The 57,671-nt window shown below is 53.4% G+C and carries 50 protein-coding genes and 2 pseudogenes; 21 read left to right on the top strand and 31 right to left on the bottom strand.

Annotated elements, in window-relative coordinates:
• Window positions 1–225: 225 nt before the first annotated feature.
• Window positions 226–486 carry a hypothetical protein gene (locus APA10_RS01400; protein ID WP_003624276.1) on the top strand — a complete coding sequence of 87 codons (261 nt, stop codon included), beginning with the start codon at window positions 226–228 and terminating at the stop codon, window positions 484–486.
• A gap of 105 nt (window positions 487–591) precedes the next feature.
• Window positions 592–849 carry a hypothetical protein gene (locus APA10_RS01395; RefSeq protein WP_228142444.1) on the top strand — a complete coding sequence of 86 codons (258 nt, stop codon included), beginning with the start codon at window positions 592–594 and terminating at the stop codon, window positions 847–849.
• Window positions 850–916: 67 nt separating this feature from the next.
• Here the strand turns inward: APA10_RS01395 and APA10_RS01390 are convergent, their stop codons facing one another.
• Entirely contained in the window at window positions 917–1,759 is an 843-nt protein-coding gene (locus APA10_RS01390) for an SDR family NAD(P)-dependent oxidoreductase (protein WP_174714321.1), read from the bottom strand.
• 31 nt (window positions 1,760–1,790) lie between these two features.
• Between APA10_RS01390 and APA10_RS01385 the strand changes: the two genes are divergently transcribed.
• On the top strand, window positions 1,791–2,939 hold the full coding sequence (locus tag APA10_RS01385) for a hypothetical protein (protein ID WP_003629939.1): 1,149 nt from the start codon (window positions 1,791–1,793) through the stop codon (window positions 2,937–2,939).
• A gap of 24 nt (window positions 2,940–2,963) precedes the next feature.
• Here the strand turns inward: APA10_RS01385 and thiL are convergent, their stop codons facing one another.
• The 3 genes from thiL to nrdR all read right to left on the bottom strand — a co-directional run bounded on the left by thiL (window position 2,964) and on the right by nrdR (window position 4,988).
• Window positions 2,964–3,953, bottom strand: coding sequence for a thiamine-phosphate kinase (gene thiL, locus APA10_RS01380; protein ID WP_003629938.1), 990 nt, complete (start codon window positions 3,951–3,953; stop codon window positions 2,964–2,966).
• Window positions 3,922–4,446: a transcription antitermination factor NusB gene (gene nusB / locus APA10_RS01375; RefSeq protein ID WP_003624286.1), complete on the bottom strand. Its 525-nt coding sequence runs from the start codon at window positions 4,444–4,446 to the stop codon at window positions 3,922–3,924. The genes thiL and nusB overlap by 32 nt, the downstream gene beginning before the upstream one ends.
• Before the next feature lie 65 nt (window positions 4,447–4,511).
• The gene (nrdR, locus tag APA10_RS01370; protein ID WP_003624288.1) at window positions 4,512–4,988 is read right to left on the bottom strand and encodes a transcriptional regulator NrdR; all 477 of its coding nucleotides are present in this window, start codon (window positions 4,986–4,988) and stop codon (window positions 4,512–4,514) included.
• 138 nt (window positions 4,989–5,126) lie between these two features.
• Here nrdR and APA10_RS01365 point away from each other — a divergent pair, with 138 nt between their 5' ends.
• Window positions 5,127–5,645, top strand: a complete 519-nt coding sequence (locus APA10_RS01365; protein WP_003624292.1) for a copper chaperone PCu(A)C — start codon at window positions 5,127–5,129, stop codon at window positions 5,643–5,645.
• Between the two features lie 63 nt (window positions 5,646–5,708).
• On the opposite strand, the gene glpK is transcribed toward APA10_RS01365, so the two are convergent.
• The 12 genes and pseudogenes from glpK to APA10_RS01305 all read right to left on the bottom strand — a co-directional run bounded on the left by glpK (window position 5,709) and on the right by APA10_RS01305 (window position 19,608).
• Window positions 5,709–7,208 carry a glycerol kinase GlpK gene (gene glpK, locus APA10_RS01360; protein ID WP_003624294.1) on the bottom strand — a complete coding sequence of 500 codons (1,500 nt, stop codon included), beginning with the start codon at window positions 7,206–7,208 and terminating at the stop codon, window positions 5,709–5,711.
• 27 nt (window positions 7,209–7,235) lie between these two features.
• Complete coding sequence (locus APA10_RS01355) at window positions 7,236–8,066, bottom strand: MIP/aquaporin family protein (protein WP_080587105.1); 831 nt, start codon at window positions 8,064–8,066, stop codon at window positions 7,236–7,238.
• A gap of 45 nt (window positions 8,067–8,111) precedes the next feature.
• The gene (glpD, locus tag APA10_RS01350) at window positions 8,112–9,632 is read right to left on the bottom strand and encodes a glycerol-3-phosphate dehydrogenase (RefSeq protein WP_003624299.1); all 1,521 of its coding nucleotides are present in this window, start codon (window positions 9,630–9,632) and stop codon (window positions 8,112–8,114) included.
• Window positions 9,633–9,772: 140 nt separating this feature from the next.
• Window positions 9,773–10,543 (bottom strand): DeoR/GlpR family DNA-binding transcription regulator, encoded by a 771-nt coding sequence (locus APA10_RS01345; RefSeq protein ID WP_003624300.1) that lies wholly within the window; start codon window positions 10,541–10,543, stop codon window positions 9,773–9,775.
• Window positions 10,540–12,420, bottom strand: coding sequence for a DNA helicase RecQ (gene recQ, locus APA10_RS01340; RefSeq protein ID WP_003629931.1), 1,881 nt, complete (start codon window positions 12,418–12,420; stop codon window positions 10,540–10,542). Before recQ ends, APA10_RS01345 begins: the two co-directional genes overlap by 4 nt.
• A 4-nt stretch (window positions 12,421–12,424) precedes the next feature.
• Window positions 12,425–12,802 (bottom strand): OmpA family protein, encoded by a 378-nt coding sequence (locus APA10_RS01335; protein WP_003624304.1) that lies wholly within the window; start codon window positions 12,800–12,802, stop codon window positions 12,425–12,427.
• A gap of 78 nt (window positions 12,803–12,880) precedes the next feature.
• A complete protein-coding gene (cydC, locus tag APA10_RS01330) occupies window positions 12,881–14,575 on the bottom strand; it encodes a thiol reductant ABC exporter subunit CydC (RefSeq protein ID WP_003629930.1) in 1,695 nt (564 codons plus the stop codon).
• A 2-nt stretch (window positions 14,576–14,577) separates the two neighbouring features.
• Entirely contained in the window at window positions 14,578–16,299 is a 1,722-nt protein-coding gene (cydD, locus tag APA10_RS01325) for a thiol reductant ABC exporter subunit CydD (protein ID WP_035365885.1), read from the bottom strand.
• A 92-nt stretch (window positions 16,300–16,391) separates the two neighbouring features.
• A pseudogene (locus APA10_RS15530) lies at window positions 16,392–18,073 on the bottom strand (sensor histidine kinase).
• Between the two features lie 101 nt (window positions 18,074–18,174).
• Window positions 18,175–18,387 carry a NepR family anti-sigma factor gene (locus APA10_RS15295; protein WP_003624310.1) on the bottom strand — a complete coding sequence of 71 codons (213 nt, stop codon included), beginning with the start codon at window positions 18,385–18,387 and terminating at the stop codon, window positions 18,175–18,177.
• Between the two features lie 74 nt (window positions 18,388–18,461).
• Window positions 18,462–19,055 carry a sigma-70 family RNA polymerase sigma factor gene (locus tag APA10_RS01310; RefSeq protein ID WP_035367297.1) on the bottom strand — a complete coding sequence of 198 codons (594 nt, stop codon included), beginning with the start codon at window positions 19,053–19,055 and terminating at the stop codon, window positions 18,462–18,464.
• Between the two features lie 106 nt (window positions 19,056–19,161).
• Window positions 19,162–19,608 (bottom strand): sigma-70 family RNA polymerase sigma factor, encoded by a 447-nt coding sequence (locus APA10_RS01305; RefSeq protein WP_231111143.1) that lies wholly within the window; start codon window positions 19,606–19,608, stop codon window positions 19,162–19,164.
• Window positions 19,609–19,795: 187 nt separating this feature from the next.
• Between APA10_RS01305 and APA10_RS01300 the strand changes: the two genes are divergently transcribed.
• The 3 genes from APA10_RS01300 (at window position 19,796) to treF (ending at window position 24,547) form a co-directional block, all read left to right on the top strand.
• A complete protein-coding gene (locus tag APA10_RS01300) occupies window positions 19,796–20,572 on the top strand; it encodes a response regulator (protein ID WP_035367296.1) in 777 nt (258 codons plus the stop codon).
• A 49-nt stretch (window positions 20,573–20,621) separates the two neighbouring features.
• The gene (locus APA10_RS01295) at window positions 20,622–22,430 is read left to right on the top strand and encodes an ABC-F family ATP-binding cassette domain-containing protein (protein ID WP_003629922.1); all 1,809 of its coding nucleotides are present in this window, start codon (window positions 20,622–20,624) and stop codon (window positions 22,428–22,430) included.
• A 65-nt stretch (window positions 22,431–22,495) separates the two neighbouring features.
• Window positions 22,496–24,547 (top strand): alpha,alpha-trehalase TreF, encoded by a 2,052-nt coding sequence (gene treF, locus APA10_RS01290; RefSeq protein WP_035365882.1) that lies wholly within the window; start codon window positions 22,496–22,498, stop codon window positions 24,545–24,547.
• Between the two features lie 15 nt (window positions 24,548–24,562).
• On the opposite strand, the gene APA10_RS01285 is transcribed toward treF, so the two are convergent.
• Window positions 24,563–25,678, bottom strand: a complete 1,116-nt coding sequence (locus APA10_RS01285; RefSeq protein WP_035367295.1) for an S-(hydroxymethyl)glutathione dehydrogenase/class III alcohol dehydrogenase — start codon at window positions 25,676–25,678, stop codon at window positions 24,563–24,565.
• A gap of 214 nt (window positions 25,679–25,892) precedes the next feature.
• Here APA10_RS01285 and APA10_RS01280 point away from each other — a divergent pair, with 214 nt between their 5' ends.
• Window positions 25,893–26,234, top strand: a complete 342-nt coding sequence (locus APA10_RS01280; protein ID WP_012812923.1) for a zinc ribbon domain-containing protein YjdM — start codon at window positions 25,893–25,895, stop codon at window positions 26,232–26,234.
• 60 nt (window positions 26,235–26,294) lie between these two features.
• Here APA10_RS01280 and APA10_RS01275 read toward each other — a convergent pair whose 3' ends face one another.
• Entirely contained in the window at window positions 26,295–27,599 is a 1,305-nt protein-coding gene (locus APA10_RS01275) for an aromatic amino acid transport family protein (protein WP_035367294.1), read from the bottom strand.
• Between the two features lie 225 nt (window positions 27,600–27,824).
• Here APA10_RS01275 and APA10_RS01270 point away from each other — a divergent pair, with 225 nt between their 5' ends.
• Together APA10_RS01270 and APA10_RS01265 are read left to right on the top strand one after the other, a co-directional pair.
• Window positions 27,825–28,748, top strand: a complete 924-nt coding sequence (locus tag APA10_RS01270) for a ketopantoate reductase family protein (protein WP_003630913.1) — start codon at window positions 27,825–27,827, stop codon at window positions 28,746–28,748.
• Between the two features lie 7 nt (window positions 28,749–28,755).
• On the top strand, window positions 28,756–29,631 hold the full coding sequence (locus tag APA10_RS01265) for a PhzF family phenazine biosynthesis protein (RefSeq protein WP_003630915.1): 876 nt from the start codon (window positions 28,756–28,758) through the stop codon (window positions 29,629–29,631).
• Between the two features lie 29 nt (window positions 29,632–29,660).
• Here the strand turns inward: APA10_RS01265 and APA10_RS01260 are convergent, their stop codons facing one another.
• Both APA10_RS01260 and APA10_RS01255 read right to left on the bottom strand, forming a co-directional pair.
• Window positions 29,661–31,031 (bottom strand): amidohydrolase family protein, encoded by a 1,371-nt coding sequence (locus APA10_RS01260; RefSeq protein ID WP_003630916.1) that lies wholly within the window; start codon window positions 31,029–31,031, stop codon window positions 29,661–29,663.
• A complete protein-coding gene (locus APA10_RS01255; protein WP_003630918.1) occupies window positions 31,028–32,041 on the bottom strand; it encodes an ABC transporter substrate-binding protein in 1,014 nt (337 codons plus the stop codon). The genes APA10_RS01260 and APA10_RS01255 overlap by 4 nt, the downstream gene beginning before the upstream one ends.
• Window positions 32,042–32,189: 148 nt before the next feature.
• Here APA10_RS01255 and APA10_RS01250 point away from each other — a divergent pair, with 148 nt between their 5' ends.
• The 4 genes from APA10_RS01250 to APA10_RS01235 all read left to right on the top strand — a co-directional run bounded on the left by APA10_RS01250 (window position 32,190) and on the right by APA10_RS01235 (window position 35,562).
• Window positions 32,190–32,720 carry a DUF2165 family protein gene (locus APA10_RS01250; RefSeq protein WP_003624328.1) on the top strand — a complete coding sequence of 177 codons (531 nt, stop codon included), beginning with the start codon at window positions 32,190–32,192 and terminating at the stop codon, window positions 32,718–32,720.
• 36 nt (window positions 32,721–32,756) lie between these two features.
• Window positions 32,757–33,548 carry an ABC transporter ATP-binding protein gene (locus APA10_RS01245; protein ID WP_003630919.1) on the top strand — a complete coding sequence of 264 codons (792 nt, stop codon included), beginning with the start codon at window positions 32,757–32,759 and terminating at the stop codon, window positions 33,546–33,548.
• A gap of 3 nt (window positions 33,549–33,551) precedes the next feature.
• Window positions 33,552–34,319: an ABC transporter permease gene (locus APA10_RS01240; RefSeq protein WP_003630920.1), complete on the top strand. Its 768-nt coding sequence runs from the start codon at window positions 33,552–33,554 to the stop codon at window positions 34,317–34,319.
• 130 nt (window positions 34,320–34,449) lie between these two features.
• Window positions 34,450–35,562, top strand: coding sequence for an isopenicillin N synthase family dioxygenase (locus APA10_RS01235; protein ID WP_003624331.1), 1,113 nt, complete (start codon window positions 34,450–34,452; stop codon window positions 35,560–35,562).
• Between the two features lie 20 nt (window positions 35,563–35,582).
• Here APA10_RS01235 and APA10_RS01230 read toward each other — a convergent pair.
• Together APA10_RS01230 and APA10_RS01225 are read right to left on the bottom strand one after the other, a co-directional pair.
• Window positions 35,583–36,956: pseudogene (locus tag APA10_RS01230) on the bottom strand (8-oxoguanine deaminase).
• 62 nt (window positions 36,957–37,018) lie between these two features.
• Entirely contained in the window at window positions 37,019–39,358 is a 2,340-nt protein-coding gene (locus tag APA10_RS01225) for a TonB-dependent receptor (RefSeq protein ID WP_004449889.1), read from the bottom strand.
• A gap of 329 nt (window positions 39,359–39,687) precedes the next feature.
• Here APA10_RS01225 and APA10_RS01220 point away from each other — a divergent pair, with 329 nt between their 5' ends.
• Genes APA10_RS01220 through APA10_RS01200 form a run of 5 tightly spaced genes read left to right on the top strand, consistent with a single transcriptional unit; the run spans window position 39,688 to window position 44,232 of the window.
• Entirely contained in the window at window positions 39,688–41,013 is a 1,326-nt protein-coding gene (locus tag APA10_RS01220; RefSeq protein WP_004449887.1) for an allantoate amidohydrolase, read from the top strand.
• Window positions 41,014–41,015: 2 nt separating this feature from the next.
• Entirely contained in the window at window positions 41,016–42,257 is a 1,242-nt protein-coding gene (locus APA10_RS01215) for a pyridoxal-phosphate-dependent aminotransferase family protein (protein WP_004449886.1), read from the top strand.
• Between the two features lie 17 nt (window positions 42,258–42,274).
• Window positions 42,275–42,679 (top strand): oxalurate catabolism protein HpxZ, encoded by a 405-nt coding sequence (gene hpxZ, locus APA10_RS01210; RefSeq protein ID WP_004449884.1) that lies wholly within the window; start codon window positions 42,275–42,277, stop codon window positions 42,677–42,679.
• A gap of 12 nt (window positions 42,680–42,691) precedes the next feature.
• Window positions 42,692–42,880, top strand: a complete 189-nt coding sequence (locus APA10_RS01205; protein ID WP_004449881.1) for a DUF4089 domain-containing protein — start codon at window positions 42,692–42,694, stop codon at window positions 42,878–42,880.
• On the top strand, window positions 42,877–44,232 hold the full coding sequence (locus tag APA10_RS01200) for an AtzE family amidohydrolase (protein ID WP_004449880.1): 1,356 nt from the start codon (window positions 42,877–42,879) through the stop codon (window positions 44,230–44,232). The genes APA10_RS01205 and APA10_RS01200 overlap by 4 nt, the downstream gene beginning before the upstream one ends.
• A gap of 4 nt (window positions 44,233–44,236) precedes the next feature.
• On the opposite strand, the gene xdhC is transcribed toward APA10_RS01200, so the two are convergent.
• The 8 genes from xdhC to APA10_RS01160 are packed head-to-tail and all read right to left on the bottom strand — an operon-like array spanning window position 44,237 to window position 53,560.
• Window positions 44,237–45,052: a xanthine dehydrogenase accessory protein XdhC gene (xdhC, locus tag APA10_RS01195; RefSeq protein WP_035366187.1), complete on the bottom strand. Its 816-nt coding sequence runs from the start codon at window positions 45,050–45,052 to the stop codon at window positions 44,237–44,239.
• 13 nt (window positions 45,053–45,065) lie between these two features.
• Window positions 45,066–47,411, bottom strand: coding sequence for a xanthine dehydrogenase molybdopterin binding subunit (gene xdhB / locus APA10_RS01190; RefSeq protein ID WP_004449877.1), 2,346 nt, complete (start codon window positions 47,409–47,411; stop codon window positions 45,066–45,068).
• Complete coding sequence (gene xdhA / locus APA10_RS01185; RefSeq protein ID WP_035366185.1) at window positions 47,404–48,885, bottom strand: xanthine dehydrogenase small subunit; 1,482 nt, start codon at window positions 48,883–48,885, stop codon at window positions 47,404–47,406. Before xdhA ends, xdhB begins: the two co-directional genes overlap by 8 nt.
• 36 nt (window positions 48,886–48,921) lie before the next feature.
• Window positions 48,922–50,382 (bottom strand): nucleobase:cation symporter-2 family protein, encoded by a 1,461-nt coding sequence (locus tag APA10_RS01180; protein ID WP_004449874.1) that lies wholly within the window; start codon window positions 50,380–50,382, stop codon window positions 48,922–48,924.
• Window positions 50,383–50,385: 3 nt separating this feature from the next.
• Window positions 50,386–50,718, bottom strand: coding sequence for a hydroxyisourate hydrolase (gene uraH, locus APA10_RS01175; RefSeq protein WP_003624352.1), 333 nt, complete (start codon window positions 50,716–50,718; stop codon window positions 50,386–50,388).
• Window positions 50,715–51,224 (bottom strand): 2-oxo-4-hydroxy-4-carboxy-5-ureidoimidazoline decarboxylase, encoded by a 510-nt coding sequence (gene uraD, locus APA10_RS01170; protein WP_004449871.1) that lies wholly within the window; start codon window positions 51,222–51,224, stop codon window positions 50,715–50,717. Before uraD ends, uraH begins: the two co-directional genes overlap by 4 nt.
• Complete coding sequence (puuE, locus tag APA10_RS01165) at window positions 51,221–52,114, bottom strand: allantoinase PuuE (RefSeq protein WP_004449870.1); 894 nt, start codon at window positions 52,112–52,114, stop codon at window positions 51,221–51,223. The genes uraD and puuE overlap by 4 nt, the downstream gene beginning before the upstream one ends.
• Before the next feature lie 27 nt (window positions 52,115–52,141).
• Window positions 52,142–53,560: an NAD(P)-binding domain-containing protein gene (locus APA10_RS01160; protein WP_004449869.1), complete on the bottom strand. Its 1,419-nt coding sequence runs from the start codon at window positions 53,558–53,560 to the stop codon at window positions 52,142–52,144.
• Window positions 53,561–53,716: 156 nt separating this feature from the next.
• Between APA10_RS01160 and APA10_RS01155 the strand changes: the two genes are divergently transcribed.
• Window positions 53,717–54,619: a LysR family transcriptional regulator gene (locus APA10_RS01155; RefSeq protein WP_003624361.1), complete on the top strand. Its 903-nt coding sequence runs from the start codon at window positions 53,717–53,719 to the stop codon at window positions 54,617–54,619.
• Between the two features lie 4 nt (window positions 54,620–54,623).
• Complete coding sequence (guaD, locus tag APA10_RS01150; RefSeq protein WP_035366183.1) at window positions 54,624–55,946, top strand: guanine deaminase; 1,323 nt, start codon at window positions 54,624–54,626, stop codon at window positions 55,944–55,946.
• Here the strand turns inward: guaD and APA10_RS01145 are convergent.
• The gene (locus APA10_RS01145; protein WP_035366180.1) at window positions 55,943–57,535 is read right to left on the bottom strand and encodes a gamma-glutamyltransferase family protein; all 1,593 of its coding nucleotides are present in this window, start codon (window positions 57,533–57,535) and stop codon (window positions 55,943–55,945) included. The genes guaD and APA10_RS01145 overlap by 4 nt on opposite strands.
• Window positions 57,536–57,671: the final 136 nt, after the last annotated feature.

Raw genomic sequence — 57,671 nt, 5'->3', positions numbered from 1 at the left:
TCAGATCAAAGTCTCTACTCATCCATAATGGATGTACAGCCTTCCTACGGCGGTATTGGTACCAGAACTGGCCATAAGCTGACATGGTTAGAGTCATGATCTTTGTTCGGAAATCCTTGGGTAGTCTGCATATTTTGGGTGGTCTGGGGTGCAGGCAGAAGCGTTGCCTCTTGCGGCTGCTGCGTTCACATTCCCGCTGTCATAATTTTGCAAAGGAATACTCTCGTGAGTAATGACACAACAGCACAGAATGGTGTTCTGCGTTCCGTTAAGGTGCAGAAAGACGGAAGCACCAAGGCAAAGCTGTGCTTTACAAAGCAGGACCAGAATATTGAATTTTCTGTAACGGTCACCCTGCCCCCAACGCCAGGTGCAAGTGCCGATGCTGCCTTTGTTGATACAGCCAATCTGCTGGGCCTGACCAAGGTTGCCATTCAGAAGGTGGCAAAAGATCAGAACATCACGCTTCCAAATTTTGCGGAATAAAAGATACTGCGGGCAGCGAATCTGTAAAAGGTGCTGCTGCCCACATATCTAGGGCTCCGGTTTGCCGTGCCGGGTATAAACATTTCGCAAGAAAGGGCTTGGCTTGTGCAGAAAAAATTTGCCGATGTTTTTCTGGAAAAAGTAGAGCAGATAAACGCTGGCCGGACCATTTATGCCAGCGCGGGTGCGTTTTTATGTGTCTGTTTTATGCTAGGGTTGGCCAACCTGATTTGCCATTTCGGCCTGCATATTGATCTGGCTTATCTGGTGCGAGATCTTATTTTCATCATGGCATTTTATTTTTTCCTGCCTCCCCTCATCCTATGGGTTGGAAAAGGCAGGCTTCCGGGTGGAGATAATTAGGCTTTTTCTGCCCCATCAAGCTTGTGCGTCACTTTATTTAAAGCAGCACAAGCTCTCAGGAAAAAACTTATTGTCGCTCTTTCTGGCCGACAATCAGGCTGCGTAAAATGCGTTCACGCAGGCATTGAGGCAGCAGCCGCTCAAGAACCCGAAGCACCCGAAACGGCCACGGGAAAATATAAACTTTTCTTTTTTTTGTAATGGCCCGGATAATGCGGCGCGCAGCACTTTTGGCTGAAACCAAAAATGGACGCGGCCCTTCCAGTCTGCGGCTCATGGGGGTGTCTATAAAGCCCGGCACAATCAGCGTGAGGCCCACACCTTTATCTTCCCACGCCAGACCTGCCGCGCGCGCGAAGAAATCCAACCCACATTTAGAGCTGCTATAGGCCGGAGAGCACGGTAGTTCGTAAAACCCTGCAACGGAGCCGATAAGGGCAATATGGCCGCCTCCATTGGGGATCATATTCTGGGCAGCGGCTGTGGCCAAGGCTACGGGCGTGGCATAGTTCACCTGCGCAAGCTGTAATACCTTTTGCGGGTCTTCTGTCATGCTGTCCAATGGCTGTATGTCAGATAGCCCAGCCCCCAGAATCACCAGATCAGGCTTATGGTCAGCATAATCGGCCTCAAACGCTGCCAGAGCGGCCTCACCATCACACAGATCAATCTGGCGGGTAAAAACAGCAGAACCGCGTGCACAACACGTGGTGGCAATTTCTGTCAGGCGTTCGGGGTTTCTGCCCCATAATATCAGGGTCCGGCCCGGCCGTGCATAACGTTTGGCCAGTTCCATTCCAATTCCGCCGGTGGCCCCAGTAAGCAGAACAGAGCGTGCGGTGTGTTTTCCGTTCGCAACAACTTTCACACTTTTCCCTTTCCCAATGCTGCGTAATAAGGCATCACCCACTGGCTTTTGGCTTTCACACAACGGAGTGGCAATGTCTTCCCCCACTCAGATTACGGTTACACCTGTTTCGGGTTCACGCCAGCTTTCTCTCTTTATAAAACTTCCACGCCTTCTTTACGATGGCTTGCCGAGTTATGTGCCTCCTTTAGATATGGAGCAGCGGGATATTTTTTCACCCACGCATGCACCATTTTTTGAGCACGGCTTTGCTTGTTATTTTCTGGCGTGGCGGAATGGAAAGCCCATTGGGCGTATATCTGCCCAGATAGATGCCTTGGCTCTTAAGCAGCCAGGCCCACGTACGGGTTTTTTTGGCGCGCTGGATACGCTGGAGCCGGAGTGTGTGGCCCCATTGCTTGAGGCCGCCACACAATGGCTGAAGCTGCGCAAAGTTAAGCGCATACGTGGCCCGTGGACACTGAATAGCAATGGTGAATCCGGGATTATGGTGGAAGGGCAGGATGAGCCCCCCATGATAGGCATACCGTGGCACCCCAAAATTCTTGGCCCCGCAGTTGAGGCCGCCGGGTTTAAGCGTGCTGTGGACCTATTGTCCTACCGGATGGAAACCAGTCCTTCTGCCGAACGCGCAAACCAGATACCGGCCAATATCCGGCAGCGTCTGGGGGCTATTACCATGCGCGGGCTGCGTAAGGACAAGGTGAATGAAGACGCCGAAATCCTGCGTGAGATCTATAATGATGCATGGTCTGATACATGGGGGAATATTCCCCTTACGCAGGATGAGGTGAAAAGCCTGCTCAAGGCGCTTAAGCCTATCTTGCGGCCAGAACAGTACGTGCTGGCTGAAGTGGCCGGAGAACCCGCAGCCATTGCGCTGGTTATTCCCAACATGTTTGATATCAGTGGTGATCTGGGTGGTGCACCCTCTCCGCTTGGCTGGCTCAAGCTGGCCTCACGCGTGGTCAGTCATGATTTCCGGTCTGCACGTGTGGTGCTGCTGGGTGTGCGCAGGAAATATCTTGGCACCGCCCTGCGCGCCATGCTGCCAGCCCTGATTATTGATGAGCTGATGAAGCGCGGCCACGTGCTGCCTTATCGCAGCATTGAGCTTGGTTGGGTGCTGGAAACGCATGAAGGCCTGCGCAAGCTGATTGAGCGCATTTCTCCCACGCCGTACAAACGGCACCGGATGTACGAAAAACTTTTAACGGACTAAACCGCTCTCTGGCGGGTGGAGCGCCTAAAGGTGGCTCCACCCGTGGGAACGGAATTGCAGGTTTTTGCCTGCACTATCCAGAACCGTTACGCCTGTAGATGCCTGCGTAAATCCCCCTATACGGGTGACTTTTACAGGGCCACAGACAGTATCTAACGTGCCTTTGCTGAGCAGCGCGGCTTCGTGCTGAGCGGGAACGGCAAATAAGATCTCATAATCATCGCCGCCGGTTAGGCAGGTTTCCAGCCATTTGGGGCCGGTTTGGCGGGCTGCGTCTGATAGAGGCACAGCATCTGCATGGATGGTCACATGCAACGCATTTTCCCGTGCAAGATGCCCAGCATCCTGTAGTAAGCCGTCTGAAATATCCATGGCAGCAGAGGCAAGGCCGTATAAGGGCAAGCCAATGCGGGGGTGCGGCAGACGGTAACGCTGCGCCAGATATCCGGATGGATCAGCTATTTCACCCTGAAGAGCGCGTAAGCCCAGCGCGCCATCACCAATGGTGCCCGTAACCCATAATCCATCACCAGCCTGTGCGCCTTGTCGGCGGATGGCCTGCCCCGGCAATACAGAGCCAAGAATGGTCAGGGACAACACCAGCGGGCCACGGGTGGAGGTTGTATCGCCCCCCAGCAACTGAAGCCCGAATTGCTCCTGATCCGCTTTCAGCCCCTTGCAGAACTGCGCCACCCATTGTTCGGTAATATGGGGCGGCCGCGCAAACGTTAGTAGCCAACCTTCCGGGCGGCTGCCCATGGCTGCCAGATCAGACAGATTGCAGCGGAGCAGCTTGCGGCCAATGGTTTCTGGTGGATCATCTGGCAGAAAATGAACATTTTCCACCATGCCATCCGCTGCAATCACCAACTCCCGCCCTTCTGGCGGTGTGAAAACAGCGGCATCATCCCTCAATTCAAGGGCAGCGGCGCCAGCCAGAGCAGAAAAATGTTGCCGGATAAACGCAAATTCCTGCGGCAGATCAGTCTGGCTGCTGGGTTTGTTCTGTATCATGGTTCCGTTCAGCCGCCAGACGTTTGAAGAGCGTATCCAGAACGCCGTTCACAAGGCGCGGTTCGTCACCAGAGAAGAATGCATGGGCTACGTCCATGTATTCATTGATCAGCACGGGAGCAGGCGCATCGCCTTCTGTGGCTTCTGCTGCGGCAGCCAGAAGCAATGCGCGCAATACGGGGTCCAGCCGCGCAATGGGCCATGTTTCCGGAAGTGTTTTTTCAACTTCCTGCGTAACCTGCGTGCGCATGGAGGTGACCAGCCGCACGATATGGCTGAAAAGCTGTGTATCGGCTTCTGGAATGCAGCCATCTTCATAGCTTGCGCCATCCAATGTTGTACCAAACCGATGGACCAGAAACTGCTCAATAACGTTTTCTGGGCGGTCTCCATTCTGGTCAATCTGGAACAGGGCCTGCACAGCGGCAACGCGTGCAGCCGTGCGGGGCCGTTGTGCCCCTTTCAAACGGGGTTCATCCTGTAGTTCTGTCATCCATCCCTCCTGCCCGGCCAGTCTGTTGCAAAGCCGGGTTTCATGGCGTTTTTCTGTTCTAAGGTCTAGTCTTTTCCGGGGGCTGGGGCGCCACCTGTTTCCATAAGGTTCAGGATTTCCGAAAAATCCTTGGCTTCTGTAAAATCGCGGTACACGCTTGCAAACCGCACATATCCAACGCCATCCACTTCCTTAAGGGCATCCATTGCCAATTCACCTATGCGGGTGGATGTCACCTCGGTTTCCCCATTTCCCTCAAGCTGGCGCACAATGCCGGTTACAATCTGCTCGATCTGTTCTTCGGAAACAGGGCGTTTGCGCAGGGCAATGCGGATGGAGCGTGCAATTTTTTCCCGGTCAAAGGGCGCGCGCCGGCCATCATTTTTCACCACAACCAGTTCGCGCAGTTGCACGCGTTCTACCGTGGTAAAACGCTGCCCGCAGGACAGGCATGCACGCCGCCGCCGAATGGCCAGTCCTTCCTCATTGGGGCGACTGTCCTTGACCTGACTATCTGGGTTCCCGCAAAAAGGGCAACGCATGGTGGTATCAACCTTCCCTCAGGCGCATTTCTGGCTGGCGTTTTCTGTTGTTAAAAGAGCGCGTATGTAAAGGCACCACTTATTTCTTTTGGGCCGTTTCGTCCATACCATGTGGCGGTCCATCTGGATGGAGAAACTATGAAACGCAGCCATTTTGCTGTTCTGTTCTGTGCAGCTCTTTCTTGCTCAGCCTACGCCGCACCGCAGGCTTGGGCCGATAATCAGCCTCCTCTGCCCGTTCTGCCCGAGCAGGCGGATGCTCAAAAAGATATTACCATATTTGATACATCCCTGCATCTGGCATCGGAAGGAGAGCCGGCAACGGTTTATTTTGCCCTGTCCAATTCCAGTGAAACAGCGCATCTGCTCACGGGCGTAACGTCTCCCGTTTGCCAGAAGCTGGTGGGCCATCATGCCGATCAGGAAAGCACAGGCGGCACCCGAGTGCTGTTTACCCACCTTGCCCTACCCGGCAATTCTACACTGGTGTTTCCACCGGGTGGGTATCACCTGCTTTGCTTTGGCCTTTCCAATAACGTGCATGCCAATCAGAACGTGCCGTTTACATTCACATTTATGGGTGGGTCTTCAAAAACTGTTTCTATCCCTGTGCAGGATGCAGGCACAGATGCAGAAAGTGACCATAAGCCAGACTGATCACGTCTGATTTAGTAAAGCGCCATTCTGGCAGGAAAGTGCTTCCTGCCAGAAATTGTGGTTTCAGCCGCCCGTATAGGTGCTGAGGGTGCGCTTAACAGCCTGATGCCATCCGGCAATCATGGTGCGGCGCTGTTCATTTTCCATTTTCGGTTCAAACAGAGAGCCCCGAGCCCATTCGGAAGCTACAGTCTGCTCACTATCCCACACACCTGTTGCAATGCCTGCCAGAAAGCCTGCGCCCAGAGCAGTGGTTTCCACGTTGCGCGGGCGTTCCACCTTGGCCTGCAGCATGTCTGCAAGAAACTGGCAGTACCAGTCATTGGCAGACATGCCGCCATCTACGCGAATGCTATCTGTGGTGCCACCGCCATCCTGCATCATGGCGGTTACCAGATCGAGCGTCTGATATGCCACGGATTCCAGAGCAGCGCGGGCAATATGCGCAGCACTTGAATCCAGCGTAAGGCCGCAGATAAGCCCACGTGCATCCGGGTCCCAATGTGGGGCGCCAAGGCCTACAAAGCCAGGTACCATGTAAACACCGTGGCTGTCTGGTACGCGCGTAGCCATATCATCGGTTTGAGAGGCATGGGTAATCAGATGCAGCCCATCGCGCAGCCATTTGATGGCCGCACCGGCCACAAAAATGGAGCCTTCCAGCGCATAGGTGGTTTTGCCATTGATACGATAGGCAATAGTGGTGAGCATGCGGTTGCGTGATGTTACGGGTTTATCCCCTGTATTCAGCAGCAAAAAGCAGCCTGTGCCGTAGGTGGCCTTGGCCATGCCGGGCGTAAAACATGCCTGCCCCACCACAGCGGCCTGCTGGTCCCCCGCTATACCTGCAATAGGGATAGGCCGACCAAACAGTTCCGGCACGGTTTCACCATAAATGCAGCTACTATCCTTCACTTCTGGCAGAAGTGCTGCAGGTACGCGGAAAAGACGCAGAAGGTCTTCATCCCACTGTTGGCGGTGGATATCAAACAGCATGGTGCGGGATGCGTTGGTTACATCCGTTGCGTGCACCTTGCCGCCTGTCAGTCGCCACAGAATGAAGGAATCAATGGTGCCAAAAGCAAGTTCACCCTTTTCAGCACGTTCGCGGGCCTGAGGAACGTTATCCAGCAGCCATGCAAGCTTGGTGGCAGAAAAATATGGGTCAATCAAAAGGCCGGTGCGTTCGCGCACCAGTGTTTCTGCGCCTTCATCCCGCAGTTTCTGACACACATTGGCCGTGCGCCGATCCTGCCAGACAATAGCGCGATGGATAGGCTTGCCGGTAGCGCGTTCCCACACCACAATGGTTTCGCGCTGGTTGGTAATGCCAATGCCTGCAACCCGGTCTGCTGCGCCAGATTTTTCCAGCGCTGCGCGCGCGGTGCTTACAACATCTTTCCAGATATCTTCCGGGCAGTGTTCTACCCAGCCGGCCTTGGGGTAATGCTGTGCAAACTCCTCTCTGGCGGCAGCGAGTTCCTGCGCATCACGATCAAAGACAATGCTGCGTGTTGATGTCGTTCCCTGATCAATAGCCAGGACACAGTCTTGCTTACTCATTAAGGAGTATCCTTCTGCGTGTTGCGGTCAGTCTGCCGCCGTCGTGGTCACCCGTGCCCGTGCGGGCATAAATGGGCGGAGAAGTGTCTGGTAAAGTGTGGCACCCACTAAACCGCCCACCATGGGGCCAGCAATAGGCATCCACCAATAATTGCCGGGGGAAGGAAACGCGGCACGTCCCCATCCTGCAACAAAACAGAAAATGCGCGGCCCAAGATCACGCGCAGGGTTAAGGGCCCAGCCTTCCAAAAAGCCGGAAGATGCGCCCAGAATAGCCACCAGCAGGCCAATAATCAGCGCGCCAGAATTGGCTTGTGGGGCCACGGTATTGTATTCACAGGTAATGGCAAAAATACCCAGCACCAAAATGGCGGTCAGGATAACCTCATTCATCATGGCATGAAGTGGGGTTACAAAATCACCGGGATGGGTAAAGAAAACGCCAGAAGCTGCGCTATCATTCACCCAGTCCAGATGATGGGCGAGCGCGTAATGCTGGATAACAGAGCCATACAGGGCGTACACAAGCGAGGCACCTAAAAAGCCGCCGCCAATTTGTGCTACCCAGTAAGGCACAACTTTTTTCCAGGAAAATCCACGGTAGCATGCCAAGGCCAGCGTAACGGCCGGGTTGGCATGCGTGCCAGATACAGAGCCAGTTACATAGATGGCCAGCGTAACGGCCAGCCCCCATGTAATGGCAACACCCCAGTAAGCCTGCTTGTAGGGGCTGGGATCATACAGCGAGAACATTGCTGCCACTGAATCCCCAATAGTCACAATAATCATAACAGCCAGACATTCGGCTATCATTTCCCCAAGCAGGGCTTTTCCTGTTTTTTCCATGACCTTCCTCATTATTATTTTTGTTGTTGGAAAGGACGTATCTATGGTTCTCAGATATCAGGCAAGTTTCTTCCCGACATATGCTTCAACATTGGCTTTTTCTGCATCATTCAGATGCAGACCCAGCTTGCTGCGGCGCCACAGAACATCTTCTGCCGTGCGTGCCCATTCACGAGAAATCAGATAATCCACTTCACGCGATGTCAGGTCACCGCCCAGCACTTCACCCATATCCTGCATGCTATTGGCTTCACCAATAATTTCGTAGGTCCGGCTGCCATAATTGCGCATCAGGCGCCATGCAAGACCTTCCGGTAGCCACGGTGCTGTGCGGCGCAGGCGTGCCAGAGCCTGATCAAACCCACCGTCACCCAAATCACCACCGGGCAGAACTTCCTGTGCAGTCCAGCTCTGGCCACCTACTGCGGGCAGAACAGGTGCCAGTTTTTCCAGCGCGTGTTCGGCAAGCTTACGGTAAGTGGTGATCTTGCCACCAAAGATGGAAAGCAGCGGCGCACCATCCTGCGTATCCAGATCCAGCACGTAATCACGCGTTACGGCAGAAGCATTGGCAGAGGCATCATCATACAGCGGACGCAGGCCAGCGTAGCTCCACACCACATCGCTTTCTTTGACCTGCACGTTCAGATAGCGGTTTACGCTTTCACACAGGTAGCTCACTTCATCGGGCGCAATTTCCACTTTGCCCGGTTCCTGCTTCCACGGAATATCGGTGGTGCCGATCAGTGTGAACTTCTGTTCATACGGAATGGCGAACACAATACGCTTATCCGGGTTCTGGAAGATGTAAGCCTGCGGGCCTTCATATACGCGCGGCACAATAATGTGGCTACCCTTAACCAAACGAACGGATTTGGAGTTCGGGATCTTCAGCGTATCGGCCAGCAGGCGTGCAACCCATGGGCCAGCAGCGTTTACCAGCGCCTTGGCGCGTACGGTTGTGGTTTTGCCAGTTGCGCGGTCTTCCAGCGTGGCTTCCCATACGCCGTTGGCGCGGCTGGCGGCAATCAGGCGTGTGCGTGTGCGCACATCTGCACCGCGTTCGGCGGCATCCATGGCGTTCAGCACCACAAGGCGGCTGTCTTGCACCCAACCATCGGAATACACAAAGCCTTTGGTGTATTCGGGCTTCAGCGCCGCACCGGATGAATGCGTACGGAAATCAATGCCGCGAGACTTCGGCAGTGTCATGTTGGAAGCAAGGTGATCGTAAAGGAACAGACCAGCCTTGAGCATCCATGCCGGACGGACCAGCTTGGAGTGTGGCAGCACGAACCGGAGCGGCCACATGATATGCGGGGCCATCTTCAACAGGCGTTCGCGTTCCATCAGGGCTTCGCGCACCAGGCGGAATTCGTAATATTCCAGATAACGCAGCCCGCCGTGGATCAGCTTTGTGCTGGAAGATGATGTGTAGCTGGCAAGGTCATCCTGCTCCACCAGCAGAACAGAGGCGCCACGGCCAACAGCATCTCGTGCGATGCCTGCGCCGTTTACCCCTCCTCCAACAATGAGCAGATCATAAATGCGGGCGGGAGATGCAGTAGGTGTGGTCATGGTTTCTTCCGGTTTCGGTCAGAACGCAAACTTCTGTCTTTTATTCGTATTCGAAAAGAAAACGCAAGAAGAATGGCGTCAATATGGCCAGATGGCGGTTTTTAACGGCCTTTCCTGCTTTCCTTTACGAAAAAGAACGATCATGGCTGGGCAATATGCAGCTTTACATCGTGCTCTTTCAGCAGGGCGCGAATGTTCGCTGGTGGTGGTTGATCGGTATAAAACGCGTTAACCTGCGTAATATGCCCTACCCGTGCCATGGGTCTGCGGCGGAATTTGGTATGGTCTGCCAACAAAAAAACAGTGCGCGCATTACGTAGGATAGCTTGTGCCGCGTTAATTTCATCGGCATCAAAATCCAGTAATGTGCCGTCTTCATCTATGCCGCTAATGCCGATTACGCCAAAATCTGCCCGGTATTGCTCAATCATGGCGGCGGCTGTGGGGCCGACTATGCCGCCATCACGCAGGCGCACATGCCCACCCGTAATAATCAGGCTGCATTCCGGCGCAGGAGCCAAAAGCGTGGCCACATGGATATTGTTGGTAATAACCCGCAGCGCCTTGTGGGTGCGGAGAGACTGGGCAAAGGCCTCTGTCGTTGTGCCAATGTTGATGAAAAGCGAAGCACCGTTGGGAATAGCCTGTGCGGCATTGCGCCCAATGGCTTCCTTTTCGCGCAGGTTCAGAATTTGCCGATCGGAATAGGAAATGTTTTCTGAGGGTGAAAGAGAGCTGGCTCCACCATGATGGCGGGCAAGAAGCCCCTGTGCAGCCATGGTGTTGACGTCTCGCCGCACGGTTTGCACCGTAACATTGAGCTCACGCGCCAGATCTTCACTGGTGGCGTAGCCATGTTGCTGCACCAGCTTGAGAATACGAAACCGACGTTGTTGCACTGCCTGTGTCATGCCTGCGCTGTTTCAAGAACCTCCAGCACGGCTTCTCCGTACCGTTCCAGCTTGGAGCGCCCTACCCCTTTGATATCGCCCAGTTCATCCAGGTCTGAGGGTTTTTCCATGGCGATATCGCGCAGCACGGAATCATGGAAGATAACGTAAGGCGGAATCTCCTGCTCCTGCGCTTCTTCCCGGCGCCATTGGCGCAGCGCATCAAACAGGGCTTTGCTGTCTTCTGTAAGGGCAATGCCTGCGCTTTGGCTGCTGCGGTCTGATAACCGGCTGTTTGTTTCCACTACAGGGTCTGCCCGTAAGTGAACTTCTTCCTCACCACGTAAAATGGGCCGGGCTACATTCTGGTTTAAAATCAGGCCACCGTACTGGCCTTCTGTGCGCAAGGCGCCACGGGCTATAAGCTGGCGCACCACGCCGCGCCAGAATTGCTCGCTTTTATCCTTGCCAATGCCCCATACGGTCAGTTTGTCATGGCCATTACGGGTAATGGCTTCTGTGGTTTTTCCGCGCAGTACACCGATAACATGCAGTGCGCCAAAACATTGCCCTGTGCGATACACGGCAGAAAGCAGCTTACGGGCTGCTTCGGTGCCATTGAATGTCAGCACAGGGTGCAGGCAGTTATCACAATGGCCACAGGGTTCGGCCAGTTCCTCACCAAAACAATGCAGTAAGGCGCGGGTGCGGCAGCCAGTGGTTTCGGTCAGCGCTATCATGGCTTCCAACCGGCTGCGCATAATCCGCTTTTCGCTTTCTGGTGCGGCAGATTGATCTAGCCAGTAGCGGGCGCGGGCCATGTCCTCCCCGCCGTAAAGCAGGAGTGTGTCAGACGGCAGGCCATCGCGCCCGGCCCGGCCAATTTGCTGGTAATAGGCTTCGGGCGAGGCTGGCATATCCAAATGCACAACGGCGCGTACGTCTGGCCTGTCTATGCCCATGCCAAAGGCAATTGTGGCCACAATAACAAGGGGCTCACCAGAACGAAAACGCAGCAATGCAGCACGTTTTTCTATAGGGGAAAGCCCTGCATGGTAAGCCAAAGCAGGCCACCCACGTTCACGCAGAGAAGCGGCCATGCGCTCCGTACGGGCACGGCTGCCGCAATATACAATACTGGCGGCATCCTTATGCCGCTCCAGCGCTGTAATAAGCTGGCGCGTTTCAGACGCTTTGGGCTGTACAGAAATGTTGAGATTAGGCCGATGAAAGCTGGAAACCAGCACTTCGGCATGCGGCATATCCAGTGCCGCCAGAATATCTTCCCGCGTGCGTTCATCTGCTGTGGCAGTAAGGGCAATGCGTGGCACATGCGGAAAATGGCGTGGCAATGCCGTAAGCGCGCGGTATTCTGGCCGGAACTCATGCCCCCATGCCGAAATACAATGGGCTTCATCAATAGCAATAACCGAAAGCGGTATGCGCACCAGCCGATCCAGCGTGCCGGATGAAAGCAGGCGTTCGGGAGAGATATACAGCAGATCTATGCGCCCATTTGCTAGATCTGAGCGGATTTTGGCCGCTTCATCCCCTTCTAGTTCAGAATGGAGGGCCGCGGCATTGATGCCAAGTTGGCGCAGGCCCGCAACCTGATCATCCATAAGGGCAATAAGGGGGGAAATAACCAGCCCCATGCCTTCGCGGCACAGGGCGGGTATTTGGTAGCATACACTTTTGCCGCCGCCGGTTGGCATAAGCACCAGTGTATCTCTGCCTTCCATAACGCATTCAACAGCTTGCGCCTGAAGACTGCGGAAACCGGGAAAGCCAAAAACCGCCTGCAGGACTTCCTGAGGCGGCTTTCCAGCAAACCGATCCCGTTCCAGCCTGCTATGTGAAAACTGAGAGGGCGTGGATATGGAGCCGGTTTCTATCATTCTATCAGGGGTTGGCCAGTTCGATCTCCACGCGGCGGGAGCCAACCTGCATGCCTTCGCTGCTGGAAGGTGCGCGTGGGGTCTGGACGATATGATCACCCGCCACGCCATCTTCACTCAGCTGCTGGGCTACGGCTTTGGCGCGCTGGATGGCCAGAAGCGCATCGGCAGAAAGGTCCTGCCCTGCATGTGCGTAACCTTCCACTTTGACAATGCGGGAAGGATGTCTTTTGGATTTTTCTGCTACCTGCAACAGAACATTGCGAGCATTGTCATCCAGCTCTGTTGAGCCAGCGGAGAAGAAAACCACGTATTTGCGTGGTGCATTGCCAGCACAGGCAGCCAAAAGGCAGAGACCAGCAACAGGAAGCAAGCGGCGCATATAAAATGTCCTAATCAAGATATGTAATTATTTCCTAACTGGTGCCCTGCCGGGGCCGTTACGTCAACATAGATTTGCTTACGCAACGGCGGCTTTGGCAACACCGGCAGAAAGCCGCCAGATGCGGTCCAGCTTTTCCACACCAGTCAGGCGGTGTGCAATAAGGATAACTGTGCGCCCTTCTGTAACGGTGTTGAGCGTGCGTAGGAAGTCTTGCTCGGTCTGGGCATCCAACCCGGTGGCAGGTTCATCCAAAATCATGATAGGCGCTTGCGTGAGCAATGTGCGGGCCAGTGCAATACGCCGCCCCTGCCCGCCAGATAGCCGCACGCCACCTTCACCCAGCCACGTATCCAGCCCTTCGGGCAGGGTACGCACAACATCTGCAATGGCGGCTTCTTCCAACGCCTGCCACAGGTCTTCTTCCGTGGCGTCCGGGCGGCCCAATAGAAGGTTGGCGCGGATGGTATCATCAAACAGATGAGTGGCTTGGGAAAGCCACGCAATACGCTGGCGCAAAGAGTCCGCCTTGATGCGGGAAATATCTTCTCCGCCCAGTGTAATGGTGCCTGCTTCTGGCGTGGCGGCTTTGAGCAGCAGAGCCGCAAGGCTGGATTTGCCCACGCCAGATGGCCCCAGAATAGCCACACGGGCACCTGCGGGAATGTCCAGAGTAAGGCCATCAAACACCCATGGGCGATTTGCAGCCCAGCGGAATTTTACGCCTTCTACATGAATATGCGTGTCTAGCGGTGCATCTGTCTGTTCAGACGCAGGAACGGTGATGGCGGATGGTTGTTCAGCCACTTCCACCACGCGGCGTGCTGCGGCCCCCATTGCGCCAGCCTGTAGCCCGGCACGGGTAAGTGCTGCGGCACTTTCAAAAGCGGCAACGGTCAGGAACAGAATGCCCACACCTTCAAGCGCAGGAATGTGTTCTGCAAACAGCCCGCCAATGCTTAGCAGCACGGCAAATACGGCAATCTGCCCGGCCAGAAAGGCCATGGCGTTTGCAAGAGCCGCCCGGCGTGCCAGACGAAGCTGATCTTGCAGGAGAGCAGCATCTGCTGCCTGCACACGTGCCAGCATACGGCCTTCTGCACCAAAAGCGCGGATTTCACGCAGGCCACCTACCAGATCCAGCACAGTAATGCGCAGATGCGCCAGATGATGCACGATCTGGCTGGCTGATGCGCGGCTGGAGCGTGCAATCATCCACGGCACCACAAAGGCAGAGCAGGCAAACAGCAGGCCTACTACAAGGCCCAATATCACACTGGCATGGCCCGCAATAATAACGAGTGCAGGGAATGTGACACAGGCGCAGATAAGCGGCATCACAATGCGCAGGTACAGGCCATCCAGCGTGCCAATGTCTGATACAAGACGGGAAAGCATATCCCCAGCCCGACGGAAGCCCAGCCCGGCAGCAGCACCCTGCGCGAGGGAGCGGAAAAACCACACACGCAAATCAGCCAGCGCGCGGAACATGGCATCATGCGCAAACAGGCGTTCTGCATACCGCAGGATCACGCGGCCTGCACCAATCCAGCGCAAGGCGGCTGTGGCAATAACAATTTCACCCATAACGCAACCGGCCAGACGCAGCCCGGATGTTTGCATGAGCGCCAGCCCAAAAGCCAAGGCCAGCAGAGCCAGAACAATGCCGCCCGCAAGGCGCACACCCTGTTTGCGCCAGAGCGCAAAAACGGTGCGGATGGCTTGCCAGTCTGTCAGTTCCCCTGTGGGGCGTGGGTTAGGCAGAGAGGTCATGCTCAGGCGGCTCCCTGTCGGCTGATAACGCGGCCACCGGCCAGATCTATGCGGCGGCCTTTAAACATGTGCACGGCGGCAGAATGGGTTGCCAGAATAACGGTGCGCCCTACGGCCAAGCGTTGCAGGCTTTCAAACACGCTTTTTTCTGTTGCCGGGTCCAGATGCGCTGTGGGTTCATCCAACAGCAGCACCGGGGCATTTTTCAGGTAAGCGCGCGCAATGGCAATACGCTGTGCCTGCCCGCCGGAAAGGCCAAATCCACCTTCCCCAATCCGGGTTTCCAACCCTTCGGGCAGGCTGGGCAAAAACTGGTCAACCGCAGCAGATTTTAGCGCAGCCTGAAGTTCGGTATCACTGGCATCGGGCTTTGCAAACAGAATGTTCTCGCGCAGCGTGCCAGCAAACAGAACGGGCTTTTGCCCAATCCATGAAACCATGCGGGCCAGTGCGTCTGGCACAATGCTATCCAGCGGTGCGCCGTTAAACAGCACGCGTCCTGTATCGGGCTGAATGAAGCCCAGCAGCAATTCCATGATAGTGGATTTGCCAGAGCCAGATGCCCCTGCCAGAATCAGGGTTTCACCTGCGGGCACGGTAAAACTGACATGGTCTAGCGCCAGACCACGTGCTGGATCCCACGAAAAGCTGACATCATCAAAGGATACCATCACACCATTGGCGTTGACGGTGCGCGCCCCCTCCGGCGCAGGGCGTTCCTGAGCTTCAGGCAGTTCCAGAACAGCCGTTGCGGCCCCTTGGGCGTGTGCCCTGTCCTGATAAGCAAGAGCCAAGCCACGCAGAGGCGCAAAAAATTCGGGCACAGCCAGCAGAACAAACAGCCCCGCTGTAACGGCATGCACCAATGCCGGTGCACTCCCCTCCGCCTGTAAGGCCAGAGCCTGCCTGCCATCCATAATGGCAATGGCAATAAGAGCAACAACCATGGCGCAGTCGATGGAAGCGGAAGACAGGAACGCAACCCGCAGCACTTTCATGGTGCGCTGGCGCAGTTCTTCTGCAGCATCGCCCAGCTTGCGTGTTTCATCTTCCGCACGGCCTGCCAGCACAATGGTGGCAATGCCTTTAACGCGATCAAGAAAACGGGCCTGCAGGCGTGTCATGGCCAGAAACTGATTGCGGGAGGCTACAGCCGCCCCAATGCCGAACAGCGCTTGCCCGAAAGGCACGGCTATACCGCATAGGCCCAGAACCAATGCAGCATGAGGCTGCACAAAGGCTATGGGAATAAGAATGGCAACAGGTGCGGCAATCCACAGAATAGAGGCCGGGATCCAGCGGCCAAAAAAGCCGTCCAGCGCTTCCACCCTATCCACTATGGTGGAAGCCAGCACGCCACTATGCACGCGGCGCAACAGTGCTGGCCCACCTGTAAGAACGGAGGCCAGAACCTCACCACGCAACCGGCGGCGTGCGGCAATGCCTGCACGTGCGGCACCTGTATCGGCCTGAACCATAACCAAAGCGCGTAGAATGGCCAGAACAGGAAAAGCCAGAAAAGGCCATACAGGCATAGGGCCTGCGGCTTCTGCCATTTTCCAGTTTACCAGGGCATGCCCCAGCACAACGGCCACACACCAGACTTGCCCTATACCGACAAGACTGGAGAGCAGCCCGGCTCCAACCACTGATCGCGCTGCCTGACGCCCCAGACGCGATTGTGTCCGTGTCCAGTTGCGGATTGCTGCTTTCTCGTTGCTCATAACACAAGGCGTTTATACCGACAGGCGCAAGACGCAAACAGTTTAGAAAGCCATCCCCTGCTGCAATCTGGGCATAGCGTACATTTTTTGCCTTATTTTCTGGGTTCTGGCGGGGTTTCTGGCAGGCGCATTACCAACGTATATTGCACGCCGCCTTCCCCTTTATACGTAAGCGTTGCTTTAAGCTGGCGCGCAAATGCGTGAATGAGTTTAAGGCCAATGCCTTGATGTACAGGCGGATCTTCCCACGCACACCCCACCCCGTTATCTCCAACCTGAAGGGTAAGCTGCCCGTGGCTACGATGCAGGCGCACAAAAATGGTGCCTTTCTGCCCATCAGGGAAAGCATATTTAATGGAGTTGGTGATAATTTCTGTAACAATAAGGGCGAGAGGCACAGCCTGATCGGGGTCCATCCAAAAACTGTCTGAAACCACATCCAACGTCATACGCCCGAATTCAGATTCTCCGGCGATGTGAAGCGTTTGCTCACAAAGCTCTTGCAGAAAGACAGCCATGTTCAGGCTGTTCAGGGCATCTTCTGCGTAAAGTGTCCGATGCAGTGTTGCTAGTGCGCGAATTCTATCACGCGCGAGGGCAAATTCTGCCCGCACCTCCGGGTGTTCAATCTGGTTAGCCTGCAAGTTGAGCAAGGAGGCTACAATCTGGAGATTGTTCTTAACGCGGTGGTGCACTTCCTTCATCAACAGTTGCTGATGTGCCATTGCTTTTTTAAGCCGCGCTTCATGGCGGGAAAGGCGGCGTGTTGCACGCGTAAAAGCCTGCCCAAGGCGCTGGAGTTCAAGCGGCATGGAACGGGTGATGCGTGCATCAAAAATCCCTTCCATTTGCCATTTCTGTACAGAGTATGTGAGGCGGCGTAATGGGCCTATCAACACAATATTGGCCGCCAAGGTAACGGCAACCAGCCCGATAACCAGCAGCAACACCAGCCCTACAATTTGCAGGATCATGGTATGCAGGGCGTCAGATTCCATGGATGTGCGCTGGGTGGACACCAGAATATCTGCTCCCCCCGCAATGGCGCCCAAAGCATAGCCCCCCAGCCCGGTGGGGAGTGTGATAATGCTGCGCTCGCTGTTTTCCAGCGCGTTCTTGAGTTCATGCACGATGGAAGGTGGTGGAGATTGCCACCCGCAATCTGAACATACAGGCAACAACTGTCCATTATGCATGAGCAGCCATGCCTGTATGGGGTTGTCATCTTCTGCAAAAACCTGCCAGCCGGAGGCGCTACCAAGTACGCCCTTTGCCGGGATATCTGGAGAATACCCATCAGATAGCCATGTGCTTCAGGAAGAGCCAAAAAACCTGCGGGCACGGTAATGCGCAAAAAAGCACCACCTTCCCCCGGTCCGCCGCTGGTCTGCACAGCTTCGAGTAATGTGGAATGCACATCCGTTGGTGTAGAAAGCGCCCCTACCTCCGCACATCCCCGCCCTTGGGGGGAAACGGATTGTATGGGTTTGCCTTCATCATCCAGCACAGAAAGAAAGCAGTAGCGCTGCCCACTAATGGTTTCCATAAGCCGGAGGGCGTGCACGATCTGATCGGGCGTCAGATCCATATGGCCTATGGTTTCTAGGGCGCTCCGTAATCTGTCTGTATCGTGGCGGAATTGCAGGTCCAGCCGCATAATGGCGTTGCCAGCACGCTGTGCGCTGCCAAGGGTAACCTCGCGGTAATTGTGCAGAGCCAGTACGGCACCAATAGCAATAACAGGAACAGCCGAAAGGCAGATCAGCAGCCGCATGCGTGCGCTTGTCGTGCTGAAAATGCGCCCCAAACCAGACAGAAGGGAGGCCGCTACCCGGTTTGCAGGGCCTTCCCCTCGCCCACTAATATGCAAAGTGCTTAATCCTGTTTTTCTCGATCTTCCTGAATAAGCTTAAGCAGTTCTTCAGGCACGGGTTCATTCACAACGTTATCGAACATCTGGTGCAGGCCACGCTTCAGCCATAGGTCAAAAGCTTTATCCCGCTTTTTTTTCGGCTTTCGGGAGTGGGCGTCGTCTCTCCTTTTTCCCATCCTGAACTCCGGTTTCTGCCATGCCATCCATCCGGGCATGGCCTGTTGAGTGCTGTGTTTGCACGACTCTGCGGGCTTTGGGTCCCTAACATCAGTATCGTACGCCATTGCGTTTATGCCGTCTGCTGTGCGTTACGCGTTGTGTTACGGGCCGTGCGGGTTTTCCGTCGAGTGGAAGAAGCTCTGGTGGTGGTTTCTGCGCCTGCTTTGCCAGAAACACCGCCTTCTTCTTCCCCCATCAGCCAGACTTCCAGCTGTCGGCGTGCCCGAAAGACCCGGCTTTTTGCTGTACCCACAGCGCATCCGGCAACGTCTGCTAACTCTTGATAGCTCATCCCCTCCAGAACCCCCAACACCAGAGCTTCCCGCTGGTCGTCTGGCAGCCGTGCAAGCGCTGCATCCAGTTCTTTCAGGGCCAGCCTGTCCTCATGTCGTCCACTCACTGACAACAGGGATTGAGGCGTATCATCAATGTTCCCGACTTCGCGCTTTTTGCGGAGGTCAGAGATAAAACGGTTACGCAGAATACGGTGCATCCATGCGGCAAAATTGGTGCCCATGACAAAACTGTCCTGCGCCGCCAGAGCATTGCACACAGTATCCTGCACAAGATCTTCGGCCACAGAACGATTGCGGGTGAGCGCTAATGCCTGCACGCGCAGTTTGGGGAGGATAGCGATAACCTGATCATGGAAAGAGGCTGTCATTTTTGTGTTCTCCGCCTTGTGGATCTCTTACCCCTTCAATGTTCGGCGGAGTGGAAAGGTTACATTCAAAAACAAGCGAGTGTTCACGAAAACGAGAGCGCCAGATTTACGAGCCTTCCGGGCCGTTTTGTTTATCCTGCGTGGCCATGACTTTCTTGAGCGCGGCCCGTGCGCGCGAAACACGGGCCTTCATGGTGCCCACTTCCACCTCACATATTTCCGCGGCTTCTGCGTATGTCAGCTCCTGCGCGCCAACAAGCACCAGAGCCTCCCGCAGAAGTGGAGATATCTGCCACAACAGGCTTTCAAGCTCCTGCATTTCGGTTTGCGTGTGCGGAGACGATTCGGCTGTGGAGGCAGGCTGGTGGCCGTAATCTTCCAGCGCAATGCGCTCTCTGCGCCCGCGGCGGTGCTGCTCCAAAAAAAGATTGCGCAAAATGGCAAAGCACCACGCCCGTAGGTTTGTGCCGGGTGTAAAGTCATCTGCCTTGTCCAGAGCACGCACAATTGTATCCTGCACCAGATCATCGGCAATGGCGGAATCACGCGCCAGAAAGCGTGCAAACCCACGTAATGCAGGGATAATTGCAAGAAGTTCTGTGCGAAACGTGCGCCGCGTGGCAACATGGGTGGAATGTGGAGTGCGAGTCAGGATAAATCCCCTTTCCGGAAAGCCGGTGCGCGTGCATCATCGCGTTCTCGCATGTTTTTGTCATGACCCATTATGAAGGAGACTTGCCATGTCAGAGTCGCTGCGTGACGGCCTGATCCGGGCCCTCCCTTATGGCAGACGTTACGCGCGGGCGCTGACAGGCAGCCAACCAGAAGGTGATCTGCTGGTGGCCGAAAGCCTGCGCGGCCTTTCTGCGCAACGGCTGAAGGAAGGCTTTACACCCCTTTATCAGCTCTATGAGGCAATTTCAGGGCTATTTTCTCGTAAAGGGTTTGCTGCGGAATATGATGTTGCAGGGTTTGCTGCGGAATATGATGTTGCAGGGCTTTCTGTAACACAGCGCCAGCTTTTGCTGCTGATCACGCTGGAGGAAGTGCCGGTTGAAATGGCCGCACGCATTACAGGCGTATCCACCAAACAGGCAGAGCAGGAACTGGAAGACGCACAGGGCCGCCTGCACAAGAATGTGCAGACATCCGTGCTGATTATTGAAGATGAACCCATTATTGCCATGGATATCGAACAGCTTGTGCTGCAATGCGGGCATCAGGTTGCAGGCATAGCCCATACACAGGCCGATGCAGTAAAATTGGCCAGAGAAACCAAGCCGGGGCTTATTCTGGCAGATATTAACCTTGGGCCGGGCGGAGATGGCATACAGGCGGTGGCAGAAATTACCTCCTCCTTCAATGTGCCGGTTATTTACGTAACAGCGTACCCCGAACGGTTGCTGACTGGGGAAACCATGGAACCCAGTTTTGTAATTACCAAGCCGTTTGACCCCCTCACGCTTGCCGTAGCCACGTATCAGGCCGTTAGTAGCGCACGTACACAGGCTGTGTAACTAACGGGCCTTCATTGCTCTTTCATAACTCGGATTATCTTTTCTAAGCATGGCGCATCCTCCTTTACTCCACCTTCAGGACATCACTCTTACACTGGGGGGGAACCCACTTCTGGATGGCGCGGGCTTTGCCGTTGGGCGGGGTGAACGCCTGTGCCTTGTGGGCAGAAACGGATCGGGTAAGTCCACTCTCCTTAAAATTGCGGCTGGCGTTATTCAGCCGGATTCAGGTTCTGTTTTTGTGCAGCCCGGTGCCTCCCTGCGCTATCTGCCGCAGGAGCCGGATTTAACGGCCTATGCCACAACGGCAGATTACGTGGTGGACCAGATTGGAGACCCGGATATGGCATGGCGTGCTGCGCCATTGCTGGATGCGCTGGGGCTGACAGGCAAGGAAAACACGCAAAACCTATCCGGTGGTGAAGGCCGGCGCTGCGCCATTGCCGGGGTGTTGGCGGCTGCCCCAGATGTGCTGCTGCTGGATGAACCTACAAACCATCTGGACATGCCCACCATTGAATGGCTGGAGCGCGAACTGCTGAGCCTTGGCTGTGCCATGGTGATTATCAGCCATGATAGACGGCTGCTTTCCACTCTTTCACGGTCTGTCGTGTGGCTGGATCGGGGCGTAACCCGCAGGCTTGATGAAGGCTTTGGACGGTTTGAAGTCTGGCGTGAAGAGGTTCTGGAACAGGAAGAGCGCGATGCGCACAAGCTGGACCGGCAGATTGCGCGGGAAGAAGACTGGATGCGTTATGGTGTTACGGCACGCCGTAAACGTAACGTGCGCCGTGTGCGAGAACTGGCAGATTTGCGCACAGCCCGTAAGGAGGCCATTCGCGCCCCCGGCACCCTCACCCTAAACACGCAGGCTGCCGCAACATCCAGCAAGCTGGTGGCTGTGGCCGAAGATATCAGCAAGGCTTGGGGTGAAAAACAGGTGGTCCGCCATCTGGACCTGCGTATCCTGCGTGGAGACCGGCTGGGTATTGTGGGTGCCAACGGTGCAGGCAAAACCACATTGCTGCGTATGCTTACAGGGCTGGATCAACCCGATAGTGGCACAATCTCACTCGGCCCTTCCCTCAACATGGTTACGCTGGACCAGCAGCGCCGGAGCCTGAACCCGGAACGTACCTTGGCTGATACCCTGACCGAAGGCGGCGGCGACATGGTGCAGGTTGGCACGGAAAAGCGCCACGTTATTGGGTATATGAAAGACTTTCTCTTTCGGCCCGAACAGGCGCGCACCCCGGTAAGTGCCCTTTCTGGCGGGGAACGCGGGCGTTTGATGTTGGCCTGCGCTTTGGCCAAACCCTCCAACCTGCTGGTGCTGGACGAACCGACGAACGATCTGGACTTGGAAACACTGGATATCTTGCAGGATATGCTGGCCAGTTATGAAGGCACAGTGCTGCTTGTAAGCCATGATCGTGATTTTCTGGATCGGGTGGCCACATCTGTTCTGGCAACGGAGGGAGATGGCAACTGGATAGAATATGCCGGTGGCTACAGTGATATGCTGGCCCAACGGAACCAGAAACCCCTTACAACTGCTGCCGTGGTGGAAAATGAACCTGCCAAACCCAAGGATGCAGCTCCAGCACGCGGTCCATCCAAAAAGCTGAGTTATAAGGACCAGTTCGCGCTGGATAATCTGCCCAAGGAAATGGAAAAGCTGGAAGCGCAGGCCACAACCCTGCGTGAAAAACTGGCAGACCCAGATCTGTACGGAAAAAATCCGGCGCAGTTTGAAAAAATTTCGGCCGATTTGCAAAAGGTGGAAACCAAGCTGGCTGAATCTGAAGAACGCTGGTTGGAACTGGAAATGAAGCGCGAGGCCCTGCAGGCAGACTAAGGGCTGGCGTATTTTTCAACCATCTTCGACTTGCAGGCAGGCAGTGGCAGTGCCTATGTTTTGGTATGCCCTGTTTTACTGGTTCTCTTTATAAGCGCACTCTTCCTGTATGTAGTGTGGCGCTTCTTGCCCTCCTCACCGCAGCGCCAGTGGCGTATGCGCAGGATACACCTGCCGCTGCGGATGCCGAAGGCGCGCAACCATTGCTCAGTCTGGTGCCTTTACCGCCGGGGAGCGTGCAGCCAGAAGCCCCAAAGCCGGAGGGGCCGAAAGCGCCAGAAGTTATGGCCAAAAGCAAGAGTGACACGCCAGCAGTGGTGGAACAGGATATCCGTCCCCCTTCCATTGCGTTTGATGGGCTTTTTGCGGCCATCCATCAAACACGCATGTTTACAGACCCCAAAGTGGTTTCAGACATTGTGCCCGATCGCTCTCCTACAGATCTGGTGGCGCTCTGGAAGCAGGAAAAAGACAAGCCGGGCTTTAACCTCAAAGACTTTGTAACAGACCATTTTACCATCCCGGCCCTGCGGTCTGCCGCCTATACGCGCAAGCCCGATGAAAGCGTGCGGGATTATATTTCCGGCATGTGGGATGTGCTTACGCGAGACCCGGACGTGGCTATGTCATGGTCTACCCTGCTGCCCCTGCCCTATAAATATATTGTTCCCGGTGGGCGGTTTGCAGAGATATATTACTGGGACAGCTACTTCACCATGATCGGCCTGTATGAGGATGATCATGTGGACCTCATGCGTGATATGGTGCGCGATATTGCATCGCTTATCAACACGTACGGGCATATGCCCAACGGCAACCGCACCTATTACCTCAGCCGTTCTGGGCTGCCGTTCTTTTCCCTTATGCTGGATTTGCTCGCCAGCCACGATGGGCAGATTGCCTATACCTCCTTCCTGCCTGAACTGCAGAAGGAATATGATTACTGGACATTAGGTGCAGCCAATCTGCCGCCGGGTATGGCACGGCACCATGTGGTGCGCCTACAAGATGGCACCCTGATGTTCCGCCATTGGGATACACGCAGCGCCCCGCGTGATGAAAGCTGGCCGCAGGATATGGCCACAGCGCAGGAAACAAGCCGCCCCTCTGGTGAAGTCTGGCGTGACTTGCGCGCCGCAGCAGAAAGCGGGTGGGATTTTTCATCCCGCTGGCTGGCTGATGGCAAAACGCTGACAACAATCCAGACCACCTCGCTGCTGACCATTGAGCTGAACTGTCTGATGGTACACTTGGATCAGACACTCTCTCATGCTTACGCGCTAAATGGTCAGGAAGATAAGGCGGCCTACTACGCGCAGCAGGCAGAAATTTTGCGTTCTGGCATCAACCGGTTTTTGTGGAACGAAAAACAGGGCGCCTATTTTGATTACAACTGGCGCACCGGGCGGCAGACGGACATTCTTTCCATTGCTACGTCCATGCCGCTGTTTCTGCATCAGGCCAGTGTTAATCAGGCTGATGCAGTGGCCGAAACGCTTAAAACACGCTTGCTGCATATAGGTGGCCTAACGGCAACCGAGCACCCAACAGGCCAGCAGTGGGATGCCCCAAATGGCTGGGCGCCGTTGGAATGGATGGCCGTTAAAGGGCTGGAACAATACGGGCATCATGAATTTGCGGCCGATATTGCACGCCGATGGATGGCCCGTGTGATTGGCACCTTTGAACGCAGCGGTGTGTTGCTGGAAAAATACGATGTTTCCGCCACCGAGATCAGCCCTACAGGTGGTAAAGGTGGTGGGGAATACCCCATGCAGATTGGCTTTGGTTGGACGAATGGCACCTTGGTGGGCTTTATGAACCGCTACCCGCAAAATACGCGGCAGGTCCTGGATAACAACCCGCTGGCGGATCAGCCTTCTCAGCAGCCCTTGCCACCGATTGATGCGTGGGATGCCAAAGGCCCGGAAATTCCGGTGGAAGAGCGTTCTCCTTTGCGGGGTGTGCCGCTGTCCTCCCTCAATATGGAGCAATTCAACAAGGATGATGATGGCGATGATGACGATGCGCCTGCGCAGGATGCCCCGCACAGCGCGCCATCATCAGAAAAGCCGGCTCAACATACTGATCAGCCAGAAAAACCAGACAATCAGTAAGCGCAGGCCGACACATTACGGAGTGTAGTGAATAACGCTCCGGATAGATTTGCCTTCGTGCATCAGATCAAACGCTGTGTTGATATCTTCTAGCGGCATGGTGTGCGTTACAAACGGGGCCAGCTCAATTTTGCCTGCCATGGCATCTTCCACCATGCCGGGCAGCTGAGTACGGCCCTTAACGCCGCCAAACGCCGTGCCTTTCCATGTACGCCCCGTTACCAATTGGAACGGACGGGTGGAAATTTCCTTTCCTGCGCCAGCCACGCCAATAATAACGGACTGCCCCCAGCCACGGTGTGCACACTCCAAGGCTGCGCGCATAACTTCTACGTTGCCGATACATTCAAAGCTGTGGTCCACACCCCAGCCTGTCATTTCAATAATGACCTGCTGAATTGGGGCCTCGTAATCCTTGGGGTTGATAAAATCTGTGGCTCCAAAAGCCTTGGCCAGTTCAAACTTGTCCGGGTTGGTATCAATGGCAAAAATACGCCCGGCCTTGGCTTGTCGGGCTCCTTGAATAACGGCCAGCCCGATACCGCCCAAGCCAAAAACAGCTACGGAATCTCCTTCCTGCACTTTGGCCGTGTTGTGTACGGCCCCAATACCAGTGGTAACCCCACAGCCCAGCAGGCAAACATGCTCTGGGTTGGATTGGGGGTTGATTTTGGCCAGAGAAACCTCGGCAACCACAGTGTATTCACTAAAGGTGGAGCACCCCATGTAGTGGTAAAGCGGCTGGCTTTTGTAGGAAAAGCGGCTGGTGCCATCGGGCATCACGCCTTTGCCCTGTGTGGCACGTACGGCAATGCACAGGTTGGTTTTGCCAGAGGTGCAGAATTCGCACTTACCGCATTCTGCCGTGTATAGCGGAATAACGTGGTCTCCCGGCTTAACGCTGGTAACGCCTTCGCCCACTTCCATCACAATGCCCGCGCCTTCATGCCCCAGCACAACGGGAAAAAGCCCTTCCGGGTCTTGGCCAGAAAGAGTGAAGGCATCTGTATGGCAAACGCCAGTGTTCAGAATTTTAACTAGAACTTCCCCGGCCTGTGGGGGGGCTACATCAATTTCAACAATTTCCAGAGGCTGGCCCGGTTTGAATGCAACTGCGGCGCGTGATTTCATGAAAACCTTCTCCTGTTCCTCAAGGCTGGCAATAATCTGCCATATCCGCTTGCCGGTTGATATTGAGAGTTCGGGGTTAAGGCATCACAATTTCCCTCAAACATAAACATCATGGTATTTCGCGTTCTCCATCATAAATGGTATTTATCAAAAACGCCTTCTGCCCTGCCCTTCAGGTTCAGGATTTCAGACGGAGAAATTAAAGGATGAGAAAATGAAGTGCCCTTCTTGTGGTTCCGAGTATCCCTATCATGATGGAAATTTATGGGTTTGCCCGGAATGTGCCCATGAATGGAATGAAGAAACCCAAGCGGATACTGCCGGAGCGGAAGATTCATCTGTTGTGCGGGATGCCAACGGAAACCAGCTTGCTGATGGTGATACGGTAACGGTGCTGAAAGACCTGAAAATTAAAGGCTCTTCACAGGCTGTTAAAGGCGGCACCAAGGTCAAGAACATTCGGCTGGTGGATGCGGGCGATGGCCACAACATTGCCTGTAAGATCGCTGGTTTTGGTGCGATGAACCTGAAATCGGAATTTGTGAAAAAATCCTGATCCCTTACACAGAGGGCGTATTTTCAAACATGCGCCCTCTGGTTTGTTAGGCTGTGTTTTTTACATCCACGCCAAAAAGGGTGAGATGCACAACAGAATGCCTATCAGGGTAATAAATATTAGGCTGGGTTTGCGATATTTGCGCAGATCTGGCGTTTTAATTACCAACCAAACAGGTAACAGGCAGCCAATAATACCAAAAATCGGGCTGCTGAATGTTGTAAAAGACAACACCGGCAAGTTGGCAACCACCGCGCCCCATGAAAGCAGAATGGCAAACACCATAACGCCGTATTGAACCCAGTTGCGGTGCAAATGTCCGGGTTTAACCCAATGCCCAAGCATGGAACTGAAAATACCTACGCTGGCTTCTCTAAAGCCAAGGTACACCCCAAAAAATGCTGTCATAACGGCAAAAAGGTTCAGAATAACGCCAATCAGGCTAATGGAACTTGCCGGAAACACCTGCGCGATAATGGCCAAAGCAGAAATGTTCTGCTGATACGCGGCAATGGCGTCACTCGGCTTCATGGCCAGGGTAAAGGAAATGGCGTAGAAAAAGACCGTTACAAACAGAATTGCAAAAGCAATGTTCATGGCGCGCAAGGCCTTGAAACGCGCCACTTCTGGGGATTTTTCCCGCGCCCGGTAGGAAATGACCATAGGGCTAAGGGTTTGAATAAACAAAATGGACGTAAGCGTAAAAGGCAGCGTGATAACCGCTTTTGTTATCAGTGTGCCAACAGGCGGTAATGCGCCAAGATTAGCGGTGTTCCAGCGTGGGATCATGAAAACACCCATGGCCGCCACAATCAGCAGCTTGGTAATGACCATGAAGGAAGACATGCGGAACAGCAGCTTTTCCCCGCGAGATGCCAAAGCTACCAGAACGGTTAGTAGAATAAGAGGATACCACGCATAATTGGAAAGCAGATGTTGCGTTATGCCAAAGCTGTGCAGGTAAGATGCGCTATCTCGCGTAATGGCGGTGGCATATACAAACATCCATATAACCAGCATGACAAAATACAGCGCACCCAGCAAAGTGCCCCAGCCCCGGCCCAGATAGCTGGAGATCATATCCGGGTAAGTCTGGCTTACGCGCGCAGAGGCCAATGTGTTGATAAACAACCGCTGAAACAGATACATACCCGGGTAGCCAACAACAGCGGACAGCAGAAAAACCCATACGCCCATCAGCCCTACCTGAACGGGCAGAAACACAATGCCCGCACCAATGGCCATGCCAATGCTCATGACAATCCAGCCGATATCTGTGCCATCAAACCGGGTGGCTTCTTTCCATTGTTGGGGAGAAAGCGTATCGGTTCCGGCGTTTAATGTGCGCGTATCTGGGGGCTGCATAAATATTTGTTTCCGTACATCTAGGTGATCTCATTTATAGAACGAGTAGATTGAGAGAACCTATAAAACAACAAAAATTATGTAATCCGATAATTTAACGAATTAAAATAGTTAATATATTTTTTCCAAGTTCGATCTGCTTACAGCAGATACGCTTAATTTTAGCGCCACGTATGTTATGGAGCATTTTTAGGCATCACTCCAAGCAGCATAGTTTTTATAAAAATGAGCACACAGCTTTTTTCAAATACCAAAACTATTGCTCTTATCGGGGCGGGTTCCGTTGGGCTTTGCCTGGGGGCAGCTTTTGCAGGTGCCGGATGGCAGGTTGTGGTGTGTGGAGCGCGGACCCAGTTTCCTCAAATTGAAGAAACCGAAGGAACAGATACGAATACATACCCCATTCGGCATGCAGCCACACCGGCAGATATTGGCCCTTGTGATGCCGCTATTCTGGCAGTGAAATCTCATCAAACCCAAGATGTATCCGTTTGGTTGCGGGCGTTTAACCGGGCTAGCGTCACTCTTCTGATTGCGCAAAACGGGCTTGGGCAAAAAGAGCGTGTGGTAGCTTACGCGCTACAGGCCAATATTCTGCCAGCTATTGTTTACTTCAACGCGCAACGCGTTGCCCCCGGCAAGGTTACGTTAAAGCGTATTGGCGCGCAGGATTTATGCCTGCCAGATGGTGCGGCAGCTCAATATTTTGCGGATGTTCTGCAAAAAGGAAATATGCGGGTTCAGACAACAGCAGATATCACCACTGCGCTGTGGTTGAAATTGCTGGCAAACATTACGGCCAACCCCATTACCACGCTTACAGGCCGTCGTACGGGTGTGATGCAGAATGGCACCATTCAGGCCGTCGCACGGCAGATTATGGCCGAAGCCGTAAAGGTTGGGCAAGCCGAAGGTGCAAAACTGACTGCGCAGCATGTAGAGGATATTCTTTTATGGCTGCAAACCATACCGGCAGAGAGTGCCACATCCATGTTGCAGGATCGCCAAGCCGGGCGAGAGTTGGAATATGAAGCTTTAACCGGTTACGTTGTAAAAGCGGCAGAAAAACATGGGATTGATGTTCCACTGAACTATCTGATTTTATCTCTGTTATCTTCTATCCACCCCGCAGATTTCGGAAAGGCATAACAGCATCATGAAACGTGCGTACAAAGTTGTAGATGTTTTTACAAAAACGCCTCTGCTGGGTAACCCGGTAGCTGTTGTGCTGGATGCGGATGGGCTGGATACCAAAACCATGCAGGCCATTGCGAGCTGGACAAATCTGTCTGAAACCACATTTCTGCTGCCCCCCACAAACCCGCAGGCCGATTACAGGTTACGTATATTTACCCCTAAGCACGAGCTTCCGTTTGCGGGGCACCCTACCCTTGGCAGCGCGCATGCCGCTCTGGAAGCCGGGCGCGCTGTGCCTCGCAATGGTGTGCTGGTGCAGGAATGTGGCGTTGGGCTTGTAGAACTGGCTGTAGAGGGAGATGGCGCAAACAGAACGCTTTCTTTTGCCGTGCCACCAGCAAAGCTTACCCCGTTAAACCCAGCCCAGATTGAAAGGCTGGAAGGTATTCTGGGCGCAACAGTTGAGCGTAAAATTACCCCCATGATTGTAGATATGGGGGTTGTCTGGATTGTTGCGCAGCTTTCCAGCGCGCCCAAGGTGCTGGCCCTGCGCCCGGATTTCGGGCGCTCTGCGGCATTTGAGCACAGCCTTGGTGCAACCGGCATTACAGTTTTTGGGCCGCATGAAACAGATGATGCGCAAATAGAAGTGCGCTCTTTTGCTTGCTCTCAAGGTGTGCAGGAAGATCCTGTTTGTGGCAGCGGAAATGCCAGTGTGGCCGTATTCCGCCAGAAACTTGGCCTTCTTCCCAAAGGGCGCAGTGATTACACGGCTACACAAGGGCATTGCCTTGGGCGGGCTGGCCGCATTGCGGTGCATATTCACGCAGGCGATGGGCAAATAACCATTGGCGGCCAATGTGTAACGGCAGTGGGTGGCGTTTTAAAAACCTAATAGCAGCAGTTTTTAAAACACCTTTCTATTTACGCAGATACAGCTTGCGCCAGACGTTTTACAACTTGGCGCGAATGCTGCATGAGTTCTGGCACATCAATACCTTTTACCACGCCATCATACACAACAGGCTTACCTGCTTTGAGCACGTGCCGAACGCATGCAGCGCCAGAGGCGACTGGGGCTATCAGCGGATCTGCCAACCCGGCATGACGCGGATGGTTGATATCATGCACAACCAGATCTGCCACCATGCCCTCTGCAACGGATCCTATGTCTGGTAGCCCCAGAATGCGCGCTCCTTCGTGCGAACTCCAGCGTACAATATCCTCGCAACGTACGGCATCTGCGCCATGCACAAAGCGGTGCAACAGCCATGCGGTGTGCATTTCTGCGCCCATATCGCAAGCCTCGTTTGAGGCCGCACCATCTACCGCCAGAGAAACACGCCCCCCAGCCTGTTCCAACGCCGGTGCAGGCGCTATGCCAGAACCCAGCCGCCCGTTGCTTTGCGGGCAATGGGCCATGCCTGTTTGGGTTTGGGCCAGAAGTGCTATTTCGCTGGCATCAAGGTGTACCAAATGGGCAAACCAGACATCCGGCCCCAGCCAGCCATGCTCCCCCACGAACTGAACTGGGCGCATGCCGTACACTTCGTTGCAGTATTTGACGTAATTTTCTGTTTCTGAAAGATGTGTGTGCAGGCCAATGCCCATGCTACGTGCGCCTTCCGCAAGGGCGCGCAGTTCATCCGGCGTTACGCCCCATGTTGGGGTGTTGGGCGCTATGGCAATGCGTCTGCTGCTGTCTGGTGCCGGATCATGATAGCGGCTGACCAGATCGCTCACACGCTTGAGCATTTCATCCAGCGTTTCTGTAGGGGCTGGAACAATTTCGTCCGTATCGAACTTACGGGTTCGCGTAGTGCCGCCACGGGCAAGCACCAGCCGCATCCCCAGCTTTTCTGCGGTTTCAAACAGCACAGCGGCAGGATCATACTGATAGCTGCGGGCGAACAGATAGTGATGATCCACCACCGTTGTGCAGCCAGATAGCAAAAGCTCCACCATGCCAACCTGGGCGGCAGTTTGCAGCGTATCTTCATCCAGATAGCGCCAGTATGTATTGGGCACCAGGCGTAGCCATTTTTCAAGCGGCGCGTTAATGGCTGATGGAATCCCCTTGAGCATGCTCTGAAAAAGATGGTGATGGGTAGAAACCAAACCCGGTGTAATCACCCCGCCTTTTGCATCCAGCACAGTATCCCCCGCCTGTTCGGGAATGTGCCCAATGCTGACAATACGCCCTGCCCGTATGCGGATATCTCCTGTACGCCGTTCCTGCAGCCTTTTCAGACCGGTGAGAATGCCAGATGCATTGCGAATAACCAGATCGTTCATGCGGGCATCACCTTGGCGCGGTCTGTAAATTTGGTTGTAAAGGCGGATTGCCAGTTTACGGTTTTATCCAGCAGATCATTATCCACCATGAACTGATAGGTTGCCTGCCAGCGGGCTTCTGTCATACAGCCTAACCCTAGTGTTTTTGTATCTCCGCCTTCCACCACGTTGGCTTTGGCCATGGCACTATGACCAAACATAATCTGCCCTTCTGTCATGCGTGGGTTGGCTTTGCGTATCAGGGCGTTACCGGGTTCTGGATCACGCATGTAATCCTGCCAGCCTAATAGGGAAGCGCGCACGAAGGCTTGCGTGGTGGCATCATTTTTGTCTGCAAATTCATGCGTGGTCAGCACTGGAGTGCCGTATGGTGGGTAGCCCAGATCTGCAAATGGAAAGAACTTTACAGGCACATTGCGCTGTTGGGCCTCGTAGGGTTCAGAGGATGCATAAGCCTGTACCGCCATTTCGGGGTCCAGAAAAAACGGTTGCAGATTAAAGGTATAGGGTTTTGCTTGCGCTGGGCTGTAACCAAACTTCTTGCACAACCACCCCCAATAGGACGCATGGGCCGGGCTGGAAATGAGAATGGGATGATTACGTAACTGGGTCAGATCTGTAATGTTATCGTGCGTCATCAACCCTTGCAGATCATGCTGGAAAGAAGACATGACGGTAAGCAGCGGCATGCCGCCCTGTATGCCGCGCAGGGTTTGAAAATCGTAACCTGTTACAAAATCTGCGCGGCTAGCCGCCAGTATCTGCATGGTGTTTACCTGCGGGCCGCCCATATCTATGTGTACATCCAGCCCTTCCTGCGCATAAAACCCTTTAGCCAGAGCCTGATAAAACCCGCCTACTTCTGCCTGCGCAAACCATGACAGCAACAGCCTGACCGGTGTTGCCGCCTGTGCACGTTTAAACGGCGTAAATGCTGCAACAGACGATGCCGCAGCAGCTGAAAGCAATGTTCGACGTGTAAGAGACATCCCGAATTCCTGCACTGGCATGATCTGTTTATTTCGTATTCGGTATGTTCATACAGAACGTGCGCATTTGGGAAGCTGTAAAATAGAGCACGCTTCATTGCTTTTTTTGTAACGATTTACCCCTTGATCTTCGCAGGATTGAATGGCCTAAACTGCATAAATCATTTCTATGCAGGAATGTTATATGCCGCGTCTCTCTGCTTTTTCTTCCCCAGTTGCTATTTCTCGGTTGGCTAAAACCGTCATGGTGGGAGCATTGGGTACGTTTGGCCTGATTGTCGCGCTGAATAACGTAACTGATTACAACTCAAACTTTCAGTTTGTGCGCCATGTTCTCAGCATGGATACAACATTCCGCGGCAACAGCCTGATGTGGCGGGCCATACCCCAACCTGTTCTGTGGCACCTGTTTTACGGCCTGATTATTCTGGGGGAAGCCTTAACCGGTCTGCTTTTTGCCATTGCAGCTTACCAGATGAGTGCGCGCCTTTGGGCTCCGGAAGATGCCTTTAAAACCGCAAAAAAGTTTGTGCCCGCAGCTACGGCTTTGGGGTTTCTGATCTGGTTTTTTGGTTTTTCTGTGGTGGGGGCCGAATGGTTTCTAATGTGGCAATCACAGGCATGGAACGGCCAGCAACCTGCATTCCGCTTTTTTCTGACCATGCTGGCTGTGTGCATTTACGTGCAGCAGCCCGAATAATCTCCTGCCTCTTCTTCTGCAAAGTTTGGATGGATCATGCAAGAAACCGTTATCAGCATTCAGTCTGCTGAAAAAACCTTTCCAAACGGTGTTCAGGGGCTGGCGCCTATTACCTTGGATATTCACCCCAAGGAACGTATTGGCCTGATTGGCCCTTCTGGGTGCGGCAAAAGCACGCTGCTGAAGCTGATTGCCAACTTACATCAACCTTCCTCCGGGTATTTGACCTGGTGGAACAAAGGTTTTGCAGAAGTCGGCAAGGAAAATCGTCGCCTGTCCTTTGTGTTTCAGGAACCCACACTTATGCCGTGGAGCACCGTACGCAAAAATGTGCGTTTGCCGTTAGATCTGGAGGGTATTTCTCCTGATGTGTCAGCGCCACGCGTGCAGCAGGCGCTGGAAATTGTAAGCTTGGCCCATGCGGCAGATCGCTTTCCTGCCCAGCTTTCGGGCGGGATGAAGATGCGTGTTTCCATTGCGCGGGCATTGGTCACGCGCCCTAACCTGCTTTTAATGGATGAACCCTTTGGCGCTTTGGATGAATTAACGCGCAACCGGCTGGATGAAGATATAGCCACCTTATGCGCCAAGGATGATCTTACCCTGTTGTTTGTAACACATTCTTTGTACGAGGCCGCTTTTCTTTCTACCCGTGTGATGGTTATGGCAGCGCATCCGGGCCGGATATTTGCCGAATATGAAATAGACCCAAGTATCCCCAGAAATGAGGAATTTCGCCTCAGCGATACATTTGCCACGATATGCCAGGATTTAAGCAAACTGCTTATTCAGGCATCTCAGTCTTCCCTTCTTGCAGAGGTGGCCTAACTTATGCCTGCCCGCCTGATATCCATTTTTGCCCCCCTTGCTGTAGGCATTCTGTTTTTGCTGTTGTGGCAGGGTATTTGTTATTTTTGGCACATTCCGCCTTATCTTATGCCTGCCCCTTCTGATATTGCACGTTCTCTGTTCAGCAATATCGATACACTGGGGCATGCGTTGTACAGTACGCTTACCGTTACATTAGCGGCGTTATGTGTATCTGTAGTTCTGGGTGTTCTGGTTGCTTTTGTGCTGGTGCAACATCCGCTTATTGAACGCAGCCTGATGCCCTATGTGGTGCTCATGCAGGTCACGCCTGTGGTGGCACTTGCTCCATTGATTATCATTTTAGTGAAAACAACGCTGCTGGCACTTGTTATCTGCGCCACGCTGATTGCTATTTTTCCTATTATTTCCAACACTTTACAAGGCCTTAAAAGTGTTGATCCGGGGCTGGAGGCGTTTTTCCGTATGCATAAAGCCTCGCGCCTCAAAACGCTTTTGCGCCTGCAAATACCCAGCGCTTTGCCCATGTTTATGGCAGGCTTGCAAATTTCCAGCGGTTTGGCTCTTGTCGGTGCTGTGGTGGCCGAGTTTGTGGCTGGCACAGGTGGCAATAGCGCCGGTTTGGCCTACGAGATTTTGCAGGCTGGATTCCAGATGGATATTCCACGCATGTTTGCTGCGCTGTTCATGATCACCCTTACCGGCCTTGCCCTTTATATGGCCACAAGTAGTATTAGAAAGCTTGTTTTGCATAACCGTGTTGAGCACTAAAAATAGAGTATTTGCCAACATCATTTTGTTGACTTATCGAAACATCAAGATCTATACTACAACAAGTGAGTAGAAGCGGTCGGAATAGAAATATTCTGGGCATTGCTCCACCATGTTGGTCTGATTCAGCATGGGGGAAGCTTTGGCCGCTAAAAAACATGCTTTCCCACATGCTGGTTTGCACCAACTGCTACGCCCTATGGGCCAGTTTGCAATTTGTGTGAGAAACGCCATGACCCTGAATACCAAAACCACCCCAGATTACCCTATGGAAGAGCTCAAGCGTGAGGCCACTATAGGCAGCATGGGTACAACCTCTGTCCGTTCTATCCCTGTTATTGATTTTTCAGACTATGAGAACAGGCGTGCCCAGATTGCAGATGATCTGTGGAATGCCGCAACTCAGGATGGGTTTTTTCAGGTTATCAATCACGGAATTTCGTTAGAAGATATTGATAACGCTTTTGCGGAAGCAAAAAGGTTTTTTGCTCTTCCTATGTCTGAAAAGGAAGTTTTTAAAAAGAAGCCCACCGTGAATGCAGGCTGGGAATATTGCTCTCAAGTAAGACCTTCCACCGGCACGCCGGATAACAAGGAATCTTACCAGATTACTTTGCCGGAAATGGATAATCTGTGGCCGGATGAGCAGGTTCTTCCCGGCTTTCAGGCAAAGCTTTTGCAATTTGAGGAAGATAACTGGCAGCTTGCCATGAAAATACTTTCCTGTTTTGCAGAAAAACTTGGGTTTGAAAAAGATTTCTTTGCAGAGTGCTGTAAAAGATCTTCTCCGGGGTATCAGTGCACCTTGCGTCTTATCCATTACATGAGCATGGAAAACGCCAAACCGGAAGATTTCAAGCAATGGCGTGCTGGTGCACATTCAGACTTTGATTGTCTGACACTCCTGCATCTGCGTGAAGGTGAAGGTGGCCTACAGCTTTGCCCAGGTAACGAAATTTCATCCAATGCATGGACAGAAGTCACCCCTGTGGCCGGTGCTGTCACCTGCAATATTGGTGATATGCTGATGCGTTGGAGCGATGATAAGCTAAAATCCACCCTCCACCGTGTGCGTATGCCGCAACCGGGCGAATATCTTGGCCCGCGTTTGTCTGTTCCCTTTTTCTGTCAGGCAAACCGGGAGGCTGTTATTGAAGGGCCAGAAGGTAAATACCCGCCAATTACAGCGGAAGACTACATCTACCAGCGCCTACATGCCAACTTTGTGCAAAAGCACAAGTAATGGGTGCGTATGGGGGAAGGTTAACTTCCCTCATACAGTTTTTGTGCCAGACGGTTATGCTGTTCTATAACCATACCCACATCCAGCTTTGTAAAATGGCCGTCCTATATCAGCACCTTGCCGTTCACCATATTAAAGGCAACGGAAGATGGGGTACAAAACACCAAGGCCGCTACCGGATCACTTAATGCGCCAGTATATTCCAGCTTGCGCATATCAAACGCAATAATATCGGCCGCTTTTCCTACCGTTAACTGGCCAATATCTGTGCGGCCCAGAACTCTGGCTCCTCCGCGCGTAGCTAAAGCCAATACATCACGCGCTTTGAGCATCATGGCTTGTTCATCCTGCGCAGATAACAGGCGGGAAACCAGCATGGCTTGCCGTGCTTCTGCCAGAATGCTTGCACCATCATTAGAGGCAGAGCCATCAACCCCTAGCCCAACAGGAATACCGTGCTGCTGCATGGCCCCAACAGGAGCAATGCCAGAGGCCAAGCGCATGTTGGAACAGGGGCAATGGGCTATTCCCGTGCCCGTTTGGCCAAAGCGGGCCATGCCTGCGGTGTCTAGTTTAACGCAATGGGCATGCCATACATCGGCACCAACCCAGCCAACATCTTCTGCATATTCTGCGGGTGTCTGGCCAAAGCGTTCCTTGCTGTAAGCCACGTCATGCTGGTTTTCGGCCAGATGTGTATGCAGCCGGGTGCCCGTATTGCGCGCCAACTCTGCCATATCACGCATAAGCTCAGGGCTGACAGAAAAAGGAGAACACGGTGCGCCGCCTACGGTTAGCATCGCCAGAGGTTCCGGGTCATGATACGTTTCAATCACGCGCAGCGTATCACGTAGGATGTCGGGTTCTTTTTCTACCAAACTATCCGGCGGCAGCCCCCCTGCGCTTTCTCCAACACTCATGCTGCCGCGGCAGGCATGAAAGCGCATACCCATTTCAAGCCCAGCCTCAATTTCATCATCAAGGCGGCAGCCGTTGGGGAAAAGGTAAAGATGATCACTGGTTGTGGTGCAACCAGACATCAGCAGTTCCGCCATGGCCGTGTGCGTGGAGGCCTTTATCATTTCTGGCGTAAGGCGTGCCCAAATGGGGTAAAGTGTTTGCAGCCATTGAAACAGGGAGGCGTCCTGAGCCTGCGGAATAACCCGTGTTAAGGACTGGTACATGTGGTGGTGAGTATTCACCATACCGGGCATAACCACATGGCCGGACATATCCAGCACTTCATCCGCAGGAGGATGCGGGTCCTCCATACCACCAAGGGCGACAATCTGCCGCCCTTCTGTCACGATCCACCCGTTTTTCAGCTCTTGCCTGGCATCATCCATCGTGACGAGGCACAGGGCATTTTTCAGCAAGTATCTACGTGACATCATAAAAACACCTAGCCCCTCCCTTTGTATCAAAGAGAGGGGCGTTAAGTTGGTTCAGGACGGTATTAGAAAGAGGTAGAGATTGTGCCTGTCATGGAGAAGCGCGGTTCCACCATGAAGGTATTGCCGTAACCTGTGTAAGCTGCGGAGCTACCGCTATAAACCGTGCCGGCATCATGCTTGCTGTAAACAGCGCCCATGGCACCCGTGCGCACAATGGAACCCGTAAGGTTGGTGAAGTTCAACCGGAAAGTGGGGGACTTTACAAAGCCAAATGGCTTGAAGTGATACCCAACCGTCAGGCTGTTGGTCACGTAACCCGGTATTCTCTGATCCCCAGCCACACTGACGGATTGCGGGCCGGTGTAATGCACGGAGCCGTTGGCAAAGAAGCCTTTATACTTATAGGTCAGACCAAAGTTGGCCATAACCCGTGGTGCCATAATGGCCTGCGTACCCTTGGAATGCAGCATGATGTTCTGGTACGGGTCGAACACGTTGCTGTCCTGCGTGGCGTGCAGATACTCCACAGAAGCATAAGGGCTGAAACCGTGGATCTCACGCCCGGCGATCATGAAGTCCAGCCCGCGCATGGTCTGGCTGCCGATGGAGAATGGACGGTAGTTGTTCATGCCCAAATACTGGTCAACCACACGGTTGGTGACGTTGTAGTTGAAGAATGACAGATCCATCATCATGTAGCGGTTGTGGTAACGGTACCCCAGTTCTTCCTTGATGGAATACTGGTTCTTCAGGATCGGCACATCCGTGTACAGCCAGCCCATATCGTTTTCTGTTGGCTGACGGTAATCCCCTTCCGCGTTTACATAGATCTGGTTCTGATCATTGATGTTGTAGCTGATGGAAAGCTGCGGCAATGGTGCCGTGCTGTTGCGCCCCTGCCTGCCGTAGTAATCCTTGTTCCATGCGTTGGACATAACAAACTTAAAGCCACCGTTAATCAGCAGTTTGTCATGCAGATACTTGGCTGTGTCCTGAATAAACAGCGAGTGGATTTCATACCCCGCAACCTGCCGATCACCTTTATCAATGCGATACTGAGACCAGTTCGGGCTGGGTGCACCGCCTGCGGGCATGGCAAAGCTGGTGGGGTAGCTGCGGTCTGATTGGCTGTTGTTGTACCAGTAACCGAAGGTCAGATGGTTGTGTTTGTCAATATCGTAGCCGAGTGATGCCGTGGCACCCACTACGCGGTCACCATGTTCCTGAAAGTAGCCGATTGTGTTCTGCATATCACCCGCAGAGTTGGCTTCCGCACCATTAGGCTTGGCGCTCCAGCCCTGCCCATAGGTGAGGTATGGGTGCAGATCGAAGGACAGCTTGTCTGTAATAACGGTGTGGATAGGCGCACTCAGGAAGATCTGGTTCCAGTGGTCAGCGTTGTTCTTCCAGTAGTTTGCGTTACCCGGATGGGATGAGCGATCCCAACCTTGCTCCGTGTGCTTGTACAGCATGAACTGGTCTTCTGTAGGGTAGTTATCAATTGTCCAGTCAGCAGAGTTCCATGAGATAAACAGGTTGGCGTTAGACCCGTTTTCCCAATCCTTGCGTGCGCCAAAATCAATATGCTTACGCTCGTTAATGCCAGACCCCATCCAGCTGCGTGCATGCGTGTTTGAAAAGGAGAAGTAGCCCCGGATACCGCTATTGCCGATGTCACCAGAATCAAGGCGAATAAATTCGCGCGAGAGATTGTTGGTGCCGTAGGAAAAATCTGTCATACCGCCAAACTTGTGGGACGCGATATGGGTTTTGGAGTTCATCACCCCGCCAGCAGCAGACATAACGGGCATATCACGCGCCGCACTGCCGGGTGTGATGCTGACTTCATCCACGTTTTCTGAATCAATAATTTCAGCCAGATATTTTGCCTGCCCGGCAGAAATGCCATCCACCATAATGGCCATGTCACGGTCTGTCAGGCCGCGTGTCTGCACCTGCCCGCCCTGCATGCCCGATGTATCCGGGGTGGTCACGTTCACACTCGGCAGGTTTTTAACCAGATCCAGAGATGTGGAAACGGGGCTGCGCATATCAATGTATTCTTTGGTGACCGTCTGCACCGCATGGGGGGCTGTTTCAAGCCGCATCATGCCGCCGCCGCCATTGCGTTTGCGGCGTGTGGAGCCCACCGAAACTTCTTCTGTCCCGTGTGCCTCAATCGCTTTTGTGGAGCGCGGGCGCACATGTGCAGCGGGCGATGTTGCAGATGCCCGAGTGAGCTGGGATGATTTTTTGGCTGCCGTGGCCGTTTGCGCTTCCGCCGTAGAAAGGCTGGCGCAAAACCCAACAGCACTGACAAGGCAGGACAACGTTGCAAGGTGTTGCCGGTATGTCAGTCGGGACAGAACCGGGCGGGCTGGCGCAATAATCCGAAAGGACATGAGAAAATTCCTCAGCAGGGAAGCTTAACAACGATGCAGGAACAGAAGGCCTTTTTCTTCAAATTGGCCTGTGTAAGAGCCGTAATTTGGAAATCGGCAGAGATCTTTGAGTAAGCTTCCGACATGAGATTAAGGCTCCGGGCAGCGGGCGATAAAACGATACGATATCGATATATATAGGCTTATAAGTGAACGCACAAAAACAAAAAAGGCATTTTCTTGTTGCCGTTTTAAGAGCACCGCCTGATCTGAATTTGGCAATGCAACATTGCTTTTTTTGCTTTTGAGAGAACGGAAAAAACCTGCGTATAGTTTGTTTCGCCCTTGATATGGTGCGAGATGTAGCGTTTTTGATTGACCTCCTAACCCTAGAGGCCCGTATGCAAACCCAGCCCAATGTTTTGTGTGTTGTTGATGCGTCCGGGAAAAGGGCAGTGCAACGGTGTGACTTTTTAGCGTACCCTCCTTTTTCAGACACACCGGATGGTCTGTTCCGCTCCTATCTTTCCCCCGCCTATACCGCGACAGTAAAGCAGGTGCGTGAATGGATGGAAGAAGCCGGCATGCACTGCCGGATAGACGCCGCAGGTAATCTGATTGGCCGATATGAAGGTCTTACCCCCAACGCCCCTGCCCTGCTCATTGGCTCTCATCTTGATAGTGTGAAAAATGCTGGCAGGTACGATGGCACATTAGGCGTTATTCTGGGCATAGAGGCTGTTGCCAGCTTTCATGCACAGCAAAAGCGTTTTCCCTTTGCCATAGAGGTAATTGGGTTTGGGGATGAAGAAGGGTCCCGCTTTCCAGTTTCCATGCTGACATCCCGCGCTGTGGCTGGTTCTTTGGATACGTTGCCAAACGTGCTGGATGCCCAAGGCACTAGCATCCGGCAGGCACTCCTAGAAAGTGGGCTAGACCCTGCACACTATCTGGAGGCCAGCTATAAGCCCTCTCAGGTTCTGGCGTATTTTGAAGCGCATATAGAGCAAGGCCCTGTTCTGGAAAGTAAGGATCATGCAGTAGGCTTGGTCACATCCATTGCCGCGCAATATCGGTTTAAGGTGACAATGAAAGGCATGGCCGGGCATGCGGGCACATTGCCCATGCATTTGCGCCAGGATGCCCTGGCCGCCGCGGCAGAAGCCATTTCCTGCATAGAAAAAATTGCGCAGTCAGGCCCGGATGATCTGGTGGCAACCGTTGGGCAAATGAGCGTAAAGCCCGGTGCGCCCAATATCGTGCCGGGCTGGGTAGAGTTTAGTATTGATGTGCGTGCTGGCACGGAAAATGTGCGCAACAAAGCAGCAGAAACAATAACCCAAGCCCTGCACGAGATCAGCCAAAAACGCGGCGTGGAAATGGAACTTGCACTTCAGCACGATCTTTCCGCCACACCGTGTAACCCGCAACTTAGCAACGTTCTGGCTGCATCCATTCAAGCCGTCACGGGGCAACCGGCTTATAAGCTGGTAAGTGGGGCTGGGCATGATGCCATGATCATGGCTGCCCTTACCCCTGTATGCATGCTGTTTATGCGCTGTGAAAAAGGCATAAGCCACAACCCTGCCGAAGCTGTGCAGGATGAGGATGTAGAAACGGCTTTACGTGTCATGTGCGATTTCATCCAGAATATTCCATCAGAAAAAGCCGCTTAATCATGGAGCAAACCCGTATGATTTCACCAATGTTCAAACAGATTGATCCGCCCCAACGGTTTCTGATGGGCCCCGGCCCCATTAACGCTCACCCACGTGTTTTGCGCGCCATGTCTGCCGATATGCTGGGGCAGTTTGACCCGGAAATGACGGAATATATGAATGAAACCATGGCGCTGTACCGTCAGGTATTCATGACAGAGAACCAGTGGACATTTCTGGTAGATGGCACGGCCCGGGCCGGTATTGAAGCGGCTCTTGTTTCCTTGGTGGAACCGGGCGCAAAAATGCTTATTGTGCGTGCTGGCCGCTTTGGTTTGCTGCTTTCAGAAATTGCCGAGCGCATAGGGGCAGAAATCTGCACGCTTGATCTGCCGTGGGGTGAAGTGGCCTCATTAGAGCAGATAGAAGCGGCATTGCAGGAACATAAGCCGCAGGTTCTGGCCTGTATTCATGGAGATACCTCCACCACAATGGCGCAGCCTTTGGATGGCGTGGGGGCATTGTGTAAAAAATACGATGTTCTTTCCTATGTAGATGTTACGGCCACATTGGGTGGCGTGCCGGTTTGCACAGACCAATGGGGCATTGATGTGATCTCCGGTGGTTTGCAGAAATGCATGGGCGGGCCGCCGGGTTCTGCCCCCATTACCATTTCGGATCGGGCTGCCGAGCACATTATGGCCCGCCGTCATGTAGAAGCCGGTATCCGCAGTGCAAGCCTTACAGATGGGCAGCGCCCGCGTATTCCATCCAACTACTTCGATCTGGCTATGGTGATGGATTACTGGTCTGAAAAGCGGCTGAACCACCATACCGAAGCAACAACCATGCTGTACGGCGCCAGAGAGGCCGCCTGTATTGTGCTGGAAGAAGGGCTGGAAAACCGCTTTGCCCGCCACAAAACGGCCAGCACGGCGCTTATTGCGGGCCTACGCGCAATGGGGCTGACCATTTTTGGTGATGATGCACACCGTATGGCGAACGTAACCGGCGTATGGATTCCAGCCAGTGTGGATGGAGACAAAGTGCGCATGCGTATGCGTGATGATTTTGGCATTGAAATTGGCACGGCTTTTGGCCCGCTTACGGGCAAAATCTGGCGCATTGGCACCATGGGCTACAATGCCGTTAAACACAAAGTGTTGCTGACATTGGGCGCATTGGAAGCAGCTTTGGCTGCTGAAGGGTTTAAGCCCCCGCGTGGCGCTGCTGTAGATGCCGCTATGGCATCCTGGCCGTAACCGTTGGGAGAAGCATAATGGAACTGAATAATCCAGAAACACTTCGGCAGGTTGAGGCATGTTCAGACCTTTATGAACGCGCTCTGGCCGAAAATGATGTGCAAGTTCTGGATGATCTGTTCTGGAGTGGCCCGGAAGTGGTGCGCTACGGCGTGGGGGAAAACCTGTATGGGGCGGAAGAAATAGCTGCGTTTCGCCGCTCCAGAAAAGGAGGAAGCCCCCCACGCCGTAACCTGCGGCGCACCATTACCGCCATTGGTAATGAAAGTGCTGTTGTCAGTCTGGAATTCCAGCGTGAAGGCTCGGACCGCATAGGCCGCCAGATGCAGACATGGATCCGGACTGACAATGGATGGAAAATTCTGGCAGCCCATGTGTCGCTTATGGCGGCACGTCCAGAAACCGAAAGACCTGCTTTATAAGGAAATAGGCCCATGACCGCCCCTTCCTCTGATCAGGAAAATCTTGTGCGCGCACGCGCTACAACCATAGGGCTTGATCTTTCTCCCACATGTCTGCCGGGGGTTATCAGCAATTCCGCCCTTTTGACGCACTATGCCAAACTGGTTGAACAGCACACCCTGCCCGATACGTGTGAACCAGCATACGAGTATATTCCATGACCCGTTTTTCCAGCGCGCATGCCATTGCGGAGGCTATTCGCTCTGGTAAAAAAAGTGCAGTTTCCACCATTCAGGAAACATTAAATACGTTGCGTACACAGGATCATGGCATCCAGAGTGTTACGCATCTTTTTGCAGATGAGGCTTTGCTGCAGGCACAAAAAATAGATGCCATGCGGCAGGCGGGCCAAACTTTGCCCCCTTTGGCGGGTGTGCCGTTTGGTGTGAAGGACCTGTTTGATATTGCAGGCCATGTGACCACGGCTGGCTCTATTGTCCTGCGCAATATGCCACCTGCGCAAAAAGATGCCGCCATTGTACAGCGGCTTAAAGCTGCCGGGGCCATTCCCGTAGCAACATTGAACATGGATGAATTTGCTTACGGGTTTGCAACCGTAAATGCGCATTATGGCACCACCCATAACCCGCATGATCTGGCCCGTATGGCTGGTGGGTCTTCCGGTGGGTCTGCTGCGGCGGTTGCTGCGGGTTTTCTGCCTTTTGCCCTTGGGTCCGATACCAATGGGTCTATTCGCATTCCGGCATCATTATGCGGTGTGTGGGGAATAAAGCCCACTTTTGGCCGCCTGCCCCGCGCCGGTGCCTATCCGTTTTCTGCCAGTTTGGATGTGGTGGGCAGTTTTGCATCCTCTCTGGATGATCTGATTACAACATTTTACGTGATGGATGGCAGCACACCAGCGCCAGAACCGGCAACCGATACGCTGCGGGTTTCCAGATTAGGGGGATGGTTTGCATCCAATCTGGCGCCTGAGCTTGTGGCTGCGCTGGACCGTGTTTGTGCCAGCCTGCAAACCACCAGCACGGTTGAGTTGCCAGAAGTGGCAAGCGCACGTGCGGCATCTTTCTTGATAACTGCGGCAGAAGGCGGAAACCTGCACTTGCCCCGCCTGCGCAAACAGGCAGAAGAGTATGACCCTGCCACGCGGGACCGCCTGATTGCCGGAGCCTTGTTGCCATCATCCACCTATTTGCAGGCTCAGCGTTTTAGAAACTGGTTCCGTACGAAAATCCACGAACTTTTCCAGAAAACAGATGTTCTCATAGCGCCTGCTGTTATGGGGGAAGCACCTCTGCTGGATGCGCCAACCATTATGGTAGACGGTAAACCTGTATCTGCCAGAGCTAATCTGGGCCTGTTTACGCAACCGCTTAGCCTGCCGGGTTTGCCTGTATTGTGCTTGCCGTTGAAAAATACAGGCTCTTTGCCGCTTGGTTTACAGCTTGTTGCTGCTCCGGGGCAGGAAGCCGCGCTGTTTAGTGTTGCGCGGGCGCTGAAGAAAAGCGGCTTGGCAGGGTGCGTGCCCCTGCCAGAAAAGGAAATGGCTTAAAAAGTTATAGGGATGGGTGGAGCACATGCTCCACCACTTCCGCCGCAACCAGAGCAGCAATAACTTCTGGCCTTTTATCCCTGATTCCGCGCTCTCCTATGGGGCAGATGAGGGACTGTAAGCGCTGTTCTTCCATACCAAGCTGGCGGAAACTGTGTTCAAACCGCCTGCGTTTGGTGGCAGAGCCAATAAGCCCCACGTAAGAGAGATCATCCCGCAAAAGAGCAGATTCTATAATTAACGCATCCAACGTATGGCTGGGTGTAAGCACCAGCACGCCAGCTTTGGCTGGTGCGGCGTGCAATATTGGTTCCCATTGGTCTGTTATGCGTGTTTCTACGCCTGCAGGAACAGCGCCAAATTCCTGTTTTCTGGGGTCTATCCAGATCAACCTTAGGGGTAACGGTGCCAACGCATAAGCCAAGGCACGGCCAACATGGCCAGCCCCAAACATAAGTAGCACCGGGCGTGCTTCCAGTTCTTGCCGTATGTTGTTTTCCAGTTCGCGCACAATGTCTGGTGTTATACGCTCCAGCCGCACACGTGCCCAGCCTCCACAGCATTGGTTGGTATTTTGCCCACCCAGAATAAATTCATGTTCACGCAGCTTTTCATGCTGGCACAGCATCTGGCGTGCCTGTGCTACGCATTCATGCTCCAATGCGCCTCCACCCACTGTTCCGGCCAGCAAAGAGGTGCCCACCAGCATGAAGGCACCTGTTTCGCGCGGGGTGGAGCCTTTGGCTTCCGTAACACGCACAAGAATGAGCTGTTCTGGGTGACGGTGCCAGTGTTGAAGAACCCTTGCAACCTCTCGCATGATCAGCTCCGTATTAGTGAGGCATGTCCTTTTGTTTTTTAAGCCGTTCCACTGTGCGTAAAATCTGCTCTGGTGTGGCAGGCGCATCTAGCTGAGGGCAGATGCGGTAGTCCGCAATGCTCGCTATGGCGTCCGAGATAGCATGCAATACCGCCAGCCCGTGCACAAAAGGTGGTTCCCCCACAGCTTTGGAACGAAAGATGGTTTCTTCCTGGTTGGGGGAGTTCTCAAGCAGCTTCACATTAAAAATCGGTGGCCGGTCCGAGCAGGCTGGAATCTTATAGGTGCTGGGGGCATGTGTGCGCAGCCGGCCTGTTTGGTCCCACACCAGCTCTTCCATTGTCAGCCACCCTGCCCCTTGTATGAAGCCCCCTTCAATTTGGCCAATATCCAGAATTGGGTTTAGAGATTGCCCGGCATCGTGCAGGATATCCACGCGCTCCATACGGTTTTCACCAGTCAGTAGGTCAACCGCAACTTCTGCGCAGGCGGCCCCATAGGCAAAATAATAAAATGGGCGACCGCGACCGGTTTTTGGATCCCACGAAATTTTGGGTGTTTTGTAAAAACCGGATGAGGAAAGCGAAACACGGGCCATATAGGCGGCCTTCACCACATCCACGAACGGAATACAGTTGTCCCCCACCTGCACGCCATTGGCTCCAAAATGCACGGTGCTTTCTGGTACCTGCCAATGTGTGGCGGCAAAGCTGATGAGCCGTTCCTTAATTTTGCTGATGGCATCCAGCACAGCCATGCCGTTTAGATCTGCCCCGCTGGATGCCGCTGTAGCAGATGTGTTGGGCACCTTGCCTGTGGTTGTAGCGGTAATGCGCACGCGGTTTTCGGGTAGGCCAAATTCCCGCATGGCAATTTGCACCATTTTGGTATGCAGCCCCTGCCCCATTTCCGTGCCGCCGTGGTTCACCTGCACGGAACCATCCGTATAGACATGCACCAGAGCGCCTGCCTGGTTGAAATGCGTGGCAGTAAAGGAAATACCAAATTTAACGGGCGTAAGGGCTATGCCACGGCGGATGTATTTACTGCTGCGGTTAAAGGCACGGAGTTCCTCACGGCGTTTACGGTAATCGCATTCCTCAGCAAGCTGTTCCATGATTTCCCGGGAAATGGAATCTTCCACGGTCATGAAATACGGTGTGATGTTTTTGTCTTGCCTGCCGTAAGTGTTGCGCAAACGCACATCCAGCGGGTCCATCCCTGTGGCAAAGGCAATTTCTTCTATAACCCGTTCGGCAGCAGCAATGCCTTGGGGGCCACCAAACCCCCGGAAAGCTGTGTTGGACTGCGTATTGGTGCGAAAGGGTTCTGAGCGCAGCCGCACATCCGGGTAGTAATAGGCGTTATCTGCATGAAACAGCGCTCTATCCGTTACCGGGCCAGATAAATCAGCAGACCATCCGCACCGTGCGGCCAGCAGCATATCTACACCCTGAATATGCCCTTGCGCATCAAAGCCAACATCATAATCAATCACAAAGTCATGCCGCTTGCCTGTCATGATCATATCGTCATCACGATCAAGGCGACATTTTGCTGGGCGCTGGGTTATTTCTGCGGCCAAGGCTGCCAGGCAGGCGGGAGCATTTGCCTGTGTTTCCTTGCCCCCAAAGCCGCCGCCCATACGGCGTACTTCCACTGTTACCAGGTTGCTGGGGCGGTCAAGAATATGCGCCACCATGTGCTGGGTTTCTGTAGGGTGCTGTGTGGAGGAGCATATACGCATCTCCCCTTCTTCACCCGGCGTAGCGAGTGCGGCTTGCCCTTCCAGATAAAACTGTTCCTGCCCTCCAACCGTAATACGCCCGGAAAGCCGTTTGGGAGCGTTTTCTAGGGCATTTTCAGCGTTGCCGCGTACCATTTCGAGCGGACGGCACACCATGTCTCCGCCTTTTTGGCGGGCTTCTTCAACACAAAGAACTGTTGGCAGGTCTTCATAAACAATCTTGGCTTGGCGTGCGGCTTTGCGGGCTGCCAGACGTGTTTCAGCCACAACGGCAAAAATGGGTTGGCCGTAATAAAAAACCTCATCTGTAGCTAAAAGAGGTTCATCCCCCGCGCCTACGGGGCTGATCTGGTTTTCTCCCAGCACATCTTGGGCAGTAAGCACGCACAAAACGCCGGGAAAATTCTTAACGGGCTCCAGATCCATAGAAACTATACGAGCATGGGCCTTGGTGCTTAACCCGGGCACCACATGCACAACATTTGCGGGTGTGGGAATATCATCAATATACGTTGCCTTGCCGGAAACGTGCAGACGCCCACTTTCGTGCTTCAGGCTTTGTGTTGCGCCACCGGGAACTGTTGTGGGTGCGTTGATATGCTTTTTAAGCATGGGAAATCTCCCTCCAACCTTCCAGACAGATAGGTTGAGCGCTTCCTTGAGGAGCTGTTTCTTCAAAAAAGCGCGTTAACAGGTTGGCGGATACTGTGGAGCGATACCACGCACTGCCGCGCATATCCGTTAGGGGCGTAAAGTCATCCTGTATGGCTTTACGTGCGGCTTCTAACGCCGCCATATCCCACTTTTGGCCAACTAAAGCCTTTTCTGCCATTTTGGCGCGGCAGGGAATGCCCGCCATTCCGCCAAAAACCAGACGCGCTTCTGTTATCTCTCCATCAGCATTTATGGAAACTGCAAACGCCGCCATAATGGCGGAAATATCCTGATCAAACCGTTTGGAAACCTTGTAAGCCCGCATAACTGTTTGCGCAGATTGGTTCGGTATAAAAATACCTTCTATAAATTCAGCAGGCTGCCGGTCCTGTTTTCCGTATTCTACAAAGTAGTGTTCCAGCGGAAGCTGCCGCCGTGTATCGCCTTGGCGCAAATGCAGCACGGCACCGGCGGCTATAAACAAGGGTGGCCCATCCCCAATGGGTGAGGCATTGCCAATGTTGCCGCAAACAGTAGCTGCGTTTCTTACCTGCGTAGAACCAATGCGTTTTATGGTTTCCAGCGCATCTGGCAGATGTGTTGCCAAGGCAGGCAGAGCCTGTGTGTATGTTACGGCTGCGCCTATCCACAAACCGCCATCACGTTGTTCCAGTTTATGCAGATCCTTGGCGGATCTTACGGCAATAACATGTGGCAGATCTCGCAAATGCTTGGTAACCCACAGGCCAACATCTGTAGCGCCTGCAACAAGTGTGGCCTTGGGGTTTTCCTGATAAACGGCGGCAAGCACATCGGAATTGGCAGGCAGAGTGATGCGGCCATGGGTGTTTTGAATATCTACACTGCTGCCGTCCTGTAAGGCAGAAAGGCGCAGGATTATGTCCTGTTTTTCTACATCAAAACGGTTGCCCTGCTGCACCATAATGCGGCGCGCCTGCTGCATGGCGCGTATAATGGGGGCATATCCTGTGCAGCGGCACAAATTGCCAGCCAGAGCCGTATTGATGGCTTTAGGGTCATCCCCCCCGCCATTTTGCACATAAGCCACCATGGACATGACAAAACCCGGCGTACAAAACCCGCATTGAGAGCCGTGCAGATCCACCATGGCCTGCTGCACCGGGTGCAGGGAGCTATCGGGGTTTTGTAAATGCTCAACGGTAAAAAGCTGTGCACCGTCCAGCATCCACAAAAACTGGATACAGGCGTTTACGCTGCGCCATGTCAGTTGGCCATTTTCAAGGCGCACAACCATAACGGTGCAGGCCCCGCAGTCTCCTTCATTGCAGCCTTCCTTGGTGCCGGTTAGCCCTTTCTGGTCACGCAGCCAGTCCAATACCGTGTGAGTGGGAGAAAGATCAGACACTTCGTGCAAAGTCTGACCCAGATAAAACCTTATATGGTGTCGCATTTTTTGGTCTCTGTAGAAGAATTATGTGGTCAGGATTTATCTGGAGAGGGATTTGGGAGGCCGAGAGCCCAGTTTGTCTTCCGAGATCACAACAACATTCTTCCACATTTCCGGGTGAGTGGTTGCTGGCTGTGGGGCGGCTTCTATGTCTTCCACAACCGCATCATGCGTGCCGTGGTTGAAGATAAGATGCAGGATAATGGCGGACATGGCCCCTAGCGTGATGCCGCTGCCAAAGATGATCTGGGCCCATGCCGGAAAGTGGTCTGCAATATGGGGCTGCGCCGTAGCAAGCATGCCCAAGCCAACACTGGTGCCAACAATAATGCCGTTATTCTGGTTATCAAAATCGACCTGCGCCAAAGTTTGAATGCCCACTACGGCTACGGCGGCAAACATGGCCAAAGCTGCCCCACCCAGAACAGGCAGAGGCACACAGGCCATAAGCACAGCCAGTTTGGGCAGGCAGCCCATAACCATCATGATAAGAGCTGCGGCGGCCACAACCCACCGGCTTTTTACGCCCGTAAGCCGCACAAGGCCCACGTTTTCAGCAAAACAGGTATAGGGAAAGGAGTTAAAAATACCCCCCAGCATTGTAGCGGCCCCATCTGCCCGAATGGCACGGGTGATATCACGCGGAGTGATCTTTTTTTCCACAATCGCGCCGGTGGCAAACACATCGCCCGTTGTTTCCAGCATGGAAATCATCATCACGATGATCAGTGAGAGAATGGGCACGATATGAAAGCTTGGCATGCCAAAATAAAGCGGGCGCACAATAGTTAGTAATGGCGCGGACGATACATCTCCAAAATGCGCGTCTCCCAAAATCCATGCCACCAGTGTGCCCATAATCAGCCCAACCAGCACAGCAATGGTGCCAATAAAACCTTTGAAGAAACGCTGAACAGCCAGAATGCACAGCAGCGTGCCCAAGCCATACGCAACATTACGCAGGCTGACAGGGTTTTGCATGGCGCCCGTGCCTTGGCCATTAACAATATCATTGGCCGCAACTGGCAGGAGAGCCAGCCCGATAACCAGAATGACAGACCCAGTTACAACAGGTGGGAAAAAGCGGATCAGGCGCGAGAAAAATGGTGCCACAAAGTAGGAAAAAATTCCCGCCACAATAACTGCACCAAAAATCTGATGCAGCCCATCAATCCCGCCCCCGGCAGCCGTGCCAATGGCGATCATGGGGGTAACGGAAACAAACGTAACCCCCTGCAAAAGCGGCAGTTTGACCCCAAGCGGGCCAATACCTACGGCCTGAATAAGGGAGGCAATGCCGCAGGTAAAAAGATCGGCTTCAATAAGGTGTTCCAAGGCGTCGTGCGAAAGCCCAAGAGCACTGGCAAGCAGAATGGGCACAATAACGGATGCAGCATAGAATGTGAGCACATGCTGCAACCCATAAACACCCAACTGCCAGAAAGGCAGGAATTCATCTACAGGATGAACCGCTTGCGGAACATTTCTGGCAGCTTTCATCTTTCAGCTTCCCCTGTAAGTGGAATAACCATAAGGCGCGGCAAGCAGCGGCACATGGGCGTGCATGGCCTCACCCAACCCAAAAACAATTGGCACAACATCCAGAAAAAGAGGTTCTGGCAGGTTCATGCCCTGTTGCTGGAAATAGGCGCCTATTTCAAATTCCAGCCGATACTTTCCGGGTTTGAGTTCAAGACTTCTGAGCTCCGCGCAACGGCCATCGGCATTTGTTAGCCCTGTAAACATAAGGGTATCGCCCGCAAAAAGGCGGATCTGCACAGCGCTGGCCGGGCGACCGGAAACTGTATTGAGCACATGTGTGGAAAGAGAGCTCATGCCTGCACCTTATCCTGCAATCTCAGGGCCGCTATTGCATCAATCTGCTTTAGTGCTTCTGCAAGCTCTTCCGTAAAAGAGCTTTTCAGACGTTGTTCCATGGCTTCCAGAATAACGGCTTTGGTAGCTTGCCGAACACAAATAACAAACGGCATGCCAAACTTTTTTTGGTACGCATCATTCAGATCACGCAGTTGCTTGTATTCTGCGGGAGAGAGCCGATCTAACCCGGCACTTCCCTGCTCCTGCGTTGATTCAGCGCTTAGGTCCGGGTCTACGCCCATGCGGTGGCCGAGTTCCGGGTGAGCGCGCACCAAAGCCAGTTTCTGGCTTTCTGGAGCCTGCTGCACAGCTTGAGAAAAAGCCTGCTTCATCTGCTGCATGGAGGCAAAGGGGCGCTGTTTTGCAGCCACTTCTGCCACCCATGGAGAATGCTCGTAAATGCCCCCAAATGTTTCAACAAACTGTTGGGGAGAAAGCGTGTTTACATCCTGCAAGCGCATCATGCTGGGTGCACCTTTTGCCAATGCCGGGCAATTTCCAGGCGGGTTGGTGTCCACACATCTTCATATTGCTGGATGTGCTGTATGAACTTGGCAACGGCCAATGCCCGCGCAGGTTTGCCTGCCAGACGGCAATGCAGGCCAACGGACATCATGCGTCCGCCTTCCTGATACAGCATGTCAAAGCAGTCTCTCAGATAGCGGAAAAACTGCTCACCTTCCGTAAAGCCGTTCAGGGCCGCAAACTTCATATCGTTTACGTCCAGCGTGTAAGGCACAATCAGCTGCAGCTTGCCGTGTGTTCTATCATAATACGGAAGGTCATCTGCGTAGGAATCTGCATCGTAAACAAAGCCGCCTTCTTCAGCCACAAGGCGTGCTGTGTTGGGGCTTGTGCGCCCTTGATACCAGCCTAAGGGGCGTTCCCCCGTAACCTGCGTATGCAGCGCTATGGCCTGCCGAATATGCTCGCGCTCAACATCTTCGGGAATATGCTGATAATCAATCCAGCGCAGGCCATGGGAGGCAATTTCCCACCCGCTTTTCTGCATGGCGGCAACGGCTGCGGGGTTACGCGCCATGGCTGTTGCCACACCAAATACGGTGGGCTTTATGCCTGCTTTTTCAAACAACCTGTGTAAGCGCCAGAACCCCGCGCGGCTGCCATATTCATACAGACTTTCCATCTGCATGCAGCGTTCGCCTACGATAGATGTTGTGCCGATCATTTCCGAAAGAAAGGCCTCGGATCCTTTGTCTCCGTGCAGGATAGAGTTTTCGGCACCTTCTTCGTAATTCACCACAAACTGCACGGCTATACGGGCCGCATTTGGCCAGTGAGGATCCGGCGGGCAAGCGCCGTATCCTACCATATCGCGCGGGTAATTCTGCATTATTTTCCTACCTTCCAGAACACATCATCAAACACACTGAGGAGGTTCCAGACTAACCAATTCATCTACGTTGTAATCCAGCAGGCTTTGCAGATGTTTTTCACCGTCCTGCACAAACAGATCACGCCCAATGCCAAAGGTTAGTTTTTCCACCCCAAAGCGCATGGCACTGATAGAGGAGCCGGAAAGCCCCATGCTGGGTGTGGCGGAAAATGTAAAGTTATGGATAGCCGCAAGCATGGGAGCCAGCGGATCAGACGCATTGCGCGGCAGAAACTGGAAGCGTTCACCCAGATAAGGGTGGCTGCCCAGAAGTGTGCTCTGCTCATCTTCCGGTGGGGCAAAGCAATCCCGCCAGAGGGCAATATGCGGTGCCAGTTTGGCCATTTCCGGCCGCTGGGCCAGATCAATTACAAAACCGGTGCCAATAATCAGGAAGTCAAACCGCATTTCACCATGAGGTGTGGTTACAACCACTTCCTTCCCTTCTTCCTTCACAGAAAGCCACGGAGTGCCCGTGTGGAAGGCAAAGTTTTTATGGCTCCGGCAGCGCCAGAACGTATCCTGCGGGGGCGGCTGGTTGAGATCATAAATCCGCCGCATGAAGCGCCAGCGCACCAGATCATCCAGTTCTGAAAAATAGCTGAGGAACCCTGCATTTTCCATCCAGCGATAGGGATTTACAGATGGAATTTTTTTGCGGCGCAAGCATAGGTCAACCTGCTTGGCGCCATGTTCCAAAGCTGTTGCAGCGTTATCAAAAGCCGAGGCTCCGGCACCAAGAACGCCAATGCGTTTGCCACGCAGCTTTTCAAAATCAATCTGCTCGCACGTATGGGCATAACGTGTTTTTGGCAGCGCTTTGGTAATGAAGTCTGGCACATGCCATGCGCCACCGCCTTCAATACCTGTTGCCAGCACAATTTTGCGTGCCCAAACCTGTTTTTTCACGCCGCCGGCGCATGAAAAAGTCAGTTTCAGCAGGTTGTCCTGCCAATCAATATCTATCAGTTCGTGTTCATTTTTTACGGGCAGCTCCAGTACATCACGCACCCAATCCAGATAAGTCTGCCAATCCTGACGGGAGATTTTATCCAGCGTGTGCCATGCTGCGGCGCCGTAGCGGGCTTCGTACCAGGATTGAGGTGTCAGGCTGGGGATGCCCAGGTCCGGGCCGGTAACATATTTGGGCGTACGCAGTGTGAGCATACGTGCAAACGTAATCCACGGGCCTTCTCCCCCTTTGGGGGCGGTATCAAAAATACAGGTGTTTGTAATGCCGCGCCGCTTCAGCCCAAAGCAGGTGGCCAGGCCACCCTGCCCGCCGCCAATAATAGCAACATCCAGAACATCTTCGCCATCATGCTTGTGGGGAATGCACCAATTGCCTGTTGCATACTGAATTTTTGCGAGATCATCACGCACACGTTTATTAAGCTGTTCCATGCCTGCATATCAGTCCGAAATATGCGTTGCCCGAAAACAATCTGATTCATGCCCCTGACAACGACGATAAAATCAAGCATAATGTTTCACATTCGCATCGTTCTTGTATATGACATAATTCAGCATGGTGCGTTCGCAAAATGAGAGCAAAAGCAAATGCCAGTTTTTTCCCGTTTTCTTCGTTACTTCATGGCTGTTGCTCAGCATGGCTCAATCCGTAAGGCTTCGGACGAACTGCATATTGCCGCTTCTGCTATTGATAGGCAGATCCTTCAGGGTGAAAAATTGCTGGGCACGCTGTTGTTTGAGCGCCTGCCAACAGGCCTGCGTCTGACAACCGCCGGAGAGTTATTGCTAACATCCTGCCGCCATTGGTCGCGCGATTTAAATACGCTTAAAATCCAGCTTGATAACCTTAAAGGCCTGCGGCAGGGCACAGCGGATATTCTTATCCCGGATGCGCTCACTAAAGGTTTTCTGCCGGTTCTTCTGGGGCGGTTGCGTGAAAGTCATCCAGGTATTCTGGTGAGTGTGCATGTGCGCAAAAGCCAGAATATGGGAGAGCTTCTGGTAAAGGGGCACGCAGATTTTGCCCTAATGTTCAACCCAAGCCACATGCGGGAATTGACCGTGCGGGCACATAAGGAAATCCCGTTAGGGTTTATTTCTCTGCCCTCTCATCCTGTTGCGGCGTTGAGCGAGGCACGCTTTAGTGTGGCAGCGGAATACCCGGTTATTGTGCCCTCGCCTCCTCTTGCGCTTTGGCGGCCCATCGGGCTTTTGGAAGCAGAAACAGGGATAGAAATAGCCGCTGTTGCACGCGCAGATAATATCCAGATGATCAAATCTCTGGTGCTGGAAGGTACGGGAATAGGGATTTTAAGTTATCTGGATGCTTATGATGAGGTGCAAAAAAAGCAGCTTGCTTTCACCCCTATTGTCCATAAAAAACTTACGCCACTGTCCTTGGCTTTGTGTGTAGATCGTTCTCGCCAGCTTTCTACGGCAGCACGGTTTATTATTAGCGAAATTGAAAATTTCTTTCTGGAACAGCTATAAAATCATGCCAGTCTCTTCAGCAAAAACGGCTATTCGGGGTTGCTATATCACTTTCAAGGGCAACCCTTTTATGGTGGCTCCAGAAGAAAGTTTGAGCATTGAACAAGACGGCCTGATTATAATGGAAGCTGGCCGCATAACGGACTGTGGGCCTTATGCGGCCCTTGCTCCCAAGCTGGATAAAACTGTTCCGGTTACGCATTACCCGGATAGCATTATTTCCGCCGGGTTTATTGATACGCACGTCCATTATCCGCAAATGCCAGCTATCGCTTCGTGGGGGCAGCAGCTTTTGCCGTGGTTGGAGCAGTACATTTTTCCAACAGAAGCCAAGTTTGACAATTCCGCCTACGCAGAAGCTGTTGCCAGCGCATTTCTGGACGAGCTTTTGCGGAATGGAACAACTACGGCTGCTGTATACTGCACTGTGCATGCACAATCGGTAGATGCGTTTTTCAGACAATCAGAAAAACGTGGAACCCGTATGATTGCAGGCAAGATGCTTATGGATCGCAATGCACCAGACAACCTGCGTGATACCGCCAAAACTGGGTATGATGATTCAACCGCTTTAATTCAGCGCTGGCACAATAAAGGCCGCCAACTTTATGCGGTAACACCGCGCTTTGCCATTACCAGCACGCCAGAACAGCTGGAAATGGCGGGGGATCTGCTTACGCGCCACCCCGATGTGTTTATGCAAACACATCTGGCGGAAAATATGGATGAAATGAAAGCCGTTTCCAGCTTGTTTCCGGACTCTGCTTCGTATCTGGATGTGTATGCACAAGCTGGTCTGGTTGGTGCGCGTTCCATTTTTGGACATGGCATTTATTTGCAGGAAACAGATTTTCAGCACTGCCATCATGCCGGATGCACGCTTGCGCATTGTCCCACATCCAATCTGTTCCTGGGTAGCGGCTTATTTAAGCTGTTTGATGCTGTTCGGTCAGATCGACCCGTTCATGTCGGGCTGGGGACAGATGTTGGTGCTGGCACAACTCTGTCTATGCTCGGCACAATGGGAGAAGCCTATAAAGTTTCTCTCATGGCTGGAGCAGAACGGTTGCAAGCCATTCAGGCTTTCTGGCTTGCAACGGCTGGGGCGGCAGAAGCTCTTAAACTGGATACAAAAATCGGCCGCATTGCATCCGGTATGGAGGCGGATCTTTGTATATTGGATCCGGCTGCCACACCTCTGCTTGCGCAAAGAACTGCCCACTGCCAGACAGCGCAAGACATGCTGTTCCCGTTGATGATCTTGGGGGATGACCGCAGCGTAAAAGCAACATGGGTGAATGGAAAAGCTGTATACAAGCGGCCTTAAAAAGCCGCCACACATCCATCACTACGTGGGTCAGCCGCACCTTCCAGAACACCATTGGCATGCTGCACAATGGCGCCGGCATGCCCCATCATATCGGAAAAAGGTGCAACACGTTCTACTGGGTGACCTGCTTTTTCCAGTTTGGCGACCACGCCCGCATCCATATTGCTTTCCACTTTTAAGGATTGGCTTTCACTACCCCATGTGCGGCCCAAAAGCCAACGCGGAGCGGTAACAGCCTGCTGCAAGGGGGTGCCAAATTGTGCATATCTTGTAAAAATTGCGGCTTGTGTTTGGGGTTGGCCCTCGCCCCCCATTGTGCCGTAAACCATTACCCGGCCATCATCAAAATGCGCGAGAGCTGGGTTAAGGGTATGGAAAGGCTTGCGCCCCGGCACAAAGGCATTCCATGCGCCTTCCTCCAGTTGGAAGGAAGCCCCGCGATTTTGCCACAGAATACCCGTTTGCGGCAGAAAAACGCCAGATCCAAACTCAAAATACAGGCTCTGTATCATGCTGACGGCAACGCCAGAGGAATCAATAGCCCCCATCCATGTTGTATCTCCAGCCTGTGAGGGCTGAGGCCATGGAGCAGCATGCCTCATGTCAATTTTGTGCGCCAGTTCGGAACAAAGTTTTTCATTGTCTAGAAAAGTCTGAGCATCTTCTGTCATCCATCGCGGGTCACCCACATGCGCATTGCGGAACAGAAAAGCCTGTTTTGTCGCTTCTACCAGCCCATGTATGTGGGCAAACCCCTCGCCTTCCTGCACGCCCAGTTTTTCAAATAGCTGTAGAATAGCCAAAGACGCTACACCCTGCGTTGGAGGTGGCGCATTGTAAACCTGAGCATGCTTTAGCTTTGCAGAAAGCGGTTTTTTGAAGATAGCTTCATGTGATGAAAAATCTTCAGAGCTTAAGGGGCTGTCTATTCGTTGTAGATCCTGCAAAAGGTCTTGCGCGGTAGCACCTGTATAAAAGCTTTGCAGTCCATATTGGACCAGTTGGCGTAGCGTATGCCCTAATGCCGGGTTCTTACGCACCATGCCATGCTGAAACAATTTGCCATCTGGCGCATAAGACTGCGCAAAATCCTTATTTTGCAAAAGCTCATTTTGCTTGGAAGCCAGAAGTGCTGCTTCACTTTCTGAAACAACATAGCCATTTTCTGCATACCAAATGGCATCTTCCAAAAGCGCATTTATTGGAAGGGAATTTTTAATAGATGCACTCTGCTGCAAAGCAAGCTGCCAGCCAGATACTGTGCCAGCCATTGTGTTGGCGGCCCAGCCCCCACGCCATGGCACAGTGGTGTGGCCCGCGTTCCGGTATGCCTCTATGGAACTTTGTAAAGCACCGGCACCACAGGCTTCTATAACTTCTACCCGGCCATCTGGGTAGGAAACCAGCCAGAAAGCATCGCCTCCAATACCGGTCATATGTGGGTAAACAGCACATAAGGTAGAGGCCATTGCCACAACAGCCTCCAAGGCTGTGCCGCCCTGTTTCAGTATGGAAAGGCCGCTCTGGCTGGCCAGATGATGCGGTGATGTCACCATCCCGCGTCCCGACTGGAATGTATGCTGCATGACAAACAACCGCTTTTCATGAATGGGAATAAGATAATACTACGTATCAGATACTCGGACACACCAGCAGGTCAAACTCCTCCCCTTATAACTTACCGTCAGCGAACTGTTCCTGTCCGACGATTCCGAGTTTTGT

It is taken from the genome of Acetobacter pasteurianus subsp. pasteurianus LMG 1262 = NBRC 106471 (assembly GCF_000285275.1).
GTDB classification, from domain to species: Bacteria; Pseudomonadota; Alphaproteobacteria; order Acetobacterales; family Acetobacteraceae; genus Acetobacter; species Acetobacter pasteurianus.
This window is presented reverse-complemented; position numbering and strand designations above follow the sequence as displayed.

What these genes read in the sequence shown, in the direction of transcription:
- APA10_RS01385 (WP_003629939.1), top strand. Translation starts at nt 1,791, where the DNA reads ATGTCTTCCCCCACTCAGATTACGGTTACACCTGTTTCGGGTTCACGC.
- thiL (WP_003629938.1), bottom strand. Translation starts at nt 3,953, where the DNA reads ATGATACAGAACAAACCCAGCAGCCAGACTGATCTGCCGCAGGAATTT.
- nusB (WP_003624286.1), bottom strand. Translation starts at nt 4,446, where the DNA reads ATGACAGAACTACAGGATGAACCCCGTTTGAAAGGGGCACAACGGCCC.
- nrdR (WP_003624288.1), bottom strand. Translation starts at nt 4,988, where the DNA reads ATGCGTTGCCCTTTTTGCGGGAACCCAGATAGTCAGGTCAAGGACAGT.
- APA10_RS01365 (WP_003624292.1), top strand. Translation starts at nt 5,127, where the DNA reads ATGAAACGCAGCCATTTTGCTGTTCTGTTCTGTGCAGCTCTTTCTTGC.
- glpK (WP_003624294.1), bottom strand. Translation starts at nt 7,208, where the DNA reads ATGAGTAAGCAAGACTGTGTCCTGGCTATTGATCAGGGAACGACATCA.
- APA10_RS01355 (WP_080587105.1), bottom strand. Translation starts at nt 8,066, where the DNA reads ATGAGGAAGGTCATGGAAAAAACAGGAAAAGCCCTGCTTGGGGAAATG.
- glpD (WP_003624299.1), bottom strand. Translation starts at nt 9,632, where the DNA reads ATGACCACACCTACTGCATCTCCCGCCCGCATTTATGATCTGCTCATT.
- APA10_RS01345 (WP_003624300.1), bottom strand. Translation starts at nt 10,543, where the DNA reads ATGACACAGGCAGTGCAACAACGTCGGTTTCGTATTCTCAAGCTGGTG.
- recQ (WP_003629931.1), bottom strand. Translation starts at nt 12,420, where the DNA reads ATGATAGAAACCGGCTCCATATCCACGCCCTCTCAGTTTTCACATAGC.
- APA10_RS01335 (WP_003624304.1), bottom strand. Translation starts at nt 12,802, where the DNA reads ATGCGCCGCTTGCTTCCTGTTGCTGGTCTCTGCCTTTTGGCTGCCTGT.
- cydC (WP_003629930.1), bottom strand. Translation starts at nt 14,575, where the DNA reads ATGACCTCTCTGCCTAACCCACGCCCCACAGGGGAACTGACAGACTGG.
- cydD (WP_035365885.1), bottom strand. Translation starts at nt 16,299, where the DNA reads ATGAGCAACGAGAAAGCAGCAATCCGCAACTGGACACGGACACAATCG.
- APA10_RS15295 (WP_003624310.1), bottom strand. Translation starts at nt 18,387, where the DNA reads ATGCCCGGATGGATGGCATGGCAGAAACCGGAGTTCAGGATGGGAAAA.
- APA10_RS01310 (WP_035367297.1), bottom strand. Translation starts at nt 19,055, where the DNA reads ATGACAGCCTCTTTCCATGATCAGGTTATCGCTATCCTCCCCAAACTG.
- APA10_RS01300 (WP_035367296.1), top strand. Translation starts at nt 19,796, where the DNA reads ATGTCAGAGTCGCTGCGTGACGGCCTGATCCGGGCCCTCCCTTATGGC.
- APA10_RS01295 (WP_003629922.1), top strand. Translation starts at nt 20,622, where the DNA reads ATGGCGCATCCTCCTTTACTCCACCTTCAGGACATCACTCTTACACTG.
- treF (WP_035365882.1), top strand. Translation starts at nt 22,496, where the DNA reads ATGCCCTGTTTTACTGGTTCTCTTTATAAGCGCACTCTTCCTGTATGT.
- APA10_RS01285 (WP_035367295.1), bottom strand. Translation starts at nt 25,678, where the DNA reads ATGAAATCACGCGCCGCAGTTGCATTCAAACCGGGCCAGCCTCTGGAA.
- APA10_RS01280 (WP_012812923.1), top strand. Translation starts at nt 25,893, where the DNA reads ATGAAGTGCCCTTCTTGTGGTTCCGAGTATCCCTATCATGATGGAAAT.
- APA10_RS01275 (WP_035367294.1), bottom strand. Translation starts at nt 27,599, where the DNA reads ATGCAGCCCCCAGATACGCGCACATTAAACGCCGGAACCGATACGCTT.
- APA10_RS01270 (WP_003630913.1), top strand. Translation starts at nt 27,825, where the DNA reads ATGAGCACACAGCTTTTTTCAAATACCAAAACTATTGCTCTTATCGGG.
- APA10_RS01265 (WP_003630915.1), top strand. Translation starts at nt 28,756, where the DNA reads ATGAAACGTGCGTACAAAGTTGTAGATGTTTTTACAAAAACGCCTCTG.
- APA10_RS01260 (WP_003630916.1), bottom strand. Translation starts at nt 31,031, where the DNA reads ATGAACGATCTGGTTATTCGCAATGCATCTGGCATTCTCACCGGTCTG.
- APA10_RS01255 (WP_003630918.1), bottom strand. Translation starts at nt 32,041, where the DNA reads ATGCCAGTGCAGGAATTCGGGATGTCTCTTACACGTCGAACATTGCTT.
- APA10_RS01250 (WP_003624328.1), top strand. Translation starts at nt 32,190, where the DNA reads ATGCAGGAATGTTATATGCCGCGTCTCTCTGCTTTTTCTTCCCCAGTT.
- APA10_RS01245 (WP_003630919.1), top strand. Translation starts at nt 32,757, where the DNA reads ATGCAAGAAACCGTTATCAGCATTCAGTCTGCTGAAAAAACCTTTCCA.
- APA10_RS01240 (WP_003630920.1), top strand. Translation starts at nt 33,552, where the DNA reads ATGCCTGCCCGCCTGATATCCATTTTTGCCCCCCTTGCTGTAGGCATT.
- APA10_RS01235 (WP_003624331.1), top strand. Translation starts at nt 34,450, where the DNA reads ATGGGGGAAGCTTTGGCCGCTAAAAAACATGCTTTCCCACATGCTGGT.
- APA10_RS01225 (WP_004449889.1), bottom strand. Translation starts at nt 39,358, where the DNA reads ATGTCCTTTCGGATTATTGCGCCAGCCCGCCCGGTTCTGTCCCGACTG.
- APA10_RS01220 (WP_004449887.1), top strand. Translation starts at nt 39,688, where the DNA reads ATGGTGCGAGATGTAGCGTTTTTGATTGACCTCCTAACCCTAGAGGCC.
- APA10_RS01215 (WP_004449886.1), top strand. Translation starts at nt 41,016, where the DNA reads ATGGAGCAAACCCGTATGATTTCACCAATGTTCAAACAGATTGATCCG.
- hpxZ (WP_004449884.1), top strand. Translation starts at nt 42,275, where the DNA reads ATGGAACTGAATAATCCAGAAACACTTCGGCAGGTTGAGGCATGTTCA.
- APA10_RS01205 (WP_004449881.1), top strand. Translation starts at nt 42,692, where the DNA reads ATGACCGCCCCTTCCTCTGATCAGGAAAATCTTGTGCGCGCACGCGCT.
- APA10_RS01200 (WP_004449880.1), top strand. Translation starts at nt 42,877, where the DNA reads ATGACCCGTTTTTCCAGCGCGCATGCCATTGCGGAGGCTATTCGCTCT.
- xdhC (WP_035366187.1), bottom strand. Translation starts at nt 45,052, where the DNA reads ATGCGAGAGGTTGCAAGGGTTCTTCAACACTGGCACCGTCACCCAGAA.
- xdhB (WP_004449877.1), bottom strand. Translation starts at nt 47,411, where the DNA reads ATGCTTAAAAAGCATATCAACGCACCCACAACAGTTCCCGGTGGCGCA.
- xdhA (WP_035366185.1), bottom strand. Translation starts at nt 48,885, where the DNA reads ATGCGACACCATATAAGGTTTTATCTGGGTCAGACTTTGCACGAAGTG.
- APA10_RS01180 (WP_004449874.1), bottom strand. Translation starts at nt 50,382, where the DNA reads ATGAAAGCTGCCAGAAATGTTCCGCAAGCGGTTCATCCTGTAGATGAA.
- uraH (WP_003624352.1), bottom strand. Translation starts at nt 50,718, where the DNA reads ATGAGCTCTCTTTCCACACATGTGCTCAATACAGTTTCCGGTCGCCCG.
- uraD (WP_004449871.1), bottom strand. Translation starts at nt 51,224, where the DNA reads ATGATGCGCTTGCAGGATGTAAACACGCTTTCTCCCCAACAGTTTGTT.
- puuE (WP_004449870.1), bottom strand. Translation starts at nt 52,114, where the DNA reads ATGCAGAATTACCCGCGCGATATGGTAGGATACGGCGCTTGCCCGCCG.
- APA10_RS01160 (WP_004449869.1), bottom strand. Translation starts at nt 53,560, where the DNA reads ATGGAACAGCTTAATAAACGTGTGCGTGATGATCTCGCAAAAATTCAG.
- APA10_RS01155 (WP_003624361.1), top strand. Translation starts at nt 53,717, where the DNA reads ATGCCAGTTTTTTCCCGTTTTCTTCGTTACTTCATGGCTGTTGCTCAG.
- guaD (WP_035366183.1), top strand. Translation starts at nt 54,624, where the DNA reads ATGCCAGTCTCTTCAGCAAAAACGGCTATTCGGGGTTGCTATATCACT.
- APA10_RS01145 (WP_035366180.1), bottom strand. Translation starts at nt 57,535, where the DNA reads ATGCAGCATACATTCCAGTCGGGACGCGGGATGGTGACATCACCGCAT.